This is a genomic window from Sphingopyxis sp. GW821-FHT12F08 (genome assembly GCF_058806755.1).
Genome location: NZ_JBXAQA010000006.1, coordinates 333,153 through 389,495, shown reverse-complemented (window position 1 = coordinate 389,495; position 56,343 = coordinate 333,153). Strand labels below are relative to the sequence as shown.

49 protein-coding genes and 1 tRNA gene (2 of these 50 running past the window's edge) are annotated in these 56,343 nt (G+C 67.6%); 15 read left to right on the top strand and 35 right to left on the bottom strand.

All coding sequences use genetic code 11. From position 1 onward, the window contains the following. The 5 genes from rsmH to AC1RNQ_RS17930 form a co-directional block, all read right to left on the bottom strand. Positions 1-686, bottom strand: the 5' portion of a protein-coding gene (rsmH, locus tag AC1RNQ_RS17950; protein ID WP_493173280.1) for a 16S rRNA (cytosine(1402)-N(4))-methyltransferase RsmH. The gene continues 319 nt to the left of window position 1, outside the view; the window shows 686 of its 1,005 coding nt (coding positions 1-686); it begins with the start codon at positions 684-686; its stop codon lies off the left edge, out of view. Next, positions 683-1,204 carry a division/cell wall cluster transcriptional repressor MraZ gene (locus tag AC1RNQ_RS17945; RefSeq protein ID WP_493173278.1) on the bottom strand — a complete coding sequence of 174 codons (522 nt, stop codon included), beginning with the start codon at positions 1,202-1,204 and terminating at the stop codon, positions 683-685. Before AC1RNQ_RS17945 ends, rsmH begins: the two co-directional genes overlap by 4 nt. A 281-nt stretch (positions 1,205-1,485) precedes the next feature. Then, positions 1,486-2,622: a Gldg family protein gene (locus tag AC1RNQ_RS17940; protein WP_493173276.1), complete on the bottom strand. Its 1,137-nt coding sequence runs from the start codon at positions 2,620-2,622 to the stop codon at positions 1,486-1,488. A gap of 17 nt (positions 2,623-2,639) precedes the next feature. Continuing rightward, a complete protein-coding gene (locus AC1RNQ_RS17935) occupies positions 2,640-3,038 on the bottom strand; it encodes a hypothetical protein (RefSeq protein WP_493173275.1) in 399 nt (132 codons plus the stop codon). After that, on the bottom strand, positions 3,035-4,006 hold the full coding sequence (locus AC1RNQ_RS17930; protein WP_493173274.1) for a cysteine synthase A: 972 nt from the start codon (positions 4,004-4,006) through the stop codon (positions 3,035-3,037). The genes AC1RNQ_RS17935 and AC1RNQ_RS17930 overlap by 4 nt, the downstream gene beginning before the upstream one ends. A 358-nt stretch (positions 4,007-4,364) precedes the next feature. Between AC1RNQ_RS17930 and AC1RNQ_RS17925 the strand changes: the two genes are divergently transcribed. Further along, on the top strand, positions 4,365-6,488 hold the full coding sequence (locus AC1RNQ_RS17925; protein ID WP_493173272.1) for a TonB-dependent receptor: 2,124 nt from the start codon (positions 4,365-4,367) through the stop codon (positions 6,486-6,488). Between the two features lie 74 nt (positions 6,489-6,562). On the opposite strand, the gene fabG is transcribed toward AC1RNQ_RS17925, so the two are convergent. The 5 genes from fabG to AC1RNQ_RS17900 all read right to left on the bottom strand — a co-directional run bounded on the left by fabG (position 6,563) and on the right by AC1RNQ_RS17900 (position 11,888). Beyond that, entirely contained in the window at positions 6,563-7,306 is a 744-nt protein-coding gene (gene fabG, locus AC1RNQ_RS17920; RefSeq protein WP_493173271.1) for a 3-oxoacyl-[acyl-carrier-protein] reductase, read from the bottom strand. Between the two features lie 6 nt (positions 7,307-7,312). Further along, positions 7,313-7,783, bottom strand: a complete 471-nt coding sequence (locus AC1RNQ_RS17915) for a GxxExxY protein (RefSeq protein ID WP_493173269.1) — start codon at positions 7,781-7,783, stop codon at positions 7,313-7,315. 46 nt (positions 7,784-7,829) lie between these two features. Next, positions 7,830-9,791: a beta-propeller domain-containing protein gene (locus AC1RNQ_RS17910; RefSeq protein WP_493173267.1), complete on the bottom strand. Its 1,962-nt coding sequence runs from the start codon at positions 9,789-9,791 to the stop codon at positions 7,830-7,832. Between the two features lie 287 nt (positions 9,792-10,078). Beyond that, positions 10,079-11,017 carry an ACP S-malonyltransferase gene (gene fabD, locus AC1RNQ_RS17905; protein ID WP_493173265.1) on the bottom strand — a complete coding sequence of 313 codons (939 nt, stop codon included), beginning with the start codon at positions 11,015-11,017 and terminating at the stop codon, positions 10,079-10,081. 43 nt (positions 11,018-11,060) lie between these two features. Next, the gene (locus tag AC1RNQ_RS17900; protein WP_493173328.1) at positions 11,061-11,888 is read right to left on the bottom strand and encodes an LD-carboxypeptidase; all 828 of its coding nucleotides are present in this window, start codon (positions 11,886-11,888) and stop codon (positions 11,061-11,063) included. A gap of 212 nt (positions 11,889-12,100) precedes the next feature. Here AC1RNQ_RS17900 and AC1RNQ_RS17895 point away from each other — a divergent pair, with 212 nt between their 5' ends. The 6 genes from AC1RNQ_RS17895 to AC1RNQ_RS17870 all read left to right on the top strand — a co-directional run bounded on the left by AC1RNQ_RS17895 (position 12,101) and on the right by AC1RNQ_RS17870 (position 17,267). Beyond that, entirely contained in the window at positions 12,101-13,480 is a 1,380-nt protein-coding gene (locus AC1RNQ_RS17895; RefSeq protein ID WP_493173263.1) for a Mur ligase family protein, read from the top strand. 340 nt (positions 13,481-13,820) lie between these two features. Then, positions 13,821-14,186, top strand: coding sequence for a 30S ribosomal protein S6 (gene rpsF, locus AC1RNQ_RS17890; protein WP_077146959.1), 366 nt, complete (start codon positions 13,821-13,823; stop codon positions 14,184-14,186). Positions 14,187-14,197: 11 nt separating this feature from the next. Continuing rightward, positions 14,198-14,422 (top strand): 30S ribosomal protein S18, encoded by a 225-nt coding sequence (rpsR, locus tag AC1RNQ_RS17885; RefSeq protein ID WP_037517582.1) that lies wholly within the window; start codon positions 14,198-14,200, stop codon positions 14,420-14,422. 14 nt (positions 14,423-14,436) lie between these two features. Further along, positions 14,437-15,066: a 50S ribosomal protein L9 gene (rplI, locus tag AC1RNQ_RS17880; protein WP_493173261.1), complete on the top strand. Its 630-nt coding sequence runs from the start codon at positions 14,437-14,439 to the stop codon at positions 15,064-15,066. Positions 15,067-15,564: 498 nt separating this feature from the next. Next, a complete protein-coding gene (locus tag AC1RNQ_RS17875) occupies positions 15,565-16,602 on the top strand; it encodes a hypothetical protein (RefSeq protein ID WP_493173259.1) in 1,038 nt (345 codons plus the stop codon). A gap of 8 nt (positions 16,603-16,610) precedes the next feature. Continuing rightward, the gene (locus AC1RNQ_RS17870) at positions 16,611-17,267 is read left to right on the top strand and encodes a Fe2+-dependent dioxygenase (protein WP_493173257.1); all 657 of its coding nucleotides are present in this window, start codon (positions 16,611-16,613) and stop codon (positions 17,265-17,267) included. 86 nt (positions 17,268-17,353) lie between these two features. Here the strand turns inward: AC1RNQ_RS17870 and folE are convergent, their stop codons facing one another. Beyond that, positions 17,354-17,950, bottom strand: a complete 597-nt coding sequence (gene folE / locus AC1RNQ_RS17865) for a GTP cyclohydrolase I FolE (RefSeq protein WP_493173255.1) — start codon at positions 17,948-17,950, stop codon at positions 17,354-17,356. 438 nt (positions 17,951-18,388) lie between these two features. Between folE and AC1RNQ_RS17860 the strand changes: the two genes are divergently transcribed. Beyond that, positions 18,389-21,295, top strand: a complete 2,907-nt coding sequence (locus tag AC1RNQ_RS17860) for a TonB-dependent receptor (RefSeq protein ID WP_493173254.1) — start codon at positions 18,389-18,391, stop codon at positions 21,293-21,295. 117 nt (positions 21,296-21,412) lie between these two features. Here AC1RNQ_RS17860 and AC1RNQ_RS17855 read toward each other — a convergent pair whose 3' ends face one another. Further along, complete coding sequence (locus AC1RNQ_RS17855) at positions 21,413-24,070, bottom strand: TonB-dependent receptor (RefSeq protein ID WP_493173252.1); 2,658 nt, start codon at positions 24,068-24,070, stop codon at positions 21,413-21,415. 264 nt (positions 24,071-24,334) lie between these two features. Here AC1RNQ_RS17855 and AC1RNQ_RS17850 point away from each other — a divergent pair, with 264 nt between their 5' ends. Then, the gene (locus AC1RNQ_RS17850; RefSeq protein ID WP_493173250.1) at positions 24,335-25,483 is read left to right on the top strand and encodes an EF-hand domain-containing protein; all 1,149 of its coding nucleotides are present in this window, start codon (positions 24,335-24,337) and stop codon (positions 25,481-25,483) included. A 40-nt stretch (positions 25,484-25,523) separates the two neighbouring features. Here the strand turns inward: AC1RNQ_RS17850 and AC1RNQ_RS17845 are convergent. The 20 genes from AC1RNQ_RS17845 to AC1RNQ_RS17750 all read right to left on the bottom strand — a co-directional run bounded on the left by AC1RNQ_RS17845 (position 25,524) and on the right by AC1RNQ_RS17750 (position 48,231). After that, a tRNA-Phe gene (locus AC1RNQ_RS17845) sits at positions 25,524-25,599 on the bottom strand. 95 nt (positions 25,600-25,694) lie between these two features. Next, positions 25,695-25,889: a DNA gyrase inhibitor YacG gene (locus AC1RNQ_RS17840; protein WP_493173248.1), complete on the bottom strand. Its 195-nt coding sequence runs from the start codon at positions 25,887-25,889 to the stop codon at positions 25,695-25,697. Further along, the gene (locus AC1RNQ_RS17835) at positions 25,879-26,853 is read right to left on the bottom strand and encodes a ribonuclease (RefSeq protein ID WP_493173246.1); all 975 of its coding nucleotides are present in this window, start codon (positions 26,851-26,853) and stop codon (positions 25,879-25,881) included. The genes AC1RNQ_RS17840 and AC1RNQ_RS17835 overlap by 11 nt, the downstream gene beginning before the upstream one ends. Further along, positions 26,846-27,448, bottom strand: a complete 603-nt coding sequence (locus tag AC1RNQ_RS17830; protein ID WP_493173244.1) for a Maf family protein — start codon at positions 27,446-27,448, stop codon at positions 26,846-26,848. Before AC1RNQ_RS17830 ends, AC1RNQ_RS17835 begins: the two co-directional genes overlap by 8 nt. Continuing rightward, entirely contained in the window at positions 27,445-27,663 is a 219-nt protein-coding gene (gene infA / locus AC1RNQ_RS17825) for a translation initiation factor IF-1 (RefSeq protein ID WP_010162480.1), read from the bottom strand. The genes AC1RNQ_RS17830 and infA overlap by 4 nt, the downstream gene beginning before the upstream one ends. A gap of 73 nt (positions 27,664-27,736) precedes the next feature. Then, on the bottom strand, positions 27,737-29,656 hold the full coding sequence (locus AC1RNQ_RS17820; protein ID WP_493173242.1) for an alpha/beta hydrolase family protein: 1,920 nt from the start codon (positions 29,654-29,656) through the stop codon (positions 27,737-27,739). Positions 29,657-29,742: 86 nt separating this feature from the next. After that, positions 29,743-30,609: a cupin-like domain-containing protein gene (locus AC1RNQ_RS17815; RefSeq protein ID WP_493173240.1), complete on the bottom strand. Its 867-nt coding sequence runs from the start codon at positions 30,607-30,609 to the stop codon at positions 29,743-29,745. Then, complete coding sequence (locus tag AC1RNQ_RS17810; protein WP_493173239.1) at positions 30,606-31,811, bottom strand: GNAT family N-acetyltransferase; 1,206 nt, start codon at positions 31,809-31,811, stop codon at positions 30,606-30,608. Before AC1RNQ_RS17810 ends, AC1RNQ_RS17815 begins: the two co-directional genes overlap by 4 nt. A 191-nt stretch (positions 31,812-32,002) precedes the next feature. Further along, positions 32,003-33,898, bottom strand: coding sequence for an XrtA/PEP-CTERM system amidotransferase (locus AC1RNQ_RS17805; protein ID WP_493173238.1), 1,896 nt, complete (start codon positions 33,896-33,898; stop codon positions 32,003-32,005). Between the two features lie 12 nt (positions 33,899-33,910). Continuing rightward, the gene (gene xrtA, locus AC1RNQ_RS17800) at positions 33,911-35,422 is read right to left on the bottom strand and encodes an exosortase A (protein ID WP_493173237.1); all 1,512 of its coding nucleotides are present in this window, start codon (positions 35,420-35,422) and stop codon (positions 33,911-33,913) included. Then, on the bottom strand, positions 35,419-36,624 hold the full coding sequence (locus AC1RNQ_RS17795) for a TIGR03087 family PEP-CTERM/XrtA system glycosyltransferase (protein WP_493173236.1): 1,206 nt from the start codon (positions 36,622-36,624) through the stop codon (positions 35,419-35,421). The genes xrtA and AC1RNQ_RS17795 overlap by 4 nt, the downstream gene beginning before the upstream one ends. 11 nt (positions 36,625-36,635) lie before the next feature. Next, the gene (locus tag AC1RNQ_RS17790) at positions 36,636-37,679 is read right to left on the bottom strand and encodes a FemAB family XrtA/PEP-CTERM system-associated protein (protein WP_493173235.1); all 1,044 of its coding nucleotides are present in this window, start codon (positions 37,677-37,679) and stop codon (positions 36,636-36,638) included. Continuing rightward, on the bottom strand, positions 37,676-38,536 hold the full coding sequence (locus AC1RNQ_RS17785; RefSeq protein ID WP_493173234.1) for an XrtA system polysaccharide deacetylase: 861 nt from the start codon (positions 38,534-38,536) through the stop codon (positions 37,676-37,678). Before AC1RNQ_RS17785 ends, AC1RNQ_RS17790 begins: the two co-directional genes overlap by 4 nt. Positions 38,537-38,579: 43 nt before the next feature. Beyond that, positions 38,580-40,097, bottom strand: a complete 1,518-nt coding sequence (locus AC1RNQ_RS17780; protein WP_493173233.1) for an XrtA/PEP-CTERM system-associated ATPase — start codon at positions 40,095-40,097, stop codon at positions 38,580-38,582. Between the two features lie 19 nt (positions 40,098-40,116). Further along, the gene (locus AC1RNQ_RS17775; RefSeq protein WP_493173232.1) at positions 40,117-41,844 is read right to left on the bottom strand and encodes a hypothetical protein; all 1,728 of its coding nucleotides are present in this window, start codon (positions 41,842-41,844) and stop codon (positions 40,117-40,119) included. Positions 41,845-41,846: 2 nt separating this feature from the next. Then, positions 41,847-42,881: a P-loop NTPase gene (locus tag AC1RNQ_RS17770; protein ID WP_493173231.1), complete on the bottom strand. Its 1,035-nt coding sequence runs from the start codon at positions 42,879-42,881 to the stop codon at positions 41,847-41,849. Positions 42,882-42,892: 11 nt separating this feature from the next. Beyond that, on the bottom strand, positions 42,893-44,440 hold the full coding sequence (locus tag AC1RNQ_RS17765; protein ID WP_493173229.1) for an XrtA system polysaccharide chain length determinant: 1,548 nt from the start codon (positions 44,438-44,440) through the stop codon (positions 42,893-42,895). Positions 44,441-44,499: 59 nt separating this feature from the next. After that, positions 44,500-45,159 (bottom strand): XrtA/PEP-CTERM system exopolysaccharide export protein, encoded by a 660-nt coding sequence (locus AC1RNQ_RS17760; RefSeq protein WP_493173227.1) that lies wholly within the window; start codon positions 45,157-45,159, stop codon positions 44,500-44,502. 322 nt (positions 45,160-45,481) lie between these two features. Continuing rightward, positions 45,482-46,711, bottom strand: a complete 1,230-nt coding sequence (locus tag AC1RNQ_RS17755) for a pyridoxal-dependent decarboxylase, exosortase A system-associated (RefSeq protein ID WP_493173226.1) — start codon at positions 46,709-46,711, stop codon at positions 45,482-45,484. Further along, a complete protein-coding gene (locus AC1RNQ_RS17750; protein WP_493173224.1) occupies positions 46,708-48,231 on the bottom strand; it encodes an acyl-CoA ligase (AMP-forming), exosortase A system-associated in 1,524 nt (507 codons plus the stop codon). Before AC1RNQ_RS17750 ends, AC1RNQ_RS17755 begins: the two co-directional genes overlap by 4 nt. Positions 48,232-48,434: 203 nt before the next feature. Between AC1RNQ_RS17750 and AC1RNQ_RS17745 the strand changes: the two genes are divergently transcribed. The 4 genes from AC1RNQ_RS17745 to AC1RNQ_RS17730 are packed head-to-tail and all read left to right on the top strand — an operon-like array spanning position 48,435 to position 51,042. Continuing rightward, positions 48,435-49,268 (top strand): GNAT family N-acetyltransferase, encoded by an 834-nt coding sequence (locus AC1RNQ_RS17745; protein ID WP_493173222.1) that lies wholly within the window; start codon positions 48,435-48,437, stop codon positions 49,266-49,268. A 7-nt stretch (positions 49,269-49,275) separates the two neighbouring features. Then, the gene (locus tag AC1RNQ_RS17740; RefSeq protein ID WP_493173220.1) at positions 49,276-49,548 is read left to right on the top strand and encodes a phosphopantetheine-binding protein; all 273 of its coding nucleotides are present in this window, start codon (positions 49,276-49,278) and stop codon (positions 49,546-49,548) included. Between the two features lie 16 nt (positions 49,549-49,564). Then, positions 49,565-50,233: a hypothetical protein gene (locus tag AC1RNQ_RS17735; RefSeq protein WP_493173219.1), complete on the top strand. Its 669-nt coding sequence runs from the start codon at positions 49,565-49,567 to the stop codon at positions 50,231-50,233. Next, a complete protein-coding gene (locus tag AC1RNQ_RS17730) occupies positions 50,218-51,042 on the top strand; it encodes a hydrolase 1, exosortase A system-associated (protein WP_493173217.1) in 825 nt (274 codons plus the stop codon). Before AC1RNQ_RS17735 ends, AC1RNQ_RS17730 begins: the two co-directional genes overlap by 16 nt. A gap of 254 nt (positions 51,043-51,296) precedes the next feature. Here the strand turns inward: AC1RNQ_RS17730 and trxB are convergent, their stop codons facing one another. Next, positions 51,297-52,262 carry a thioredoxin-disulfide reductase gene (trxB, locus tag AC1RNQ_RS17725; RefSeq protein WP_493173215.1) on the bottom strand — a complete coding sequence of 322 codons (966 nt, stop codon included), beginning with the start codon at positions 52,260-52,262 and terminating at the stop codon, positions 51,297-51,299. Between the two features lie 94 nt (positions 52,263-52,356). On the opposite strand from trxB, the gene AC1RNQ_RS17720 reads away from it, so the two are divergent. Beyond that, a complete protein-coding gene (locus AC1RNQ_RS17720; RefSeq protein ID WP_493173213.1) occupies positions 52,357-52,980 on the top strand; it encodes a class I SAM-dependent methyltransferase in 624 nt (207 codons plus the stop codon). A gap of 18 nt (positions 52,981-52,998) precedes the next feature. Continuing rightward, the gene (locus AC1RNQ_RS17715; RefSeq protein WP_493173211.1) at positions 52,999-54,297 is read left to right on the top strand and encodes a caspase family protein; all 1,299 of its coding nucleotides are present in this window, start codon (positions 52,999-53,001) and stop codon (positions 54,295-54,297) included. A 41-nt stretch (positions 54,298-54,338) separates the two neighbouring features. Here the strand turns inward: AC1RNQ_RS17715 and trhO are convergent, their stop codons facing one another. Both trhO and AC1RNQ_RS17705 read right to left on the bottom strand, forming a co-directional pair. Then, positions 54,339-55,067 (bottom strand): oxygen-dependent tRNA uridine(34) hydroxylase TrhO, encoded by a 729-nt coding sequence (gene trhO, locus AC1RNQ_RS17710; protein WP_493173209.1) that lies wholly within the window; start codon positions 55,065-55,067, stop codon positions 54,339-54,341. A 258-nt stretch (positions 55,068-55,325) separates the two neighbouring features. Beyond that, positions 55,326-56,343: the 3' portion of a GMC family oxidoreductase N-terminal domain-containing protein gene (locus AC1RNQ_RS17705; protein ID WP_493173207.1), read on the bottom strand. It continues 1,004 nt past the right edge of the window; 1,018 of the gene's 2,022 nt are visible here — the last part of the coding sequence; its start codon lies beyond the right edge, outside the window; the stop codon is at positions 55,326-55,328.

Here is a 56,343-nt window from a genome sequence, read left to right as displayed (position 1 = left end):
GCGGCGTCGAGCCCCGCGGCGAGCTCGTCGAGTTCGCCGTTGATGTGAATCCGGATCGCCTGGAAACTGCGCGTCGCAGGGTCCTTGGGCGCGCCGGGGGGATGGCGCAGCGCCTTGCGGATCGTGGTCGCCAGCTCGGCGGTGCGGGTGAAGGGGCGGTCGGCGACGATCGCGCGCGCGACGCGGCGCGACTGGCGCTCGTCGCCATAATGGAAGAGCACGTCGGCGATCTCGACCTCGTCGGCGCGGTTGATCCAGTCGGCGGCGGTCTCGCCGCCTTTCGACATCGTCATGTCGAGCGGGCCGTCGTTCTGGAACGAGAAACCGCGCTCGGCGCGGTCGAGCTGCATCGACGAGACGCCGATGTCGAAGACGATGCCGTCGACCACCGCGATGCCGCGCTCGGCGAGCAGCCGGTCGATCTCGCCGAAGCGGCCGTGGATCAGCGTCAGGCGGCCACCCGCCTCGGCGACCAGCGCCTGCCCCTCTGCGATGGCATCGGGATCGCGGTCGCAAGCGACCACATTGGCCTCGGCGGCGAGCAACGCACGCGTGTAGCCGCCGGCGCCGAAGGTCGCGTCGACATGGGTTTCGCCGGGCACGATCGCGAGCGCCGCGACGACTTCGTCGCGGAGCACGGGATCATGGCGCGGGTCCCTGATGACATTGGGGGAAAGATCGCTCATTTGCGCCCCTTCCCTTTGTTGGCATCCCACGCGGCGGCGACGCGGCGGAGGCGCGGGTCGACCTCGCCGCACTGCGCGATGAAGGGCAGCCACCAGATTTCGAAGCGGCGCCCCGCGCCGACGAAGGCGCAGGCGCCGCCGTCGAAAGCAAGCTCGGCCTCGTCATAGGGATTGTCGCGGTGCGAGAAGGTGGGCAAGAAACGGCCGCTGTCGTCGAGCGTATAGGGCTTGGTGAAGTCGTAGCGCTTCTTGTAGGCGGCATCCTCGGCGAAATCGCCGCCGCGGCCTTCGATGACCTGACGGCCATGCTCGATTTCGTCGGCGAGGCGGTCGAACTGGTCCTGGCCATAGGCGACGAGGCAGGGCAGCACTTCGTGGTAGCCGACCCAGAGCACGCGCTGATTTTCCGCATTGAGGGGCACATTGTTGCGGAATTCGGAAGGGACGGCGATGCGCCCCTTGCCATCGATCGCGGCGAATTCGGTGCCCGAATAATTGCCGGGCGTCACAACCGCCATCGATCCGCCCCCTTTCCTGACACCCCGGGCAAAACTTCCCCGATCCCGGAATCGCGAAATTCCGAATCCAATGGCTCAGGCGGAGATTGCCCCTCTCCGATTCCTGCCTATCAGCATAGTGCTAGGGAGAAAAGGGGTAAATTAGGGCTTAACTGGGCAAATCATGCACCTAAACGGGGTAAAATCGGGCGGAGGCGGTCGAAAAGGGTCGCGCGCGTGCGCATGGGCGCCGCCGCGACGAAGCTGTGGACAAGTGTCGACCATGCGCTGAAGGCGCGGATTTATGCGGGTTTGACGCGAATCCAGACCGGCTGGAGAAGTGGCGGGCGATACCCCTCGCCGTCGAGGCGCGCGCCGAGCCACTCCATCGTATCCGCGCGCCGCAGATGGGCGAGATCGCCGACGAGCGGTTGCCAGAGCGGGGCGAAGAGCAGGTCGGCGTCGCCCACCAGCCACGCCTCGCCCGCGCCGATGCGGCAATGGACGATGCGTGCGCCCGCCTGAGTCGCGCAGTCGGGCGGGCGCGCCTCGAAACGCCCCGCGCTGAACAGGCGCAGACGGTGGCTGTCGACATCGACATCCTGCGCGGCGGTTTCACCCGCGGGCGCGGCGCCCAGCGTGATGCCCCAATGATCGAGCAGCGGGGTAAGCAGGCTGGTGACCGGCGGATTGCGGCTGTCGCCCGTCGGATGCGGCGCGGGCCAGGCCGACAGCGCGTCGGCGAGGATCACCGCGCGCCCGCCGCCGCGCACGAAGGCGTCGATCGCGACCAGATCCTGCGGCGGCAGCGCGCGCGGATGCGCGAGCAGCAGCACCGCTCCCGCGGGCGGGACATGGTCGACAAGGCTGTCGACGAGCGCAATTTCGTGAGTCTTTTCGAGGCGGATCAGCGCCGGATCGTCGGCGGCGCCGCGCTGAAGCATCGCCGAGAGATCGCCCTGCCCCGCCCAGCGCAGCGGCAGGCTGCTGAGCATCGTCACCGGGGTCGACGAGGCGGGCTCCGTATAGAGTGCGGCCAGCGCGGTGTGGCCGCCCACGAACCACAGGATGGCGACAGGCTTGGCAACGAGTGCCTTGGCGACCAGTCGCCTGGCCGGGCGCTGGACGATCCAGTCGGCGAGGCCCGCCGCTGCGAGACCCGCGGGTGCCGTCACGGCGAGATGCGCCCAAGGCAAGCTGCCCGCGAGCGCGAGGCATAGCCCAGCCTGCCCTGCCAGCAGCACCGCCAGTGCGACCAGATTGGCGCGGATGCGTTCACGCGGCGCATCGGCGCGCCCGAACCAGGCGAGCGGCAGCAACGCGGCGAAGAGCCAGGGAACCACGAGCGCCGGATCGATCCGCCCGAGCAGCATCTGCCCGCCGAGCACCCACGCGAGCGCGAGCGCGAGCAGCGCGACCGCGAGAGGGCGCCAGAGCATCGCCGTGCGCGTGGGCCTCACTGGCCGGTCTTGTTCCGCGCGCGCTGGAGTTCGGGATCGGGTTCGAGGTCGGGGACCTTCGCGGTCGTCGGCGGCAGCGGCACCGCCTTGGCGGGCGCATTGACGACCGCGGCGGGCGTCTGGCCGTCGGCCGGCGTCGTCACCGGCTGGACGCCGAGTTCCTCGAGCGGCGCACCGGTGCCGGCGTCGGGCTGGCCGGTCGCGGCGGCATTGGCCGTGGCGGCGGCGTCGCCCGCGACCTGTTCGCGCGCGCGATCGCCGATCAGCCCGGCGAGCCCGACGAGGAGCAGCACCGCCATCACCCCGGCGATGCCGATCTGCAGCCGCCGCATCGAATCGCTCGGCCCCCAAGGCTCGGGCGGCGGCGCGGAGGACTGGGGTTTCTTCATGTTCATGCCGCCAATCCTTTGCTGGCCAGCCATTCGGGATTGTAGAGCGTCGAGAGATAGCGGAAGCCGCTGTCGCAGAGGATCGTCGCGATGCGCTTGCCCGGGCCGAGCTGGCGCGCGAGCGCCATCGCGCCCGCGACGTTGATCCCCGACGACAGGCCGAGGCACAGCCCCTCCTCGTCGAGCAGCTGGCGCACGACCGCGAGCCCTTCGGCGTCGGAGATGCGGAACTGGGTGTCGATCGGCGCGCCTTCGAGATTGGCGGTGATGCGGTTCTGGCCGATCCCCTCGGCGACGCTCGCCCCCTCGGGCTTCAGCTCGCCGCACTGGTAGTAGTTATAAAGGCCCGCGCCGTGGGGGTCGGTGAGCGCGATGGTGATCGTCTCGTCCTTGGCCTTGAGGCCGAGGCCCGTCCCCGCGATCGTCCCGCCGGTTCCCGCGGCGCAGGTGAAGCCATGGATGCGGCCGTCCATCTGGTCCCAGATTTCCTCGGCGGTGCCGAAGATATGCGCCTTGCGGTTGGCGATATTGTCGAACTGGTTGGCCCAGATCGCATTGTCGGTTTCCTCGGCGATGCGGCGCGAGGTGTGGACGAAATGGCCAGGGTTGGCGAAGGGCGCGGGCGGGACGAGCACCAGTTCGGCGCCGAGCGCGCGGATCGTGTCCATCTTCTCGGCGCTCTGGTTGTCGGGCATGACGATGATCGTCTTGTAGCCCAAGGCGTTGGCGACGAGCGCGAGGCCGATGCCGGTGTTGCCCGCGGTGCCCTCGACGATCGTGCCGCCGGGCTTGAGGCTGCCGTTCGCCTCGGCATCGCGGACGATGTACAGCGCGGCGCGGTCCTTCACCGATCCGCCGGGGTTGGCATATTCGCATTTGCCCCAGATTTCGCAGCCGGTCGCTTCGCTGGGGCCTTTGAGCAGGACAAGCGGCGTGTTGCCGATCAGCTCGAGGCTGGTTTGCGCAATGGTCATGGGCGTTGATCTAGGGCGGCTGCCTGCGCGTCGCAAGACAGCTTCTGTTGTTGAGGCGATGCTCGGCCTTTGTCGATGGAGTCCGCATTCAAATCCTCCCCGCTTGCGGGGAGGTGGCAGCGCGAAGCGCTGACGGAGGGGGGGCGCGTCCTCAAGCGGCGTTGCTTCAGGCCGGCAGCCCCCTCCACCACCGCCTGCGGCGGCGGTCCCCCTCCCCGCAAGCGGGGAGGATCTCATTCCCTCATCGACAGACAGCCCCCTGGTCCCGACGAACGGCGGGAACTGGCCCTTGCCATTGTAACAGTATATCATTACTGCCGCCGCGACAGTCGCCAACCAGAACAGGAAAAACCTCCCCATGCGCTTGCTTGCTTCCGCCGCCTTTTCCCTCGGGCTGGTCCTCGCCGCCCCCGCCTTCGCGCAGGAGCGCGGCGCCGCCGGCAGCGACGACGATATCCACACCGGCGACCCGATCATCGTCACCGCACCCTATGTCCGCAGCCTCGACATCCTCGGTAATGTCTCGGTGCTCGAGGGCGAGGAACTGGCGCGCGACATCCGCGGGCAGATCGGCGACACGCTGACCCGCCAGCCCGGTGTCTCGGCGACCAGCTTCGCCCCCGGCGCCTCGCGCCCCGTGCTGCGCGGCTTTTCGGGCGAGCGCGTGCGCGTGCTGACCGACGGCATCGGGTCGATCGACGTGTCGAACACCTCCGCCGACCATGCGGTGACGATCGACCCGCTGACCGTCGAGCGCATCGAGGTGCTGCGCGGCCCCGCGGTGCTGCTGTTCGGCAGCCAGGCGATCGGCGGCGCGGTGAACCTGTTCGACCGCCGCATCCCGCGCAAGGTGCCGACCGACCATGTCCATATCGACGCGATCGGCGGCTATGCGACCAACGCGAACGACCGCAACATCGGCAGCTCGATCGACGTCGCGCTGGCGCCGAACATCGTCGCGCATGTCGACGGCAGCTGGCGCAAGACCGGCGACGCGCGGGCGGGCGGCTATGTCTATGCGCCGGGCATCCGCAGCGACCTGCTCCACCTCGCCGAGCACGAGATCGAGGAAGGCCATGCCGACGAGGCGGCCGAACTGACCGCACAGGCGAACAGCCGCGGCAGGATCCCCAACACCGCGAGCGAGACCTGGACTGCCGCGGGCGGACTGTCGCTGATCAACGACGGCGGCCAGCTCGGTATCTCGCTCAGCTATTACGACACCAACTATGGCGTCCCCGACCGGCCCGACACCGCGCATCACGATGAAGGCGAAGGCGAAGAAGGCCACGACCATGGCGAAGGCCCGGTCACCATCGGCATGAAGCAATGGCGCGCCGATGTCCGCGGCGAGGTCGAGATGGGCGACGGTTTCTTCGACAAATTGCGCATCCGCGCGGGCTATGCCGATTATCAGCACACCGAGTTCGAAGGCGACGAGGTCGGCACCATCTTTTACAACAAGGGCGTCGAGGGCCGGCTCGAGCTGGCGCAGAACGACCGCGGCGGCTGGCGCGGCGCGAGCGGGGTGCAGTACAGCCACCGCGACTTCGACGCCGTGGGCGCCGAGGCGTTCGTGCCGCGCAACCTGACCGACCAGTTCGCGGTGTTCACGTTGCAGGAGTTCGAAGCGGGTCCGCTCGGGCTCGAAGCCGCGGGGCGGTTCGAGACGACCAGCGTCCGTGCCCCGGCGCTCGGCATCGAGCGCAGTTTCGACAGCTTCTCGGGCGCGCTCGGGGCGACCTACGACATCAGCGAAAGCGCCAAATTCGGCGTGTCGGTGGCGCGCGCCGTGCGCGCGCCGTCGGCCGAAGAATTGTTCTCGAACGGCCCGCACGTCGCGACGCAGAGCTTCGAGCGCGGCGACCCCAATCTCAAGCGCGAGGCAAGCTGGGGTGCCGAAGCGTCGTTCAAGCTCAAGACCGACGCGTTCAACCTCAGCCTCACCGGCTATTCGAACTGGTTCGACGACTTCATCTATTCGGCCGCGACCGGCGCCGAGGAGGACGATCTGCCGGTCTTCCAATATTTCCAGCGCGACGCGAAGGTCTACGGCTTCGAGGCCGAGGCGAGCGCGCGGATCGCGCAGATCGGCGGCTTCAACATCGTCGGCGACGTCACCGCCGACATGACGCGCGCGACGATCAAGGGCGCGGGCGCCGACCGCAACGTGCCGCGCATCCCGCCGCTGCGCATACTCGGCGGATTGGAAGCGCAGGGCGAACGCCTCGACGCGCGCGCCGAGGTCGAATGGACCGACGACCAGAACCGCACCGCGCAGTTCGAGACGCCGACCAAGGGCTTCACCCTGGTCAACGCGTCGATCACATGGCGCCCGCTGCCCGACACCAAGCATCTGTCGCTGAGCCTCGCCGCAAACAATATCTTCGACGTCGACGCGCGGCGCCACGCGAGCTTTACCAAGGATTATGTGCCGCTCGCCGGCCGCGACATCCGCCTGACCGCCCGCGCGAGCTTCTGACCCCTCTCCGAAGGGTCGCTCGGGAGGGAGGCCGGGTCCGGCACCGCCGCCGGGCCCGGCCAATCCCTATCGCGTTACGACAGCATCGCCATGCCGCCGTTCACGTGCAGCGTCTGGCCGGTGACATAGCCCGCTTCCTTCGAGGCGAGATAGACGACCGCGGCGGCGATATCCTCGCCCTCGCCCATGCGGCCCGCAGGGATACGCGTGTTGAGCGCGTCCTTCTGCGCGTCGGGCAGGTCGGCGGTCATCGCGGTGGCGATGAAACCCGGCGCGACGCAGTTGACGGTGATGCCGCGGCTCGCCAGTTCCTGCGCCAGCGCCTTGGTCATGCCGGTGACGCCGGCCTTCGACGCGGCATAATTGGCCTGCCCCGGATTGCCCGTCGCGCCGACGACGCTGGTGATCGAGATAATGCGGCCGAAGCGCGCCTTCATCATCGGTTTGGCCGCAGCGCGCGCGAGGCGGAAATTGGCCTCGAGGTTGATGCGGATGACGTCGGACCATTCGTCGTCCTTCATCCGCAGGATGAGGTTGTCGCGCGTGACGCCGGCGTTGTTGAGGAGGATGTCGAGCTTGCCGCCCAAGGACTCGACCGCCGAAGGGACGAGCGCATCGACCGCGGCGCCATCGCCGAGGTTGCAGGGCAGCGCGACATGATCGCCCCCGAGGCTGTCGCGGAAGGCGTTCAGCTTGTCGGCATTGGACCCCGAAACCGCGAGCCGCGCGCCCTGCGCGGCGAGCGCCTGCGCAATCGCCGAACCGATACCGCCCGAAGCGCCGGTAACGAGGGCAGTCATGCCGGTGAGATCGAACATCAATGTCTATCCTTGCAATGGCCCGGTCGTTCCGGACGCCGGTGTATCAAGATTTTCGCGCAGAGACGCAGAGGACGCAGAGTCTTTATGGTCATTTACGAGACGGCGAATTCCCTGCTTCAACGTCGGCTCCCCGAAATTGATGAGCAGGCCGACGGGCATATGCAGCAACCGGAGATAGGTGAGAACCTGTTTCGCGTGCACCGGGTGCAAATTTTCGGTGGATTTGACTTCGACGACCAGCCGGTCGTCGATCACCAGATCGGCCCGCGCGACCTCGCGAAATTCGATCCCGTCGAAAATGACATCGATCGCCCGTTGCCGATCGACCTTGTATCCCATCGAGGCCAAGCGCCCTGCAAGAAGCGTCTCATAGATGCTTTCCAAAAGCCCCGGCCCGATCTCGCTGTGCAGCCGCATCGCGATGCCGATTACATCGTGCGATATCTGGTCGATATGGAGCGCCGCCTCGCCCATCCCCCGCCAACTCTCTGCGTCCTCTGCGCCTCTGCGCGCAATCATTCTACCCCGACCGGCCGCCTTTCCTAGGCGTGAAGTCGATGCGCGTCTTTTCGCGTACCCTTCCGTCCTGCCAGCGGCCCTCGACAAGCTCATAGCCCATCAGCGCGAAGATGCGATCGCCAAAAAACACCGGCCGCGCGTTGCCGTACCAATCGACGCACGAGGCGAGGCAGTGGTCGTCGCGCTGGCCCGGACGCGCGTCGAGCGTGCCCGCGAGCGACAGGTCGCGCGCGGCGCGGCGGAGGTAGAGGATCGACGCCGCGCTGCCGAGGAACTTGGTGCCGTCGTCGCTGCCGCGCATCACCGGCAGGCCGAGCAGCCCGTCGTCGCCGTCGCTGCCGGCGTCGGGGCGATAGAAGAAGGCGTGGCTGCGATTCTCGCCCTCGGCCGCCGCCGGGAAGGCGTAGCGGCTGGCGAGCCGCGGCGCGCCATCGAGCGCCACCGTCGTGAAGGTGAGCGCGCCGTCATCGCCCGACCCGACGATGATCGCGTCGCGGCCCATGATGTCGATGCGGCCGACCTGATGCCCCGGATCGAGCGGGACGACCGCGCCGCCCTTCACCGGCACGGCATAGAGCGCTGCCTGTTCGCTGCCCTCCTTGCGCAGGTCGCGGCGGATGCGGCCGCCGGCGTAGAGCAGCCAGTCGCCGACGAAGCGATTCTGCCGCTCCCAGCCCTCGACGCCGGGCAGCGCGCGGAAGTCGGCGGGTTTCACCTTTTCGCCGCCGTCGCCGAAGCGGTTCGCAGCGAGGTGGAGCAGCGCCATGTCGCCCTCGTCGTTCCTTTCGGGCGCCCACATCGCGTCGCCGCCGCCCTCGGCCATGGTGAGGACGTTGAGCGAACCGTCGCCTTCCTCGCGGAAGGAGAATTGGTCGAGCGGCATGCCCGCGACCTCGACCGCCTGCGGCGCGGCGCCGTCGAGCGGGATGCGGTAGAGCATCGCGCGATTGTCAGAATCGTAGCTCATGCCGAGACCCGCCCAGACATAGACGGCCTTCTGCGAGACATAGAAGCTGCGCGACCAGCTGCCGAGCACATTGGTCGCATCGCAATCCATATCGGCATCGCCTAGGTCGCAGATCATCACACTCTGCAGCATGTCGCCCGCAAGCTCGGGATCGCCCCACGACGGCTGCGGCATATAGATGTCGCGCGCGCCGGTGAAGGGCTTGAACTCGCTTACCTTTCCCTTCCGCCACTCGGCGAGTGCAGGCATCGCCTCGTGGATTTCGCCCCAGATCGGTAGCGGCGCGTAGAAGATCAGCTTGTCGCCGATCAGCCGCGAGGCGTAGTTGCGCGACGAATAATAATCGCCCGAGCGCAGATAATGGGTGTCGCGCCATGTCAGCTTGCCGTCGGCCGACAGGTCGAAGCGGTTCACCTCGGTGCCGCTGCGCGCATAGCTGTAGCCGAGCACGACGACGGTATCGCCGCTGACCAGCATCTCGTCGTACCAGGTGCCGTCGGGCTCGCCGTTCTTGCCCGGGAAGACGTCGACCGCGGCAATCGGCCGCATGCTGCCGCCCGACGCGTCGATCGTGAACAGCCGTCCGCGGCGCAGCACGATGAGCAGGTCGCCCTGCTTCTTGACGATGCCGCCCTCGTCGACCCCGGCGGTCTGGACGTTGGTGATGCCGTCGGGATCGACCTTGGCGGCGGCGGGCGGGGGCTCCTCGAGCGCGACGGCCATTGCGGGCGGGGGTTCGGCAGGTGCCGCGGCTGCGTCGGCGGAGGCGGTGGTCGATTCGGTCACGGCGAGATTCTGGATCGATTGGCGCTTGGCCAGGAAGGCCTTGAGTTCGGCCTCGCTGGCGAAGGCGCGCATATGGCCTGCGGATACCCCCGTTGCGGCGGCGACTTGCTGCGCCACGGGCGCCACCGCGCCCGCCCACAAAGGCGACGCGATCAGCGCCGCGACGACGGCCCATTGGCCGAAAGCCCAAATGCGTGTGAAACCGTCCATCGCCCTCTCCCTTGGCTTGAACCGAGGGATGATGATACCTTATTACCTTGGTAGAGAAAAGGGCTTATCTTCGAGGCCGCTCGTGGCCGAGATGCCGCCAATTATTGTTTCACGCGGAGACGCGGAGGCGCGGAGAAAGAAGAAGAGAGGATTCGCGCAGAGGCGCAGAGATCGCAGAGGAAGAGAGATTAAGGGCGGCGAAGCCGCCATTCTGCTTTCTTCTCCGCGCCTCCGCGTCTCCGCGTGAACAAATTTCTCTGCGCCCTCTGCGCCTCCGCGCGAATCCCTTAAAGCACCTTCAGCAGCGCTTCGATATCGTCCATCGAAATCACGCTCGTCACCTCGACCTCGCCCGACGCGCTGCGCTTGACCATCGGGCCGAGAACCTTGCCGCCGAATTCGACGAACTGGCCGACCCCGATCGCCTCCATCGCGCCGACGCTCTCGCGCCAGCGGACGCGGCCGGTGACCTGCTGGACGAGCAGGTCGCGGATGCTGTCGGCGTCGCTTACCGGGCTCGCCGTCACGTTCGCGACCACGGGCACGAGCGGTGCGGCGGGCGGGTTGGCGCCGAGCGCCTCGGCCATCGCGTCGGCGGCGGGCTGCATCAGCGGGCAGTGAAAAGGCGCCGAGACGGGCAGCAGCACGCCGCGCTTGATGCCATAATCCTTGACCAGCGCGACCGCGCGTTCGACCGCGCCCTTGTGGCCCGAGATCACGACCTGCGACGGGTCGTTGTCGTTGGCGACGGTGCAGACCTCGCCCTCGGCGGCGGCATCGGCGAGCTTCTGCGCGGTGTCGATGTCGGCGCCGAGCAGCGCGGCCATCGCGCCGATACCGACGGGCACCGCCGCCTGCATCGCCTGCCCGCGCGTCTTGAGCAGCCGCGCGGTGGTCGCAAGGTCGAAGGCACCCGCGGCGCAGAGCGCGCTATATTCGCCGAGGCTGTGGCCCGCGACATAGTCGGCTTTGCTCGAAAGCGTGACGTCGCCTTCTTTCTCCAGCACGCGCAGCGTCGCGATCGCGTTGGCCATGATCGCGGGCTGGGCGTTTTCGGTGAGGGTCAGCTGGTCCTCGGGGCCTTCGGTCATCAGCTGGAACAATTTCTGGCCGAGCGCGTCGTCGACCTCCTGAAACACCTCGCGCGCCGCGGGTGACGCATCGGCGAGCGCCTTGCCCATGCCGACCGACTGGCTGCCCTGACCCGGAAAGATGAATGCGCGCATATTGCGTCCCCTAGCGTTTTTTGGATGGGCCGCGCCTATTCCCTCACCCCGCGCGATGCAAGCCGAAGGGCACGACCCTGTTCGCCGCGTCGTGGCCGATGTCGGCCCGGCCGAGATACGGGATATTGCAGCGCGCGCACCACTCGCGCGCAATCTCCTCGGGCTCCAGCCCGAACGGCCGGTCGTTTTCGGGCACGTCGCTCACCCGCCCGAGCCGCAGCCCGGCGAGCCCGCGTTGGCCGAGATAGCTCGCGACATGGAAGAAGGCGCGGTCGAAGGCGTAGAGATATTCGCTGACCTCCTCGACCAGCAGCATATGCCCCGCCAGGTCGGGTTCGAGCGGGGTGCCGAGCAGCATCGCCAGCGTCATCAGGTTGAACGCCGCATGGCGCGCGCCATGCTCGAGCCCCGGCTCGCACGCCGCGGGATCGCGCGCGACGAGCCAGTCGAGCGCGCGCAGCACCGCGGCGTCGCCGCCCTCGCGGCGGATGTCGGCGACCATCGGGCCGTGCGCGACATGGTCGAAGCCGTCGCGATAGAGCGCGGCCAGCAGATTGCCCTGGTCCGAATAGCCGAGGAAGGCCTTGCCGCGCGCGACGTCGGTCATCGCCGCGACCGCTTCCTCGGCGATGCGGCACGCACCATAGCCACCGCGCGCGAACCAGACCGCGTCGATGTCGGGGCGGTTCGCCATCTCGACCAGCGCCGCGAAACGATGCCCGTCCTCGCCTGCGAAATGGCCGTGGACCGCGAAACATTGCGGGTCGAAGACGAGTTCGACTTGCGGGTAGCCGAGGCTGGCGAGCGCGCGCACGGCCTCGGCATCGTCGGGGAGGATGGGGGTCGAAGGGGCGACGATTCCGATGCGCATCACATCCTTCTCCGGATGGGAGAAGGATACGAAGCCTTGCCGGCTCGCCGGCTAGGCGGAGTTGGATGAGGGTGTCTACCGCCGGTTATGCACGCCACGTCCGATCCCCTCACCCAGCTTCGACTAGGCGCTTCGCGCCAAGTCTGCGCAACCCTCTCCCGACGGGAGAGGGAATGGTTGCCTTCAATTCGCCAAGGCCATAACGCCGCGCGATGGCGGAAAACAAATCCTATTTCTTTTGCGGCATCGGCGGGTCGGGCATGTTGCCGCTGGCGATGATCGTTGCGGCGCGCGGCGCGCAGGTTTCGGGCTCGGACCGCAGCCGCGACCAAGGCCGCTCGCCCGACAAATTCGGCTGGATTGAAAGCCAGGGTATCGCGCTATTCCCGCAGGACGGCAGCGGCGTCGCCGCGGGCCAGACGCTGGTCGCCTCGGCCGCGGTCGAGGAGACCATTCCCGACGTTGCCGCCGCCAACGCGCTCGGCCTGCCCCGGATGACGCGCGCCGAGCTCAACGCCGCGCTGTTCAATTCGGCTACCCAAGCCGTCGGCGTCGGCGGGACCAGCGGCAAATCGACGGTCACCGGGATGATCGGCTGGATCCTCGAAAGCGTCGGGCGGAAACCCACGGTGATGAACGGCGCGGTGATGCGCAATTTCGCCAATGAGGACATGCCTTTCGCGAGCGCGCTCGTCGGCGGCGATGCCGTCTATGTCAGCGAGGTCGACGAGAGCGACGGCTCGATCGCGCTGTACAAGCCCGACGTCGCGGTGGTCACCAATATCAGCCTCGACCATAAGAGCCTCGCCGAACTGCACCAGCTGTTCGGCGATTTCGCGGCCAAGGCGCGGATCGCGGTGATCAACGCCGACGATCCTGAATCGGCGCCTTTGCTCGCGCGCGAAAACGGGATGCGCTTCGGCTTCGGCGACGGTGCGGCGGTGCGCGGCAGCGATTTCGAGGCCTTGCCCGACGGCTGCCGCTTCAACGTCACCTTTGCGCACACGACGCGCGCGGTGCGGCTGCGCATGCCCGGCCGCCACAATGCGATGAACGCGCTCGCCGCGATCACCGCCGCGCGCGCGCTGAGCATTTCGATCGGCGATGCCGCCGCCGCGCTCGCCGATTTCACCGGGCTCGCGCGCCGCTACGAGGTGCTGGGCCAGGCGGGCGGCGTTACCGTCATCGACGACTTCGCGCACAATCCCGACAAGGTCGCCGCGACCCTGGCGGCCGTCGCCGAACTGCCCGGCCGCGCCCTGCTCTTTTTCCAGCCGCACGGCTATGGCCCGCTGCGCCAGATGGGCAAGGAACTGGCCGCGAGTTTCGCGAAGGGCCTGCGCGACGGCGACAAGCTTTACGTCTGCGATCCCGTCTATTTCGGCGGCACCGTCGACCGCAGCATCGGCAGCGAGGCGCTGGTCGGCGACATCGTCGCAAGCGGCGGCGATGCGGTCCATCTGACGACGCGCGCCAATTGCGGCGCCGCGATGCTCGACGAAGCCAAGCCCGGCGACCGCATCCTCATCCTCGGCGCGCGCGACGACACGCTCACCGACTTCGGGTGCGAATTGCTGGGGAAGTTTGGCTGAAGGGATTCGCGCAGAGGGCGCAGAGGGCGCAGAGAATTGGTTCACGCGAAGCCGCGGAGAAGAATAGAATAGCGGCTTCGCCGCCCTTATTCTCTTTCCCTCTGCGTCTCTGCGCGAATCTTCTCTTTGCCTTTCTCCGCGCCTCCGCGTCTCCGCGTGAACCTAGTCCCCCCGCCAGCCCTTGCTTTCCGCCGCCGAATCTGTATAGGCCGCCCGCATCGGGGCGAGGCTTTGAGCCATCGCCCCGTTTGCTTTGCACCGATTCGCAAAGCGAGACGACAGCCGGAGGGGCCTGCGATTGGCGCAGGTCAACGATCGGCCAAATGAAGGAAGCGCGACCATGCCGTTCTACGAGCATGTCTTTATCGCGCGTCAGGACCTGAGCCAGGCTCAGGTCGACGCGCTGGCGGAAACCGTCACCAACGTCATCGGCGAATATAAGGGCCAGGTTCACAAGACCGAAACCTGGGGCCTGAAGCAGCTCGCCTACAAGATCCAGAAGAACCGCAAGGGTCATTATGTGATGCTGTCGGCCGAAGTGTCGGGCGAAGCCGTCGCAGAGATCGAGCGCCAGGCCGCGATCAACGAAGACATCATCCGCTGGATGACGATCAAGGTCGACGAGCTCGAAAAGGGCCCGTCGGTGATGATGCGCAAGCAGGAACGTCGGGGCGGCCGCGGCCGTGACCGCGACGGCGAAGAATAAGGAACACGACCATGGCACGACCCTTTTTCCGTCGCCGCAAGACCTGCCCCTTCAGCCAGAAGGACGCACCGGTCATCGATTACAAGGACGTCCGCCTGCTCCAGGGTTACCTGTCGGAGCGCGGCAAGATCGTCCCGTCGCGGATCACCGCGGTGTCCACCAAGAAGCAGCGTGAGCTGGCGAAGGCGATCAAGCGCTCGCGCCACATCGGCCTGCTCCCCTACATTGTGAAGTAAGGAGGGCTGGTCCGATGGAAATCATCCTGCTCGAACGTATCGAGAAGCTCGGCGGTATCGGCGATGTCGTCACCGTCAAAAACGGCTTTGCCCGTAACTATCTGCTGCCGAACAACAAGGCGCTGCGTGCGAACGAAGCCAACCGCAAGCTGTTCGAAGCGAACCGCGGCAAGATCGAGGCCGACAACGCCGAGCGTCGCACCGACGCCGAAGGCCGCGCCAAGGATATCGACGGCAAGCAGGTCGTTCTGATCCGCCAGGCGTCGAACACCGGCCAGCTCTACGGCTCGGTTTCGGTCCGCGACATCGTCGACGCGCTCGCCGAGGACGGCGTGACCGGCGTCAGCAAGGCGATGGTCGAGCTCGAACGCCCGATCAAGTCGCTCGGCCTGGTCGACGTCAAGGTCAAGCTGCACCCCGAGGTCGCGGTGACCGTCGGCGTCAACGTCGCTCGCTCGCCCGACGAGGCCGAAATGCAGAAGCAGGGCATCGACGTCATCGCCGCGATGTTCGAGGAAGAACAGGCCGAGGCCGTCGCCACGGCGCTGGAACCCGACAGCGAAGACGAATTCGAAGACGCCACGCCGCCTTCGGAACGCGCTGCCGAGGAAGCCCCGGCTGCGGACGACGCCGAAGAAGCTTAAGCTTTTTCAGCCAAAGCCTTTTGAGAGGGCCGCGTTTCCTATGGGAACGCGGCCCTTTCTGTTTGGGGGTGGCGGGTTTCGGGCAAGGCGGCCGCAGGCCATCTTCATACTCGCGCAGAGGCGCAGAGACCGCAGAGAGAATGGGCTTTCTTCTCTGCGGCCTCTGCGCCTCTGCGCGCATTAATTTCACCAGATGCAGCTTGGTCGCTTACGGGCGGGAGGGGACGAAAGCGATCCTCCCCCGCAGGGAGGGGGACCACCCGAAGGGTGGTGGAGGGGCACAGGAGGTTTGCACCGCGCTAAACCTAAAACGCCCTTCATTTCCGGCGACGTCGCCGTAGCGAGCTACCTCACCGGCAAGGCCAACCGCCTGTGCCCCTCCACCAGCTTCGCTGGTCCCCCTCCCCGTTCCGGGGAGGATCGGCAATGTCCGCTCCCGACCCCAAAACTGATGGCCGGGCTGGCCAAGCCCCCTCGCCTTTCCTATGGCGGCAAGCGATGGCCGACGATCCCTTTCAGCGCCGCTTTGCCGCCGATGCCGGGTTGCTGCCGCATATGGCCGACCTCGCGAACGACCGCGTGCTGGTCGCGCTGCTGGACGAGGCTGATTATCGCGGCGCGAGCTTTCTCGACCAGCGGCTGCTCACCGAACGCATCGGGCGCGAGTGGAAGGCGTGGGATGCGCTGCCCGACCTTGGCACAGCCGCGGCGCGGCCCGATTTCATCTTTCATATCGGCCATGTCGGCTCGACCCTCGTCTCGCGCCTGCTCGCCGAGGTCGGCGACGTGCTGCCGCTGCGCGAGCCGATGCTGCTGCGCACGCTGGCGCAGGTCGCCGAGCGGATCGACCGGCCGGAATCGGTCTGGTCGCCCGACCTCTATCGCGCGCGGCTGGCGCAGGTCATGGGCTGGCTCGGCCGCGGTTTTCGCCCCGGTCAGCGGACGATGGTCAAGGCGTCGAGCGTTATCACCGCGATCGCGGACGATCTGACCGGCACCGGCGGCCGCGCGCTGTTTCTATACGTCCCGCTCGCGCGCTATATCGAGACGATCCTCGCGGGCGAGGCGTCGATGGCCGAGACGCTGGCGCAGGCGCCCGCGCGCATCGCGCGGCTCGCGGCGCTGGTCCCCGATTTTTCTCATCAGCTGTGGCAATTGCCGCCGGTGACGCGCGTCGCGATGAGCTGGCTCGCCGAAATGGCGAGCGCAGCGCGCACGCTGCCGCTGACCGATCCGCGCCACCTGTGGGTCGATTTCGAGGCGATGCTCGCCGATCCCGCCGCGAGCCTGACCGCACAGGCGGCGCATTTCGGCCTCGCCCCCGATGCGGCGCGGATCGAGGCGCTGCTGGCGGGACCGATCATGCGCCAATATTCGAAGGCGCCCGAGCATGGTTACAGCCCCGACCTGCGCCGCGAACTGCAGGCGCAGGCCGCCGCCGACCATGCCGGCGAAATCGCCGCAGCCATCGCATGGGTTGAAGCGCTCGCGGCGCGCGATAAGAGTCTCGGCGCGCTGCCGATCCACGGCGAATAGGAAATCCGATGTTCAAGCTTGTCCCGCTGCTCGACGAACAGGAAGTGCGCACGCTGCGCGAGATCTCGGCCGCGGGAAAGTTCGTCGACGGCAAGATCAGCAACCCGCATTCGAAGATCAAGAACAACCTGCAATTGCACGACGCGCAGGCCTATGAGCGCTCGTCGAAAATCCTGCTCGACGCGATGGTGTCGAACCCCGATTTCATGGAGTTCAGCTTTCCCGCGCGCATCGCGCCGCCGCTGCTGACGCGCTACACCCCGGGCATGCATTACGGGCTGCACCCCGACGCCGCCTATATCCCGCTGTCCGACGGTCAGCTGCGCACCGACATCAGCTGCACCATATTCATCAATGATCCGGCCGATTATGACGGCGGCGCGCTGCATGTGACGCTGGGCGGCGCCGACCTGCGCTTCAAGGAAGCGCCCGGCGTCGCGATCGTCTATCCGTCCTACACGCTGCACGAGGTCGAGCCGGTGACGCGCGGCGAGCGGCTGGTCGCGATCACCTTCATCCAGAGCCTGATCCCCGACGTCCAGCACCGCAACCTGATGTACGAACTCAACGACGTCGCGGGGCTCGAAGGCGCGAAGATGGACCCGGAGAATTATACGCGGTTGCAGGCGGTGCAGTATCAGCTGCTCAGGATGTGGCGGCGCTGATAGGCCGTCGCCCCCGCGCAGGCGGGGGCCGCTGTCGGCATAGCGCGAGGTCGCATGCGGCCCCCGCCTTCGCGGGGGCGACGATATTAGTAGCCCATCAGCGCCAGCACTTCCTTGCGGCTACGCTCGTCCTCGAGGAAGCAGCCGAGCAGGCGGCTGGTCACCATGCCCACCCCGGGGGTGCGCACGCCGCGGCCGGTCATGCAGCCGTGCTGCGCGTCGATCACCACCGCGACGCCGTGCGGCTGGAGATTGTCCCAGATGCATTTCGCGACCTCGGCGGTCAGCCGCTCCTGCACTTGCAGCCGCCGCGCATAGCCGTTGAGCACCCGCGCGAGCTTCGAGATGCCGACGACGCGGTCCTTGGGAAGGTAAGCGATCGATGCCTTGCCGGTGATCGGCGCCATATGATGTTCGCAGTGCGACTGGAACGGGATGTCGCGCAGCATGACGATCTCGTCATAGCCGCCGACTTCTTCGAAGGTGCGCGACAGGTGGATTGCCGGATCCTCGGCATAGCCCTGGCAATATTCGAGCCAGGCGCGCGCGACGCGCTTCGGCGTGTCGAGCAGCCCCTCGCGCGTGACGTCGTCGCCGGCCCAGGCGATGAGCGTGCGGACCGCGCCCAGCACATCGTCGGGAACCACCGGCTTGCCGTCGGGTCCCACTTCCACCTTCGTCATCCGCCCGCTTTCACTGTTGCTTTCATGTCGCACATTTCGGCGCGATTGTGCCATTACGCAACCCCGGCGCGCGAAGAATTTCCTGTCGCAAAACAAGTTTACGTTGCGGAATCGGACCTTTTTTTGCCCGCTGCAACGCAAGAAAATTTCTGCGGAACATCGCTGAACAAGTGGCTTGACGCTTTCGTCAACTAAGCGCAATTTTGAAAGCATTACAGAACCTGCCGAAGCAGGTCGTGATCGGAGATGCCGGTATCAGTCCCCGGGTGCCGGTGGGAGAGGACGATGCCCAGCACAGCTGGCTACACTGTTATGCGCGCGCGCCTGCGCTGGATCGACGAGGTCCGGCGCCCGTAGCCCTGTCTGGACATATCCCCTCCCGGTTGAGCGATGCAATTGGGCGGCCCGTGGGTGCGGGCTGAAAAAGGGAGGCACAATATGAAGTTCAAGGCACTGATCGGTACATCGATCCTTGCGATGTCGGTCGCGACCCCGGCGTTCGCGCAGGATGCGGCGGAAACCGAAACCGACGCATTCGGCGGCGAAATCGTCGTCACCGCACAGCGCCAGTCCGAACGCCTGCAGGACGTTCCCATCGCGGTCAGCGCCTTTTCGGCCGAATCCCTCGAAGCGCAGCAGATCGAGAACCCGTCCGACCTGCAGCTCACCCTGCCCAATGTGACTTTCACCAAGACGAACTTCACCTCGTCCAGCTTTACCATCCGCGGCATCGGCGACCTTTGCGTCGGCGTCAGCTGCGACAGCGCGACCGCGATCCACCAGAATGAATCGCCGCTGATCGGCACCCGCCTGTTCGAGACCGAATTCTTCGACCTCGAGCGCATCGAGGTGCTGCGCGGCCCGCAGGGCACGCTGTTCGGCCGCAACGCGACCTCGGGCGTGGTCAACGTCGTCACCGCCAAGCCCGACCTTTCGGGCTTCGGCGCGGCGGGCGAGTTCGAATATGGCAATTACAGCAGCATCAAGGCGAAGGGCATGGTCAACCTGCCCATCGGCGACACGCTCGGCGTCCGCATCGCCGGCTTCTACCTCAACCGCGACGGCTATACGAAGAACCTGTTCGACGACAGCCGCATCGACGATCGCGACATGTATGCGATCCGCGGTTCGATCCGCTGGCAACCGACCGACAATACGACGCTCGACCTGCTCGGCTATTATTTCCGCGAAAAAGACAACCGTATGCGCATCCAGAAGCAATATTGCCAGCGCGACCCAACCGGCGTCCTCGGCTGTCTCAACAACCGCCGCGACCCCGGCGTCACCAACGCCAACTCGACCTTCGTCGGCGTGCTGACCAGCCGCGAGTTCCTCGCGATCCGCGGCATCCCGACCGCCTTCGGCCTCGGCAGCCTCTATGGGCCGGATTCGCTCTCGACCTTCCAGGCGATCGCCGACCCGCGCGTCGTCAACACCGACTATACGCCGACCTATTTCTCGGACGAACTCCAACTCCAGGGCCGGCTCGAGCAGAGCTTCGGTGCGATCAACGTGTCGCTCGCGGGCGTCTATCAGGAAGCCCGCGTCGACAGCCAGCAGGACTATAACCTGTCGGTGCAGGATCGCAGCTTCTTTGCCCCCGCACTGGGCGCGCTCAACGCCGCCGCCGCTGGCGCCATCCCGGGCCTCCCGGCAAGCTTCTTCATCCCGATCCGCAACGCGCTGATCCCGAACGGGCCGACGGGCAATCTCTGCACCTCGCTCTCCGAGGAGACCGGGCTCGGCGCCTATGGCGGCTTCTCGACCTGCGGCGCGACGCCGCAGGATTTCGACCGCTCGAACCAGGATTCGTCGAGCTGGTCGGGCGAGCTCATCATCAGCTCGGATTTCGACGGGCCGTTCAACTTCCTGCTCGGCGGCATCTACGGCAAGTCGCACCTCACCGAGAATAGCTATTATGTGAACGCGTTCGGGATCGACTATCTGACCGGCATCCTCGGCACCTTCACCGCGCTGGGGTCGGGCGGCGCCCTTCCGAACAGCTTCCTCGGCACGCCCTTCTTCCGCAACAACACCGACGACCTCCGCGTGACGTCCTACGGCCTGTTCGGCGAAGGCTATGTCGAGTTCAACGACGCGCTCAAGCTGACCGTCGGCGTGCGCTATAACAACGACAAGAAATATGTCCGCGCGCGCTCGACGCTGGCGAGCTTCCTCGTGCCCTATGGCACGACCGGCGGCGCGTTCAGCTCACCCTTCGCCGCCGGCTTCGACGCCGACCCGGGGATCGCCGGCAACCAGCTGTTCCAGGAACGCCGCGTCGGCTTCGACGAGGTCACTGGTCGCGCGGTGCTCGACTGGAAGATCACCCCCGACAACCTGATCTACGTCAGCTATTCGCGCGGCTACAAGTCGGGCGGCATCAACCCGCCGCTGCAGCCGGTCTTCGCGGTCGAAGAATCCTTCGCGCCCGAGATCGTCGATGCGTTCGAGATCGGGTCGAAGAACCGCTTCGGCGCGCTGCAGCTGAACCTCACGGCCTTCTATTACAAATATGACAGCCTGCAGCTCAGCCGCATCGTCGCGCGCACCTCGGTGAACGACAATGTCGACGCGGACATCTGGGGCCTCGAGGCCGAAGCGGTGATCACCCCGACCCCCGACTTCGTCGTCAACCTGGGTGCGAGCTACCTCAACACCGAGGTGTCGAGCGACAAGTTCCTCGGCAACCCGCGCGATCCGTCGGGCGGGCGCAACGACGCGGTGATCATCAAGGACATCACCAACGGTTCGAACTGCGCCGTGGTCCCGACCACCGCCGGCAACGCTGCGGGCACCGCCGGTTATGTGACGGCGATCAACGCCAGCCTCGGCCTGCGCGCGCCGGCCGGATTCGGTACGGGCAGCGGCATCAACTCGCCCGGCGCCTTCGGCATCTGTTCGGTCCTGCAGGCCAATGCCGCGACCGTCGGCGCTCTGTTCGGCGGGATCACGATCGAGAATGCGGGCGTGCCCGTGAACATCAAGGGCAACAAGCTGCCGCAGGCACCGAACTACAAGTTCAGCGCCGGTGTCCAGTATACGCATAATTTCCAGAACGACATGTCGCTGACCCCGCGCCTCGACATCACCTACACCGGTGACAGCTACGGCAATATCTTCAACGGCCGCATCAACGAGATCAACGGCTATGCGCAGGTCAACGCGCAGATCCAGCTCAACGGCCCGGACAAGAAATGGTTCGTGAAGGCGTTCGTCTCGAACATCTTTGACAGCCAGCCGGTCACCGGCCTCTATGTCACCGACCAGTCGTCGGGCCTGTTCACCAACGTGTTCACGCTCGACCCGCGTCGCTATGGCCTCGCTGCCGGCTTCAAATTCTGATCCGCTAGCGGCGAAAAGAAAACCCGGCTTCTCGGCGGAGAGGCCGGGTTTTTCTATGCCCGAAAGCTGGGACCGAAAGCGAGGAGCGGACGGGGCCGCCCCTCACCCTTCCCCGGTTCAGAATTTGAAGCGCACGACGCCGCCATAGGTGCGCGGCTGGCTGGGATAGCCCGACACGCTGCCCGACTGCGCCACGGCGGGGAAGATCGTCGTCAGATATTGCGCGTTGGTGAGGTTGCGGCCCCACACGCCGACTTCGAGGCCGTTGGTCAGCGCGACGGTGAACGACGCGTTGAGCTGGTTGACCTCGCGCTTCAGATTCTGCGCGACGCTCGCCGGGAAGCCGCCGAGACCCTCGACGATCTGCACCGGGCTCTCGTAGTGGTAGTCGACGTGCAGGATAGCACGCGTGCCGCCCGCGAACTCGTGCGTATAGGTGCCGCCGGCCGCCATCGTCAGTTCGGGGATGCCGGCGGGCGTGGAACCCGAGATGTCGCCGAACGCCGAATTGACGAAGCTGTCGTACTTCGGATCGAGGTAGGTCACCGCCAGCGTCAGGTTCAGGCCGTCGACCGGGCGGACCGAGCCGTCGAACTCGATACCGAAGGTCGACTGCTTGCCCGCATTGGCGAGCGCGAAGCCGGTGCCGGTGAAGATGTTCGACTGGAAGCCCTTGATCGACTGCTTGAACACCGCGAGGTTCAGCGCCGCGACCGACCAGTTCGCCTTCAGGCCGAACTCGTAGACCGTCGATTCCTCGGGATCGGCGAAGCGCGACCCCGACACCAGGTTCGGGGTCGCGAGACCGCCCGAGATGATCGCGGGCAGATCCGACGCGAGCGGCCGGCTGTCGCGCGACAGGTTGACCGAGCTCGCCTTGAAGCCCGTCGCATAGGTCGCATAGACGTTGACGGTGTCGGTCAGCTCATACGACGCGCGGACGCTGTACGCCAGGTCGCTGTCGCTCGTCTTGCCGTCCTCGACCGCGTTGGGCAGGTTGAGGAAGGGCGGCAGGAACTGGAACGGACGCAGCGCGAGCAGCGGGTTGACCGCGGCGTTGTTCTGGTTCGCCGCGGCGAAGGCCGCCGCGCCGGCGCTGATCTGGCCGAAGAGTGCCGGCTGCGCCTGCGCGAACGCCTGAATCTGCGCGGCGTTCGCGAGGCCCGGAAGACCCAGCGCCTGGCCGACGGTCGTCGCGATGCCCTGCTGCGTGATCGCGGTGCGGCCGATCGTCGTCAGGTTGAGGCCCGAGAAGACGTCGCTGCTCGTCACGTCGGTGGCGAAGCGCTTGCGGTCCTTCGTGTAGTTGAAGCCGCCGGTCAGGGTCAGCCGGTCGGTGACCTCGAAATCGACGGTACCGAAGACCGAGAAGGCCTCGTCCGACATGCGATAGGCTTCGTCGAGCCCGTCGCCGGCGCGGAAGAACTGGCCCGTGAACATCGCCGGATTGCCGAGGATGCCGCCGATCTGCTGCTCGAGGCCCGAAATCACCGCATTGCCCGCGGCGTTCGGGTTGGGCGAGCCGAGCACGACCGCCGGGTTGATCAGCCCGCCCGCATAGGCGCGAAACTGGGTTCCGAAGCGGATGTCGTTCTTCTGCTTGATCTTTTCGTTGAAATAATAGCCGCCGAGCAGGAAGTTGATCGGGCCGTCGAAGTCCGAGGTCAGGCGGACTTCCTGGGTCCAGGTGTCGATGCCCAGATCCTGGCTGTTCTCGCCGATCAGGTCGGCGCCGGTGAAGTCCGAATCCTGGTTGGTGAGCGCGCGCACTTCGCGATAGGCGGTGATCGAGGTCAGCGCGAGATTGCCGAGATCATAATCGATCTGCGCCGAGCCGCCGTAATTCTTGATCTTATTCGACGACAGGAAGTTGTTGTAAACGTCGTACGAGAAGGGGTCGTTCGCATCGACGCTGGGGCCGCCGACGAGCGCGTTGGTGATCGCGACGGTCGGGCCCGCGATGACGTTGCCGGCGATGCAGCAATTCTCGTCGATCTTGTCGTAATCGCCGATCAGGCGGATCGACAGCGCGTCGGTCGGTTCGAACAAAAGCTGGCCGCGGAAACCGTAACGATTGCGGTCGTTGACGTCGGTGCCGAGCTTCAGGTCCTGGGCATAGCCGTCGCGGCGGTTGTAATTGCCGCCGATCGAGAAGGCGACGGTGTCGCTGATCGGGCCGGTGACATTGCCCTTGACCGTGATCGCGTCGTAATTGCCATAGGTGACTTCGGCGGTGCCGCCGAACTCATATTGCGGCTTCTGCGTCACGATGCTGATGACGCCGGCCGACGCATTCTTGCCGAACAGGGTCGACTGCGGCCCGCGCAGCACTTCGATGCGCTCGACGGCAGGAAGGTCGCCGATCTGCGCGGCCGAGCGCGAACGATAGACGCCGTCGATGAAGACGCCGACCGAGGGTTCGATGCCGGCGTTGTTCGCACCGTTGCCGAAGCCGCGAATGATGAAGTTGGTGTTCGCGCTCGACTGGAGCTGCGACACGCGCAGGCTGGGCACCGCGGACTGGAGGTCGATGAGGTCGCGAATCTGCGAGCGTTCGAGGTCGGCGGCCGAGGTCACCGAGACCGCGACCGGCGTGTCCTGCAGCGTCTGCGACCGCTTGGTCGCGGTGACGATGATCTCGTTGCCGTAATCGGTCGTGTCTTCCGCGGGCGCGGCGGCGTCGTCGGCCGGGGCGGCATCCTGGGCATAGGCAAAAGCGGGCGTGGTTGCGGCGCACAGCATGGTGGCGCCCAACAAAATGTTGCGCAAGGTCATGGGGTCTCTCTCTCCAACCCAGCGAAGCGCGGCCTTGCGGCCAAAGGAGGGGATGCTCCGGCGGGAACCCGCCGCTCTAATCGCCCGGTCCGCCGCGTCAACGCGGCGCGGCATCACCCTAAAGTTTTTCGGGCGATTAGTGGCCAAAAAGCAACAGTTTGCACTGCAGCATAGCGCGGCAAGTCATGCGGGGCTGCGGCGGCAATAGGACTTCTCTTAACCCTGCCCGCTTTAAGGTGGCGCTACTTGGGCGAGGAGATCATTATGCGGGCGAAACACAGGGGCACGATCGTCGGAGCCTGCGCCACGGCGACGTTGGCGATGACGCAGTCCGTAGCGTCGCAGCCGCCCGCGCCCGACGTCCCGCTCGCGCTGGTCACGGGATTCCATAGCGGCGGACATATCGAAGATTATGTCGCGCGCGTGGTCGGCGAGCTTCGCCAGGCGGACCGCGACGACGACGGCCTCGACCAGGGCGACATCGATTTCGCCATCGCCCGCCGCGCCGCGGTGCAGCGCGCCGGACCGATCCAGCGGATCCTGCCGATGGACCTCGACGGCGACCTCCGGATCACCCGCGCCGAGATCGGGGCGAGCACGGGTGCCGATTCGGACCCGGAGGCCGACCAGGCGGCGCGCGATCGCCGCATCGAACATCAGCTCAGCCAGTTCGACCTCGACGGCGACGGCGTGATCACGCTGTCCGAGGCGGCCGCCACCGCGCGCCAGCAGGCGTGGGACCGGCGGCTCGCCGCGCTGCTCGCCGCCGATCCCGATGGCGATGGCCGGCTGACCGCCGCGGAGCTGACACTCCTGTCGGAAAAGGCCTTTCACGCCGTCGATGCCGATGGCGACGGCACGACGTCGGAGGCCGAACTGACGGCGATCCGGCCGCTGGTGCGCGAAAGCCAGATGACCTGGCAGGCCGAAATCTGCCCGCTGCCCCCTGTACCCGCGGCGGCCAGGCTGATCGCCTATGGCAGTTACGAGAGCCGCACGATTTCGCCCGTCCAGATCGAGAACAACGACAAAAGAGCGAAGACGCGGCTGATCGAGGCGGCGATCGAGCCGGGCGAGCAGCCGCTCTACCTGGTGCTGACATCCTATGAAGCGACGCTGTGGCGGCTGTCGGGCGCGACGAACCGGGTGAGCCATGTTGTCGCTACCTCCTTCCGCGCCGGGCGCGGCGGGATATCGGCGGTGGGTGTTACCGGGGTCCCCGACAGGAAGATCACCATCGCAAAGGCGGGGTGCCCCAATTATTTCAATTCGACCACCGAGGACGAAGCCATGCGCACCCGGGCATCGCTCCGCTTTTCGCTGAAGCGCGAACCCGACGCGATGTTCGCCGACTATGCGGCTGACCGGGTGTCGTTGCCGTCGGGCGCGATCGCGGTCGAGCCGGACGATTGACCGCAAGGGCGTCGCGAACAATGCACGAGGATGGAGAAAATGGTGCCTGGGGACGGGATCGAACCGCCGACACTGCGATTTTCAGTCGCATGCTCTACCAACTGAGCTACCCAGGCGCAGCCTTGGCGGACCGACCGGCCCGCTGGCGAGCGGCGGCTATAGGCAGGGTCCGACGTCCTGTCCAGCATCTTTGTTGCGGTAATTTTGCGGCCTATTCGTCGGTGAAATTGTCGACATCGGCCGTCCCGTCGGGGGGCTGGGCGGCGGGCACGCGATAGCCCTCGCCGAACCAGTTGAGCAGGTCGCGGTCGCGGCAGCCGCGGCTGCAGAAGGGCTTGAATTCGTCGACGCGCGGACTACCGCAGAGCGGGCAGCCGCGCGGTTTGGCGGATGATCTACTGGGCATGGCCCGGTCCTTTGATGGCGGCATCGGTGGCGATTTCGACGGGACGTCCGGTGCGGGTCTGCAGCATATGGGTCCAGCCGGGGTGCGCCGCAATATGCCCGGCGACCGCCGGACGCGCGGTCAGTGTCAGCGCCCCCACCCCCACCGCGCGCTCGGCCTGGCGCAGCAGCAGCGCGGCGTCGGTGGCAACGGGGTCGAAGCGGATCTGCTCGACCAGCGACGGGCGTTCGCGGCGGCGAATGATCTGCATCAGGCCGAAGCCGTTGGTCGCGGTGCGCTCGAACGGCTGCGGCAGCAGTTCGTCGACCAGCGCGTCGATCGCCAGCCGCTCGGCGCGGGTGCGCAGCGAGGGAAAGTCGATCCCGATCGATCCGCCGATGCCGCAGCAACGGATGACTTCGGCCGCCGCCATCGCGCCCGCCTTGGCGAGCGCCAGCGCATCGCCGTCGCCGTCGATGTCGATCAGCGTCATCGCGGGGGTCGTATCGACCCACAGCGCGCCGCCGGCGAAAGGCCAATGGCCGGCGCGGACTTGGTCGATCAGCTCGGACCAGCCGGCTTGCTCGAGGCGATCGGGGCCCTGCGCGTGGATATCGACAACGGGGATAGTGCTCGCGGCCATTCGCGCGCGAAGGTCGGGCCCGTCGGCCAGCGTCGCGCCCGGCTCGACGAGCCGCACCCGCGCCGGCTTGTCGCGACCGCGCTCGCGCAGCGCCATCCGCGCAACTTCGACGGTGAGTTTGGTGCCGAGCGAAATGGCGGCGGGCAGCCCGGCGATCGTCGCCGCGGGTTCTCCCGGCGCGTCGAGCACGAGCTTGCCCGGCTCGGTCAGCCGCGCGTGGAGGATCGCACCGATCCGCGGCCCCTCGTCTTCGCGCTCGATCCGCGCTTCGACGATCCGCCCGTCCTCGACCAGCGCGGCGCGCGCTTCGCCGATCCCGGCCTCGTAGAGCCACTCAGCCAAAAGGCACGCCCGCGGCGGACAGCAGGCTGCGCGTCTCGAACAATGGCAGGCCCACGACGTTCGAATGGCTGCCCGACAGGAAGCGGACGAAGCTTTCGGCGCGGCCCTGGATCGCATAGCCGCCCGCCTTGCCCATCCCCTCGTCGCTCGCGACATACCAGTCGATCTCGGCGGCGCTCAGCGCCTTGAAGGCGACGATCGTATCGACGACGCGCACGCGCGGCTTGCCGTCGGGTCCGACGACGCAGACCCCCGACCAGACATGGTGCCGCCGCCCCGACAGCAGGCCGAGCATGCGGCGGAGGTCGGCTTCGTCGACGGGCTTTTCGAGGATCCGGCGTCCGACCGCGACGGTGGTATCGCCCGCGAGCACCACCTCGTCCGCGGCGCGCTCGACCGCGAGCGCCTTGCCTGTCGCAAGCCGTGCGACATAAGCGCGCGGCAGTTCGCCCTTCAGCGGCGTTTCATCGATTTCGGGGGCTGCGATGCGCGCCGGAACCACGCCGATGCGCGCGAGCAGTTCGAGCCGGCGCGGCGACGTCGAGGCCAGCACCAGATCGGGAATTGGCGCGGGAGCCTTCACCGCACCGCTCACTTGAAGCGATAGGTGATCCGACCCTTGGTCAGGTCATAGGGGGTGAGTTCGACGAGCACTTCGTCGCCAACGAGCACGCGGATGCGGTTCTTGCGCATCTTGCCGGCGGTGTGGCCGAGAATCTCGTGATCGTTTTCCAGTTTTACGCGGAACATCGCGTTGGGAAGCAGTTCGACCACCTGGCCGCGCATTTCCAGAAGTTCTTCTTTCGCCATCAATCCTCAAACGGTCTGTAGGAAACAGGATGCGCGCCCATAGCCGCAAATGGCCGCGATGGGAAGCGGTCTGTCACCCCGCCGGATTATGCTTTGCCAGGAAGGCGTCGAGCCGGTCGAACCAGTCCTTCTGGTTCGCCGGATCCGAAAAGCCATGACCCTCGCCCTTGTAGGCGACATATTCATAATCGCTCTTGCCCGCCTTCTTGAGCGCGGCGACGAGCTTCTTCGACTGGCTGATCGGGACGTTGCTGTCATCCTCGCCATGCGCGATCAGGATCGGGCGGGTCAGCCGCGCGGCCTGCTGCGTCGGCGACACCGCCGCGAGGTCGAATTCGCCCTCGCCTGTCACGCGCGCCTGCCAGCTCTTGCTCGCCGTCTTGGTCAGGTAGCGGCGGTCGTATTTCAGCATCGCGTCCCAATCGGCCACCCCGGCGAAACTCGCGGCGCAGCGATAACGTTCGGGATTGCGGATCGCCGCCCAGAGCGCGGCATAGCCGCCATAGGAGGCGCCGACGACACAGACGCGCCCCTTGTCGACGATGCCTTCGGCCGCCAGCCAGTCCATACCATCGTCCAGATCGTCCTGCATCGCGCGGCCGATCTGGCCGATGCCGGCGTCGCCATATTCGGTGCCATAGCCGCCCGAGCCGCGGTAATTGGGCTGCAGCACCACATAGCCGCGATTGGCGAGCAACTGGACCTCGGGATCATAGTCCAGCTTGTCGCGAACCCCGTAGGGACCGCCGTGCGGCAAGATAACGAGCGGCAGCCCTTTCGCCTCGCGGCCCTTGGGCAAGGTGAGGAAGGCCGGAATCTCCTTGCCGTCGCGCGCCTTGTACCGCACCGCCTTGGTCACCGCGAGCATCTCCGGCGGCAGCGTCTGCATGCGCGCGGCGACGATCGCCATCTCGCGCGTCTTGCGGTCGAGCATGAAATAGACGCCGGGATCGTCGGGCGCGGTCCCCAGGATCAGCAGCCGGTTGCCGTCGCGGCTGCGCGAGCTGACCCAGGCCTGCAGATTCGGCACCGCGCGGTCGATCTGCGCCTGCAGCTTCTTCGAATCGGCGTCGAACCATTCGACCCGGTCACGATCGTCGGTGAAGGACACGCCCTCGAGCGCCTTGCCGTCGGTGGTCAGCCAATAATCGTCGATGTCATAGCGGTCGCTGCCGTAAACGAGGTCGCCGATCTCGCGCGTGCCGTAGTTGAACTTGTACAGCGCCTGCCGGCCGGTCTTTTCGTCGCTGAGCACATAGCCCTCGTCCGACCCCGTCACGACCTTCGCGATGTCGAAAAAGGCCTCCTTGTCGCCCGGACGCACCGCACCGATCAGCCGGAAATCCTCCTCGGCCGTCTTGCGGTAATAATAGCGGACCTTGCGGCTTTCCCAGCCGACGCCCGCCCGGACGATGCCGGCGTCGTCGGCATACCATTCCCAGATCGGCTGCCGCGGACGAACGATTTCGGACATCTTGCCGTCGGGCAGCGAGACGCGGAATACCGAGGGATAGTCGTAGATGGTCCGCTGGATCGACAGCAGCAGATAGTGGCCGTCGGGATCGACGAAGAGGATGTCGTCGCCCTCGAGCCCCTGACCCTCGCGCGAGATCACGGTCGTCGCGCCGCTGGTCACATCGTGGAGCAGCAGGACCGACTTATAGGCTTCCAGGCCGAGAAACAGCGTGTTGCGACCGACGCTGACAAGGATATGGCCGTTGCCCGCCCAGCGAGTCCAGTTGAGATCGACCTTTTCGGGAATCGCGAAACCGGCGGTCTTTTCGCCCTTTAAATCGCGATAGGCGACTTGCTCGACCCCGCCCGAGCGGTGGCGAAACAGGATGCGCATGCCGTCGGGCGACAGCTTCGCATCGGAAAATTCGGGCAGCCGCGCAAGGTCGGCGGTCGCGATACGCGCCGGACGCTCGCCGACCGCCGCGGGCCCCTCATTGGCCAAAACCGCAGGCGCCGCGCCAGCCAGCGCAAGCGCCATGATAGTCCCTATTGTCCGCCCAATCATTCCCCGCCCCCGGTTGAAACGCCTTGATAGGGGACGGAAAAATCAAATCAACCCGGTCGTTACTCGACCAGCCGCAAACGCCGCGCCACGCGCCAGCCGACGGTCTTGGCCCAGGCATAGCTCGGCCAGCGCGGCGGCATCGCGGGGTCGAGCCCCATGCGGCGCAGCGCCGCATTGGCGGCATGCGCCTCGGATTCGCGATAGCTCCATTCGCTGCGCCAGGTGATCGACAGCGAGATCGAGGGCGCGTCGCCGTTGGCGACATAATGCGGCGCCATCACGGGCATCAGCACCGCGTCGCCGGGCGCGAGCGGCACCTGTTGCTGCCCGCCTTCATAGCCGTCCTGCCACGGCAGGTTGCGGTGGCCGCCGGTGTGATAGCGCTCATGCTCCCGGCGGTGCGCGAAACGCTCGTCGCCCGCGGGCCAGACGTTCATTACCTTGGTGCCGCGCAGCTGGAGTAGGATATTATGCTCGGGATCGAAGTGGAACGGCGTGATCGAGCCCGGCGAGGAGATGAAGACGAAACCCTGCGGCGTCAGCATCGCGCCGGTACGCGGGGTCACCACGGGCTCGAGCTCGCCGAGCAGGCGCAGCAACAGGTCGCGGTAGTCGGGCACAGTCTCGATATTCTTGAGCACCGCCCAGCTGCGGTTGGTGTCGATCGTCCGGATCGTCTCGCCGATCGACAGGCCGTTCGACGGCAAATCCTCGGGCGCGATGCCGATCGGCACGTCGCCGGGATTATATTCGACCTGGATCCCGGGCAGCCCTTCGCCGAGCACCGCCAGCGCTTCGAGCGACAGCAGGGGATGGTCGGGCAGCCGGTGGTGGAGCAGGCCCGCCTGCATGGGATAAAGCGCCTCTATCGCTTCCAGCGTTTCGGCGGGAAAGACGGGGCGGTCGATTACCTGGTGCGCAGTCATGGCTGGTCCTGTTCTTCGGAAGGTTCGGCGGGCGCGGGTTCGGCGCGCTTCCAGCGCCGCCAGATTTTTTCGGCTTTCGTGAGCAGCGAAAAGCGCAGGCGATCGCCCGCGCTGCCGAGTGGGACATTGACCCAGACGAGCGCGCGACGCTCGCGCCACACGCTGTCGATCATCGGATGGCCGGGCGCGGCGCAGCTGTCGACCCAGGCGATGCGGGAGTCGGCGAGCAGGTCGAGATTCGCCTGTTGCAGCAGCACCCCCGGCGAGAAGCGCGCATAATCCTCGTCGAACGCGGTCTTGAACGAAAAGCCGCCGGGCGGGGCGAGGAAATTGACCAGCATCGCGAGCGGACGACCGTCGAGGTCGAGCGCGCGCATGTCGAGGCGGCCCGCCTCAGCCGCTCCGGCGAGGATCGCGCGGAACCAGGCCTCGGTCTCGCCATGGCTCGCGAGCGCCGATCCGGCGCGGCCTTTCCAGCCGCGCGCCTCGAGGGCGAGGAAGGCGTCGACCCAGGGTTCGACCGGCTCGTCCGCCGACCAGCGGCGGAAGGCGACTGTGCCCTGCTCGGCGAGGCGGTTCGCCTGCCGGCGGTGCTCCTTGCGCTTCTTCGCGCGCACCGCGGCATCCCAATAGGCCTCGGGCGACAGGTCGCTTTCGAGCAGTGCGCGTTCCTCGCGATGGACCATCGCGGCCTCGCCGCCGCGCACGCGCGCGACGTCGATCAACGCGCGGTGCAGCGGGCCGCCCTCGGTCAGGCGCGGCACGTGCAGCAAGGTCTTCGCCCAGGGCGCGGCGTCGCACCAGCCGAGCAGGATCGACCAGAAGAGGCTTTCGAACCCCGCACGGACGAGCGGGAGCCCAAGGAAATGATTGGGATGCGCCCAGCCGGCGACATGGCGCAGCGGCAGCCGGCCATAATGGCGCGCGGGCGCGAGCGGCATCACCCCGATCACCGGCCCGTCGGCGCCGTCGCGCACCATCACCAGCCGCGTGTGGCGTTCGGGGTCGAGCAGGTGGAGCGCCGATTGCAGGCACCAGCGCTCGGCAAAGGGATTGGGCTCGCTCGCCGCCACGGCGACCGCGTCCCATGCCGCGGCGAGCGGCGGCGACAGCGCGAGCGGGTCGACGACGCGCACTGTCAGCGGCGCGGCGCTGGCCGGCACGGGGGTGCCGTCGACCGGAAAGGCAGGATGGACCGTCATCGGGGTCAGGCTAGCAGCGAGGGGTTAAGATGAGGTGGCTGGCGGGGCTAGTTCCCCTCCCTGCAAGGGAGGGGTTAGGGGTGGGTAGCCGCAGGCGTTCTTCCTTTTCTCCCGAGGTCGGAGGCGAGGCGACGCCTCGCGACCCACCCCCGCCCCCTCCCTTGCAGGGAGGGGAGAACAGAAAGGGGAGACTAAATCCCGAACAGCTTCGCCAGCGACTTTTCCAGCATGAAGAATTGCCAGATCAGCCGGCCATGGTCGCGACGGCCCGACTGGTGCGCGGCGACGATGCGTTCGATCTCGGCCATGTCGAACCAGCCCGCGCGCGCGAGCGTCGACGAGGTTGCGAGCCCCTTCGCCGCCTCGACGAGCGGCCCGCGGAACCAGTGCGAGACCGGGGTCACGAAGCCCATTTTCGGACGGTAGAGGATGTCGTGCGGCAGATAGCGTTCCATCGCCTGTTTCATGATCGCCTTGCCGGTGCCGCCCTTCACGCGCATCGACGCCGGCAGGCTCGCGGCGAATTCGATCAGGCGATAGTCGAGCAAAGGTTCGCGCGCCTCGAGGCTCACCGCCATGCTCATCCGGTCGGTCTTGGTCAGGATGTCGCCGGGGAGCCAGATCGTTAGGTCGGCGTATTGCGCACGGTCCAGCGGTTCGCGCGCGGGGGCGTCGGCCATCGCCTTCCAGTAGCGCGCCTCGGCGACATGATCGCCGAGCGCGGATTTCGCCGCGCCGTTGAACAGCCGTGCGCGCTGGTCGGGGCCGGTGACGCCGACTGCCTCGGCATAGCCCTCTGCCCCGCTCTTCGACAGGCTGGCGAGCGTGGCGCGGGCGCGCAAGGGTCGCGGCGCCCAATCCATCTGCGGCCAGACCTTCGCCAGCGGCCCCAGGATATTGCGGCGCAGCACACCGGGGATCAGCCCGCGCAGCCGCTCCTCCTGATGCTGGAAGACCAGCCGGCGATAGCCCGCGAACGCCTCGTCGGCGCCGTCGCCCGACAGCGCGACCGTCACCTCCTCGCGCGCGAGTTCGCACACGCGGTAGGTCGGCAGCGCGCTCGCGTCGGCGAAGGGCTCGTCGAACATGTCGGCGATGCGGTCGACGAGGTCGAAGTCGCTCGCCGCAACGGTGCGCGTACGGTGATCGGTCGCAAAGCGTTCGGCGATCGCTTGCGCATAGGCCGTTTCGTCGAGCGCGGCCTGATCGAATCCGATGGTGCAGGTCTTGACTGCCTTGCTGCTGGCCTCGGCCATCAGCGCGACCACCGCGCTCGAATCGACCCCGCCCGACAGGAAGGCGCCGAGCGGCACGTCGGAGACCATGCGGTCGGTCACCGCGGCGCGCATCAGATGGACCAGATGCTCGGCCGCCTCGCCCTCGCTCGCGCGGATGCGCTTCGAAAAATCGGGCGCCCACCAGCGCGTCGGCGCGGGCACGGGCTTGCCGCGTTCGAGCAGCAGATAATGGCCAGCGGGCAGTTTCTGCACCCCCGCGACGATGCAATTGTCGTCGGGGACATAGCCCAGCGCGAGGAAATCCTCGACCGCCGACAGATTGGCTTCCTGCCGCAGCAGCGGGTGGCGCAGCAGCCCCTTGAGCTCGGACGCGAAGGCCAGCGAGCCGTCGGACAGCCGGGCATGGTGCAGCGGCTTTACGCCGAGCCGGTCGCGCGCGAGGAACAGGCATTGGCGCTGGTGGTCGTGGAGCGCGAAGGCGAACATGCCGTTGAGCCGCGACAGGCATTCGACGCCCCATTGGCGCCACGCCGCGATGATCACCTCGGTATCGCCGCTGGTGCGGAAACGGTGGCCGCGCTCCTCGAGTTCGGCGCGCAGCTCGCGGAAATTATAGATTTCGCCGTTGTAGGTCAGCGTCACCGCCTCGTCGTCGCTCGCCATCGGCTGCGGGCTGCCCGCGATGTCGATGATCGAGAGGCGGAGGTGCGCGAGGCCGACCCCGGGCGCGGTCCAGGTGCCGCTGCCATCGGGGCCGCGGTGCGCCATCGGATGCAGCATCGCGCGCAGCCGCGCGGGGTCGACCGGCTTCGCCGTGTCCAGATGATAGAGGCCCGCGATCCCGCACATATTCTTCTGGGCTTAGCGGCTTTTCAGCGCGCGGTCAGCCATCGCCTGCGCTCCGCCCGACGCGGAAAGGAAATCGGTGATCGCAGCGGCGCCCCCCTGCCCCTCCTCGCTCGACACGATCAGCGACAGCGCGCGCGGATCGCCGCCGAGCAGCCGCGCCCTGAGTCCCGCGAGTTTCGCGGCGCGCGGGCTGCCGGTGACGGCGCCGTCGACGATGTACCAAGTCGCGGCGTCGCGCAGCACGGGGCCGGGGTGGAGCAGCCGTTCGGTCTTGCCGCCGTCGATGGTGGGAAGCGCCGCGCTCCACGCCCATTTGCTGTCGGGATCGACCGCGCCCTGCCCGAAGGCGACGACCTCGCGCCCCTCGGCCTGGCGCTCGTAGCCACCGATCGCGACGGTCACCTGCCGCCGCGCGGCGTCGGTGAAGTGCAGAATCTGCACCTGATCGGCGCCGTCGAAGCGCGGCGACCAGGAGGGGCGTTCGAGGATGACCTCGGCCCAGCCCGGCGGGGAGGCGATCACCATCGTCTCGGCCAGCGGCGCCGAGCGGCCGCCGACCAGCGACGCCCAGCCGGCGAAGGCCAGCGGGATTGCGAGCGCGATGGGGAGCACCGCCTTTGCAGGGCCGGCGAAGCGCGGTGCGCCCTGCAAGCCCGACATATCGACCGCGGCGTCGTTCGCCGGCCGGTCGAACCAGCGCTTTGCGACGAGCATCACGAGCAGGATCACAAGGCCGAAAAAGACCCAGCCGTAGATGACATGGTCGATCCCGCCCGCGCGCTCGATCCCCCAGATCTCGGCCGCGACCATCGTCCCCCACGCGCGGATGGCGTTGGCGAAGATCGTCGTGGCGAGCGCCGCCACGACAAAGACGATCCGCCGCGTCCAGCTCCTGAAACAGAGGTGCGCCGCGAACACCGAATAGGCGAGCATCGCGATCAGGAAATTGACCCCCGAACATTCCTCGGCGACCTCGAAGAAGCCCGCGCGGGTGGTGATGAAGACGCCCTCGATCTCGGCCTGCAATCCCGAGAGATGGAGCAGGATGATGCTGATCTTCGCAGTGAAGGTCTGGAGCAAGGGCACCAGCTCCTCGCCGAAGGGCACGAGCAGCAGCGCGTAGCCGAGCGGAAATAGCAGCCCGCGCACCAGCTTTTCGCCGAGCACAGCGCCGACCGCGCCCTGGAGCATCAGCACCAGCCCGAGCTGGCGGAACAGGCCGACCCCCGCCGCCTCGCCGACGAGCCAAGTAAAGCCGCCGCCCGCGAGCCAGGTCAATGCGGGCCACCAATAAGTCGGAGCCAGCGTTCGCAATTGCGGCACGCGCTGCGCGACAAGCCAGCCGATCATCGGCACCATCAGCAGGCAGTGCGTGAAAGGCGCGCTGTTCCACCAGATGTCCGCCATGTCAGCGGCGTCGCGGTGGAAGATCGTAAGGATCGCGAGCGACAGCGCGCCGAACGCGACAAGGTGCCGCTGCCAGCGTGTCCATTCGCGCGGACGGGTCAGCGCCGCCGCGCTCATGCCGCGAGCCCCAGCAGGCGCCCGAGCGGCGCGAGCCGCGCGTCCCAGCCGTAGCGCGCGATCATCCGCGCGCGCGCCGCCTGTCCCATCGCGGCGGCGCGCGCGGGGTCGCCGAAGCAGGTGCCGACCGCCGCCGCGATCCCCTCAGCACCGTCAGCGACGAGCAGGTGGGTACCGGCTTCGGCGTCGATGCCCTCGGCGGCAGCCGGGCTGGCGACCACCGGGCGCGCCATCGCCATCGCCTCGAGCAATTTGTTCTGGATCCCGCGCGCGAGGAGCAAAGGCGCGACCACCGCGTCGCCGGCGGCGAGCCAGGGGCGGACGTCGGGAACTTCGCCGGTGACGATCACGCCGGGCAGCGCCGCGAGCGCCTTTACCTCCTCGGTGGGCGCGCGGCCGACGATCGCGAAGCGCGCCTGCGCGTGCCCGCGGCGAACGAGCGGCAATATGTCGTTCGCGAACCAGCGCACCGCGTCGATATTGGGGCGATAGTCCATCTGGCCAGTGAACACCGCAAGCGGCCCCTCGCCCCGCCCGACCGGGTCAAAGGCCAGCGCCGGATCGAATCCGGCCGTATCGATGCCATTCTCGACCGCCTGCACGCGGCGGTCGTCGAGGCCGCTGCGACCGCGGAACAGCGCTGCCTCGGCCGCGCTGACGAACAGGCTGGCGTCGGCGCGCGCGGCAACCTCGGCTTCATAATCGGCGAGGCGGCGCGCTTCGCGGGCGTGGACCCAGTGGAGCGGTTGACGCTTGTCCTGCGCCGCGTAAGTGGCGAATTTGGCGGAGTCGACGTCGACGAAATCCATCAGGATCGGTCCGTCGAAACGCGGCGGCAGATATTGCGCCATCTGGCCCGAGAAGGCGACGATGTGCGTGATCGTGCCGCCCGCGAGCAACGCGTCGACATGGCGCGCGAGCGCGGCATTGCCGAACAGCCGGTTCGACACCGGCTCGCCGTAGAGCACCGCCTGCGCGAGCGCGAGCGGGCGCGAGACGCCCCGGACCTCGATGCACAGACTGGCGCAGAGCGGCGCCATTTTCGTGCGTGCGGCGTCGGCGTCGGCCGTATTGTCGGCGAGCGCGGCGACATGGACGGGGGCGAGCTTCGCCAGCGCCTCGAACATGTGCCAGCTGCGGATGCGGTCGCCGCGGTCGGGGGGCCAGGGCGCGCGGTGAACGAGGAACAGGATTTCGGTCATCAAAGAGTCCGTCAGCCGAGGCCGCGCGCGATCAGCGGTCCGATGCGGTTGGCGGCCCAAAGTGGCAGCTTCTTCCACAGGTCGACCTGCAGCCGGTATTTGGCGCTGGTCGGGTTGGTGTCGCGCGCGGTTTCGCCCTCGGCGAGCCAGCGGGCGTAGGTGAGCGGTTCAGGCTCGAAGCCCCAGTTCTTCTTGTAAGCGAAGGGGCCGGTGCCGAGCTTCGAGCGGCCGAAGTCGAAACGGGTGCAGCCCTTGGCGCGCGCGTGGTTCATCAGGGCGAAGTACATCAGCTCGTTGGCGCGCAGCGTGCGCGCCAAGGCGAGGCCGCCGCCCCAATAGGGCATGACGGTGCCGCGCCAATAGAGGCTGAGGACGGAGGCTACGACTTCACGATCGTTGCGCACGTTGAGGATGTCGGCTTGGTCGCCGAAGCCATCAAGGACGTGCGAAAATAGAGACTTGGGGAACACCGGTGTGCCGAGATTGCGGACACTGGTCGCATAGGTCCGATAATGTGCCGCGCGGTGTTCGGCGTCGGTGCCGACCGAGACTATGAGGTCGCTCGCCAGCGCCTTGCGGACTTCGGCGCGCTGCTTGCGGGGGATGGCGAGGAGTTCGGCTTCCTCGTCCTTGGCGAGGTCGCGGGCGAAGCCGGCGTAGACGTCGGCCTCGACGGGCCAGCCGTCGGGCAGCGGGCCGCCGCGCAGTTCGATCGAGGGGACGCCGAGCGAGGCGGCGAGGTCGACCGCGGCGTCGGCGAGCACCGCCGCGATATCGTCATTGTCGGCGAGGATGCCGCCGCCGACCGCGAAGCCGCTGGCGACGAGCGCCTGCCCGAACAGCGGCGAGCGGACATGGTGGAGCGGGAGCAGTCCGACGATGCGCCCCGCGGCGTCGCGCTGGGCGATCAGATGATATTTGTGGCCGGTGGCCTTGGTGATCGCCTCGCACCAGGCGCGCGTGTGGAAAGGCGTCGCCTGCGGATGCGCGTCGACATAGGCGTCCCAGGCGTCCGCTTGCCCAAGCGGCGCGAAACCGTGCGACGGCGCGTTCATGCCGCCGCGCGCCACGGGACGGCACGGCCCTGCTGCGCCGGGAGCAGCGCATCGGCGCGGGTCCATTCGAAATCGGCGAGCAATTTCTTCAGCTTGCCGGCCATCGCCGACAGGCCGCTGTAATGGCGGATCTTCGATTTGAGCGGCGCATCGGCGACGCGCGGCTGGCCGGGGTCGATTTCCCACGGGTGGAAATAGAGGATCGCCGGATGCCCCTCGGCATTCATGCGCGCGATCGCCCAGCGGGTGAAGCCGTAGGGCAGCAGGCGCATGAAGCCCCCGCCCCCCGCCGCGAGCGTGCGCCCGGCGAAGCGCGCGGTGGTCACCGGCCATTCGACGAGGTCGCTGTCGGGCAAGGGGCGCCAGGCGTGGCGCGGGCTTTGCGGCCAGCCATAATGGTCGTGGACGACGGGCGCGACGCTTGACGAATAGGCATAGCCCTGTTCGGCGAGCACCGCATGCGCCCAGGGGGTGCGCGTGTCGACCGAGAAGCTGGGCGCGCGATAGCCGCGCACCGCGACGCCGCCCAAATCTTCGAGAATCGCCTGCGTCTTCTTGAGGTCAGCGGCGAATTCGCCGGCAGTCATGTTGAAGACGCGCTTGTGGTCGTAGCCGTGGCTCGCGAGTTCGTGCCCCGCATCGACGATGCGCCGGATCAGCGCGGGATAGCGTTCGGCGACCCAACCGAGCGTGAAGAAAGTCCCCTTGACCCCGGCGTCGGCGAAGATTTGCAGCACCGCGTCGCTGTTCGCCTCGACGCGGCATTCGAGCGCCAGCCAGTCGGTACGGTCGATCGTGCGCTCAAAGGCGCCGACCTGGAACCAGTCCTCGACATCGACCGACAGGCCGTTCTGCATCTTCCATCACCTTCATCGACCCGCGCGCGGCGACCCGGCCGCCTCAGGCGGCCCAGGTCTGCGCCGCCGGGTCGGGCGCGTTCGCCGGGTCACGCTCGACCCAATCGATCAACAAATCAAGCACGCGGCGGAGCGCGGCGTCCTGGTCGGCGATGCGCGCTTCGAGCCCGGCGATCTGGCGCTGGAGCGCGACGAGATGCGCGTCGTCGACCGACGGTTCGGTTGCAGCGGGCGCGACCGCGACCTCGGGTTCGGCCGGGACCTCGGCCTCGAGTTCGAAGGTGCCGAGTTCGAGCGCTTCGCCTTCTTCCGCTTCGGCCATCGGCTCGAAGGCCGGGACGGGCGAGGCGAAGGGTGCGGCCTCGGCGGCCGGCGCGGCGGACGCGAGACCGAGCTGCTGCGCGACGAGGCTGCGCGCCTCGACGAAGCTGGCGTGGTGCGATGGCGGCAGCGCCTCGACCTCTTCGGGCACCGCGCGCAGCGACAGGCGGTCGAGGCCGAGCGCGGGCTGCGCGGCGGGCGCGGCGAAAGGCGGCGGCGTGGCCGCCTCCGGCTCGGGTTCGGCGACCGGCTCGACGGCGTGCGAGCGCGCCGGCCATTCGAGCGGCGCTTCGGTTTCAGGTGTCGCAAAAGGCGCGGCTTCCACAACCGGTTCGGGCATGGCGACCGCGACCGGGGCGAGCGACGCCACGGGGGCCGGGGCGGCGGACGCGACCGGCGGCGGCACGAGCGCCGCGGCGTCGATGCCGCGGTCGGCCTCGACTTCGGCGACGACGGCGCGGACATGCTGGCCGGTGATGCGATTGAGCTGTTCGACCGCGCCGAACAGCAGCAGGCGGCTGACCAGCACGTTCAGCCTGCGCGGCACGCCTTCGCTATGGTCGAAGATTTCCTCGAAGGCGTCGGGGCTGAAGCTGGGGTTGCCCGTCCAGCCGACCTTGCCGAGGCGATGGAGGATATAGGGCTCGACTTCCTCGGGCTCCATCGGATCGAGATGATGCGTCGCGATCACGCGCTGGCGGAGCTGCTCGAGCTGCGGCGAGTGGAAGAGCGTCTGGCGGAACTCGGGCTGGCCGAGCAGGAAGATCTGCAGCAGCGAATGGCCGCCGAGCTGGAAGTTCGACAGCATGCGCAATTCTTCGAGCGCCGAGATCGCGAGATTCTGCCCCTCGTCGACGATCAGCAAGGTGCGGCGGCCGGCGCGCGCCTGTTCGCGCAGATACTGCTCGATCGCGCGCAGCAGCTCGGCCTTGCTCTCGCCTTCCCAGCCGAGGCCGAATTGTTCGGCGACGAGGCGGAGCAGGTCGTCGCCCTCGACCTGCGTCGACACCAGCTTGACCGCGGTCAGGCGGTTGGGGTCGATCGTGTTCATCAGGTGGCCGACGAGCGTCGTCTTGCCCGCGCCGACATCGCCGGTGATCACGATGAAGCCTTCGCCCTGCGCGAGGCCGTAGCCGAGGTAGGACATCGCCTTGCGGTGCGTCCCGCTCTCGAAATAGAAAGCCGGATCGGGCGTCAGCTGGAACGGGCGTCCCGTAAAGCCGTAGAACTGATCGTACATAACCGTCTCTTCCCTATGATCAGAAATTGTAGCGCAGGCCGACGAGCGCCGAGCCGATGAGCTGGCTGTTGAAGCCGTCCTGGTCGAAATGCGTGATGCTGGCCGCCGCGCTGCCGGTCAGGCCGCGCCAGAAGCGCCGCGAATAGACGAGCGAGCCCCCCGCCGACTGGACGTCGGACGCGTTCGGCGCGCCATTGTCGAAATAATTGTAGAAGCCGGCGAGCGACAGGTCGGCGTCGCGGCCGAGCTGGCGCCCGATCGAGGCGAAGAGATAATAATTCTCGTCGATCGTACCGTTGAGTTCGGCGATCTGCGACAGCGCGGGCACCAGCAGGCGGCGGCGGTCGTAGCCCGCGCCGATGCCGTAGCTCCACGGGCCCGCGCGGCTGGTGAAGATGCCCTGGATGCCGCGGCTGCGGAACTGCGCGCCGGTCGCGTTCGACAGCGCATTGTTGAGACAGCCGCCGCCCTCTGCGCCGAACTGGCAGCTGTTGACGTCGCCGTCGATCGGGTTGCGCGTCGGGTCGAACTGCGTCGGCAGCCCCGCGAGCCCTGCGGAAAGCCCGCGCCCGAAGCTGGAAATGCCGTCATAGACGCCGATCTGGATCTGCGTCGCGTGGCCGGGGCGGTAATAGAAGCTGCCGGTGTAGATGGTGTCGCCATAGCGGCGCCCGACGCGCGCGGTGAGCGAGGTGCGGCGGCTGGGCTGCCACATCACGCCCGCGTCCCAGATCAGCCCGTCGGTGTCGAAGGACAGCTGGCGCGGGCTGTTCGGGTCGGTGACGAAGCGGCCGTTGGCGTCGCGCACGGGCACGCCGGCCGCGTCGACCACCGGACTGCGCTCGCTGATCTCGATATCCTCGTAGCCGACGCCGCCGAGCAAGGCGAAGGTTGGTCCGATCGGCACGGTCACATCGGCGCGGGCATATTTGCCCTCGAAGCGCTGGTCGAGCTGGCTCGCATCCTCGCGCTCATAGCCGCCCGAGACCTGCCAGCCGAAGGGCAGGTCGCCGGGCTTCTGCCCGACGCTGGCCCAGGCGACATGGTTGGTCGAGCTGTCGAAAATGTCCTGGCTGACCGCACCGGGCGCGAGGACCGGCGCGTCTTCGACCTCGACCTTGTTGTAGCCGAAGCGATAGCCGGCGCCGACGTCGAGCCCGCCGATGCGGCGCGCGAAGGTCGGCCCGGCATAGACCGAGTAGACGTTGGCGGTGTTCGCACCACTGCCGATGAAGATATCCTCGCCGCCGCCGCCCTGCCCGTCGGCGCGGGTGCGCGTCGCGAGCGCGCCGGCCTCGACGTTGAAGCCGCGCGCGAGTTCGTAGCGGCCGCGGAGCAAGCCGCTGACGGTGTGCGAGTCGCCGAGCCCGCCCGATTCGCCGATGCGATATTCGTAGCGGAGCGTCGCGGCGACCTCGGCGCGGCGCGTCACGATCGACGCGTCGACCCCGGCCGCGAGCGTGGTATAGGTGAGCACGTCGCCGCCGTTGTTGAGATCGGCGGTGAGCACCTGGCCGACTTCGAGATAGGGACTGACGTCGACGACGCGCTTGCTGCGGCGCTGCCCGCGTTCGTCGCTCTTCTTTCCGCCGCCGCTTTCGGCTGCCGGCGCCGACGCGCTATCGCTCGATCCGCCGCCGCTTTCGGGGCCGGAGAATTGCGCGTGTGCGCTGGTCGCGGTGCCCGCGAGGAGCAGCGCGGCGAGCGTCATGACGCCACGGCGGGCGTGGGGGAGAGTGGTGCGCATGGTCAAGCGCCTCCTTGTCCGTAATAGGTGCCGAAGCGGCGGCCGCCGGGCGAATATTTGACCCCGTTGAGCAGCAGCTGGATGTGCGGGCAGGCGCCCATGAGGCCGATCGCGTCGCGGAGCGCGCTTTCGAGCGTCTCGTCGGCGCGCACGACCATGATCAGCTGGCCGACATGCCCAGCGAGCACCGCGGCGGGCGAAGCGGCGAGCACCGGCGGCGAATCGAGGATGATGATGCGGCCCGGAGCCCCCTGCTCAAGCTGCGCGAGCAAGGCCTCGGTGCGCGCCGAAGCGAGCAATTCGGTGTCGTGCATATGCGCCGTGCCGGCGGGCATCACCTTGAGCCCCGCGATGTCGGTCTGGATCAGGCAGTCGCCGAGCGGCAGATGCGGGTCGGCGAGCGCGTCCATCAGCCCGGGACCGTTTTCGAGCCCGAGCGCTTCGAGCACGCTGGGCTTGGCGATGTCGGCGTCGATCAGCAGGACGTCATGGTCGGTTTCAACCGCGAGGCTGAGGGCGAGATTGACCGCTGAAAAGGTCTTGCCCTCGCCCGGGTTCGCCGAGGCGATCAGCACGCGGTGGCCGCGCGGCAGCACGGGACGGCCGGGACCGCCGGCGAAGTTGCGGATGATCTCGCGCTTCACGATGCGATATTCTTCGCTGATCCCGCTGACCGCGGCGCCGGGCACCACCATGCCGCGCGCCGCCAGCTTGTCGCGGTCGATCGTTCCCTGACGCATCGGCACGATCGCCGGCGCGGCCTTGGCGATGTCCTTGCGCGGCGAGATTTTGGGCGCGGGTTCGACGACGGGCGCGGGCTCGATGATCGGATCGAGGATTTCGGCCTTGGGCGCTTCCGCGGCCGCTTCGGGAGCGGGGTCGGGCTGCGCCTTCTTCGCCTTGGCCTTTTTCTCGGGCTCGGGCGGCAGGCTCGACAGGTCGATCGTCGGCGCGCCAGCGGCGGGATCGGTGCCGAACATGTCGGCGGCGCGTTCGAGCAGCGAGGGCGTGCGCTTGACGGGGCGGTGTTCGTTCATGTCATTACCCCTCAGGCGACCATGCCGCGCTGGACGAATTCGGCGACGAGCAGCAGCAGGAACAGCGCCACCAGCGCGCCGCCGCCCCCCGCGAGCCAGACGAGCCTCTTCTTGCGTTCGACGTGGCGCTCGGGGGTCACGACCTCGGTGATCGAGCCGATCACGGGGAGGCCGCTGGCGCGTTCGAGCTTCGCCGCGGTGGCGTAGCTGGTGCGCACCTGGCCGAGGCCGAAGGCGGTGCCGATGCCGCCGCCGATGCCGGCGAACAGGACGAGCGTCAGGAACAAAGGCCGGTTGGGCGCCGAGGGCGCGGTCGGCTTCGTCGGCGGATCGATCAGGTCGATCTTGATCGAGTCGGTCTCGGTCTGCACCTCGCCGCGCAGGCGCACCTGCTCGCGCTGCGCCATCAGCCGGTCATATTGCGCCTTGAGCGCTGTATATTCGCCGTTGATCCGCTCATATTCGGACGCGACGCCGGGGTTCTGGATCTGCGCGGCCGTGATCTGCGCGATGTCGTTCGACAGCTGCGCCTTGCGCGCCGACAGCGCGCTGACGGTCGCCTGGCGCTCGGCGCGCATCGCGGCAAGCGTCGCATAGGCGGGATTCTGCGCGTTGCCGCCGCCCCCGCCGCCGGTGCCTTCGCGGTCGGCCATGGCTTTGAGCGACGCGATCTGGCTCTTGAGCGCGACGACGTCGGGGTGCGCATCGGTCAGCCCCCGCGCGCGCATCGACGAGAGTTCGGCCTGCGCGCCCGCGAGCTGCTGGCGCGCGACGCCGCCGCCCGTGGCGTTGAGGCCGGGGACGTTGATCGTTGCAGGCGTGGTCGCCATCTGTCCGTTCGCCGCCGCGAGCGCGCCCTGCGCCGCGGCAAGCTGGGTCTCGATCTGGCCGAGTTCGGCGCGCGCCTGGTCGATGCGCTGGCCGGGCGAGCCAGTGCCGCTGGAGATGAGGCCGATATTCTTCGCCTCGAAGGCGGCGCGGCGCGCCTCGACCTCGCCCAGCGCCTTTTCGCGGTCGGCAAGCTGGGCATCGAGGAATTTGAGGCCCTCGCGCGCGGTCATGCGCCCGCCGCGGAGCTGCTCGTCGCGGAAGACGGTGATCAGGCTGTCGAGCACGCCCGAGGCGAGCCTGGCATTGTCGGCGTCCGACAGGCTGCCGACCCCGATGCTCGAGGTGATCTCGAAGATATTATCCTGCTGGGGGACGACCTTGATATTCTTCTGCAGCGCGGCGACGGCGCCGGCCTTTTCGCGCTCGCCCGCGCCCGCGGGGATCATGCCGGTGGTGATCGCGACCTTTTCCAGGTTGCGCGCGCTGGTCAGCGTCTCGCGGATCTGGTCGATGCGCGCGCGGTCGGCATAGGGGCCCGACTGCGCGTCGGCGGGGATGATCTCGTTGATGTCGACGAGCAGGCGCGCGCGCGAATCATAGCGGTTGGGGATCGACGCGATCACCAGCCAGCCGAGGATGCAGATCCCCCAGGCGACGCCGAGCACCAGCCAGCGGCGCGTCCAGACGCTGTGCAGCGCCACCCGGAATTCGTCGTAAAGGCCGTTCATTGTCTCGTGTCAGTCCTTGGCAATCGAGAGGGTCTTCGCGGGAGTGGCGCCGGGGCGCGTCAGAACATGCTTTCGGGGATGATGATCACGTCGCCGGGCTGCAGCTTGACGTTCGCCTTGATGTCGCCGCGCTTGATCAGGTCGTTGAGGCGCAGCGCATATTCCTGCTGCTTGCCCGTGCCCTTGTCGTGGCGGACGAGGCGCGCCTTGTTGCCCGCGGCATATTCGCCGAGCCCGCCGACCGCGATCATCGCGTCGAGCACGGTCATGTTCGCGCGGAACGGGATCGAGGCGGGCTTTTCGGTCGCGCCGACGACGCGCACCTGCTGCGAGAAAGTGCTGTTGAAGCTGGTGACGATCACGCTGACGATCGGGTCGGTGATATATTGGCTGAGCTGGAGCTTGAGGTCCTGCTGCAGCATCGTCGGGGTCTTGCCGACCGCGGGCATGTCGGTGATCAGCGGGGTGGTGATGCGGCCGTCGGGGCGCACCTGGACCTTGCCGCCGAGTTCGGGATTGCGCCATACGAAGATCTGGAGCTCGTCGAGCGGGCCGATGATATATTCCTCGCCGGGGCCTTCCTGGCTCTGGACGAAGTTCGCGCTGGGAAGCTGCGGCGCGGCGCTGCCGCCGCCCATGCAGCCGGTGAGCGCGGTCGCGGCGATGCCGGAGACGAGGGCCACGCGCGCGGCGCGAAGGGCGGGGGAGGACGTCGTCATCAAATCACCTTTCCTGCGGGCAGGGGCAGCGCCGCGGGCTAAATGCCCGGGACGAAAGCCAATGCGTCAGGATCAGCGATGACGGAAAAGGGTGAATATACCGTTAGTAGTCGGCCAGGTTTACACCGCGCTCGTCGCGATCTGTTCCGGGGCGGGACAGAAATGGGCTTTTGCCGTGCCCTCCCCCTCGATGGGGGAGGCAGCGAGACTTGGAAGCTTGCTTCCTAGTCGCAGCGGTGGGGGTGTGGTCTCGGTCTGAACCGACGGTGCAAGGACGCACCATCACCCTCATCCAACTCCGTCTAATCGAGGGAGAAGGAAATCAGACCAGCATCTCCCGCGCCGGCCCCTGCCCGAGGAAGGCCGAGGGGCTGGCGGTGGCACCATAGGCACCCGCCTGGAAGATCGCGACGAGGTCGCCGACGTCGCCGCGCGGGAGCGCGACCTGGTCGCCGAGGCGGTCCAATGGCGTGCAGAGGCAGCCGACGACCGATACCGTCTCGACCGGATCGGCGCCGAAACGGTTCGCCAGCGCGATCGGATAGTTACGGCGGATCACCGTGCCGAAATTGCCGCTCGCGGCGAGCTGGTGGTGGAGGCCGCCGTCGGTGACGAGGAAGGTCTCGCCATGGCTGGTCTTCCGGTCGACGACGCGCGTGAGATAGACCCCCGCCTCGGCGACGAGCCAGCGGCCGAGTTCCATCGCGAAGCGGCTCGCACCGAGCATCGGGTCGCGCGCGGAGAGCGTTTTCGCCAGCGCGTCGCCGACCGCCTTGGCATCGACCGCGACGTCGCCGGGGAAGTAAGGCACGCCCATGCCGCCGCCGAGGTTGACGAGCGGCGGGACAGCGCCCGCCTCATTCGCGAGCCGCGCCGCGAGCGCGACCGTCTGCACCTGCGTGTCGGCGATGGCCGCGGCATCAAGTGCCTGCGATCCCGCGAAAATATGGAAACCCTGCCAGTCGGCGCCGGCGCCCAACAGGCGGCGGACGAGCGCGGGCACTTCGGCGGCGTCGACCCCGAAGGGCTTGGCGCCGCCGCCCATCTTCATCCCCGATCCCTTCAAGTCGAAGTCGGGATTGACGCGCACCGCGAGCCGCGGGGTCACCCCGAGCCGCGCACCGATCGCGAGTGCGCGTTCGCCCTCGCCCGCCGATTCGAGGTTGAGCGTCGCGCCGGCCTTGATCGCGGCTTCGAGTTCGCGGTCGCGCTTGCCGGGGCCCGCAAAGCTGATGTGCCCCGCCGCCATGCCGCTCGACCGCGCGGCCTGCAGCTCGCCCCCCGAGGCGACGTCGAGCCCGTCGACCATCGCCGCCATATGGCCGAGCAGCGGGCCATAGGGGTTGGCCTTCATCGCATAATGGAGCTGGACCTCGGCGGGCATCGCGGCGCGCCATTCGGCGACGCGCGCGGTCAACATCTGCGAGTCATAGACGAAGAGCGGCGTGTCGCCCGCTTCCTCGACGAGCTCGTCGGCGCGGCGGCCCCCGATCAGCAGCATGCCGTCGGCGTCGGCGGCAAAGCCGGGCGGGATCGGACCGTGCGGCTTCATGCTGCCACCTTCCAGCCCGCGGCGATCGCGACGCGGTCGAGCTTGCCATTGGGGTTGCGCGGCAGCTCGCTGCGCCATTCGATCGCCTGCGGCTGCATGAAATTGGGCAGGTTGGCTTTCAGATAGGCGGCGAGCGCGTCGCGGTCGGCGTCGCCCTTGCCGCGCACGATCAGGACGATCGCGGCGCCGAGCCGTTCGTCGGGGATACCGAAAGCGACCGCCTCGAAAATCTGGCCCGAGGCGACTGCGACATCCTCGACCTCGGTCGGGCTGACGCGGTTGCCTGCGGTCTTGATCATCGCATCATCGCGGCCGACGAAATAAAGCAAGCCGTTGGCGTCGCGGCGCACCGTGTCGCCCGACCACACCGCCATGCCGCCATAGGCCGAGGCACGCGGCGCGGGCCTGAAGCGCAAAGCAGTTCGTTCTACATCCTGCCAATAGCCCTGCGCGACGAGCGGCCCGCAATGGACGAGTTCGCCGGGTTCCTCATCGGCGGTGATCGTACCGTCGGGGCGGCAGATCAGGATTTCGGCGTGCGGGATAGCGCGGCCCATCGAGGTCGGATGAGCGGCGACGAGCTTGGGCTCGAGGAAGGTCGAGCGGAAGGCTTCGGTGAGGCCGTACATCGGATAGATATCGGCGTTGGGGAAGGTCGCTGCCATCGCGTCGATCAGCGACGGGGTGAGCGCTCCGCCGCTGTTGGTCAGGCGCCTGAGGTGCGCCGCAGTCTCGGCAGGCCAGTCGCTTTCGACGAGTTGCACCCAGAGCGGCGGCACTCCGGCGAGCGCCGTGGCGCCATGCCGCGCGACCGCCTTCACGACGTCGCGCGGCGTGAGATAGTCGAGCGGCGCGACCGCGGCGCCGGCATACCAGGTCGAGAGCAGCTGGTTCTGGCCGTAATCGAAGCTGAGCGGCAGCACCGCGAGGATGCGGTCGGCGGGGACGAGCTTTAGATAGGAGGCGACGCTTTCGGCGCCGAGCCAGAGATTGGCGTGGCTGAGCATCACCCCCTTGGGGCGTCCGGTCGAACCGCTGGTGTAAAGGATGGCCGCTAGGTCGCCGGGCTCGGCGAGCGACGGCGGAAGCCCCTGCCCGCCCGAATCGATGACCTCCTCGGCGATCTTGATATCCTGCACGACGCAGTCGATGGGCAGGCCGTCGCCGAGCGTGTCCGACCGCGCGGCGTTGGTGACGAGCAGCTTGGCGCCGCTGTCGGTCAGGATATGCGCGACCTGCGGCGCTTTCAGCAGCGGGTTCACCGGCACATGGATCAGCCCCGCGCGCGCCGCAGCGAGCGGCATCAGGCAGGCGAGCCGCGTCTTGGCGCTCCAGCTCGCGACGCGCTCGCCGGGGCCACCCGTCTGTTCGAGCAACCACGAGGCGAGGCGGCCGACGCCGGCGTCGAGCTCGCCGAACGTCATGACCTTGTCGCCGGTCAGCAGCGCGGGCGCATCGACCGCGCCGCAGCGGGCGAGATGGTCGATCGGGCGCGACGATGGGCTTGGCGGGTCGGTCATCGGTTCTTTAGGACTGGGTGATAGAGCGCCAGCCTATGCAAGGGAACGGTGAACATCGCGCTAATGATGAAGCCGGGCTGCCCGCGGACGCGCGCGCGGCCGGCTCCGCGTCGCCGTTCGACCGCGCTTCGTGGTTCGACCTGCTCGCCGCGCACGGTTTTGCAGGTGAAGGGCGGGTCGATACGCAGGGAAGCGCGGAGCCGGTGACCGCCTGGCTGCCGCTGCGCCGCGATCGTGCGGGGCAATTTAGCGGGCTCACCAACTGGTACAGCTTTTCGATCCGGCCGCTCTTCACCGGCGAAGGTGATCGCAAGGCCGCAATGCGCAGCCTGTTCGCGAACGTCCGGAAACGCGCCGCGCGGCTGACGCTTTATCCCGTGCCCGACGCCGAACAGGCGGAGCTTTCGGCGGCGCTGCGCAGCGCCGGCTGGTGGATGAAGGCCACCGCGGCGGGCGACCGCCATTGGCTCGACCTCGACGGCATGAGCCACGACGACTGGTGGGAAAGCCGCCCCGGCGCGCTCAAGAACACCGTCAAGCGCAAGGCCAAGAAGGGCGTGGTCGATCTCCAGCTGTTGACCGAATATGATCCGGGCAGCTGGGCCGCCTATGAAAGCATCTATGCCGCGAGCTGGAAGCCCGAGGAGGGCGACCCCGCGCTGCTGCGCGCCTTTGCCGAGAGCGAGAGCCGGCGCGGGACGTTCCGCATGGGGATCGCGCGGATCGAGGGCATCCCGGTCGCGGCGCAGTTCTGGACGGTCGAGGACGGCACCGCCTTCATTCACAAGCTGGCGCATGTCGAGGACAGCCTCAAAGCCTCGCCGGGGACGCTGCTGTCGGCGGCGCTGTTTCGCCATGTGATCGAGGTCGATGGCGTCGCGCGCGTCGATTTCGGCACCGGCAACGACGGCTACAAGAAGGACTGGATGAACCGGCACGAGCCGCTGTGGCGATTGGAGGCTTTCAATCCGGCGCGCATCGCGGCATGGGGGCCCGCGATAAAGACTTTTGCGCGCTCGAAGCTGGGGCGCGAGTGAGGACGCGATGACCGATACCCCCGCCGCCACCGTAGACGCGACGCTGCGCGCGCTGCTCGCCGACATTTTGGGCCTAGGCGAGGTCCGTGCCGCGGCGCTGACCGAGGAGAGCGGGTTGTTCGGCGAACTGCCCGAATTCGACTCGATGGCGGTTGCGACGGTCCTGACCGAAATGGAAGATCGTCTCGGCATCATCATCGACGACGACGAGATCGACGGCGAGATTTTCGAAACCTATGGCAATTTGCTGGCCTTTTCGCTGCGCAAAGTGACCGGCTGATATCGTCCGGGCGCGCATGGGCGAACATCTTCTGCGCATAGAGCCCGCCGGCGCGCCACGCGCGACCGTGCTGATCGTCCCGCCGCTCTTCGAGGAAGCGAACCGTGCGCGCCGCACGCTGGCGCTGGCGATGCGCGCGCTCGCGGCGCGCGGGTTCGCGGCGGCGATGCCCGATTTGCCGGGGCAGAACGAGAGTTTGGTCGCGCTGGAGGATGTCGACCTTGCCGGGTGGCAGGCAGCGCTGGCGGCGGCTGCCGCGGAGATCAGCGGGCCCTTGCTCGTCGCGTCGGCGCGCGGCGGAGCGTTGATCGATCATCGGGTGAAGGCATCGGCCTGGTGGCGACTCGCCCCGGTCGGTGGCTCATTGCTGCTGCGCACGCTCCTGCGCGCGCGGGTGTCGGCAGATCGCGAGGCGGGGGTCACGTCGTCGCTGGAAAGCCTGACCGAGACGGCGAAGAGCGAACCCCTGCTGCTCGCGGGCAACCGGCTTTCGCCTGCAATGATCGCGCAGCTGGGCAGCGCCGAGGTTCAGCCGGTCGAGCCGCTGCGCAGCGTCGCGCTCGGCGCCGACGGAATCGCGGGCACGCCCCTGTGGCTGCGCGCCGAACCGGGCGAGGATGCGGCGATGGCCGAGGCGATCGCCGAGGATATTACGGCTTGGGGGGCGGCATGCGGCGTCAGCTGAGCTTCGTCTGCGAGGGCGCGGCGCTCGCCGCGACGCTCGACGAGGCGCCAGGAACGAGCGGACTTTTGATCGTGTCGGGCGGCAACGAGATCCGCAGCGGCGCGCATCGCGGCATGGCGGTACTGGCGCAGCGCGTGGCCGAGGCGGGGCATCCGGTGCTGCGCTTCGACCGCCGCGGGATCGGCGACAGCGAGGGCGACAATGGCGGCTACCGGTCGAGCGGGCCCGACATCGCCGCGGCGGTTGCCGCCTTTCGCGAAGCCGCCCCGCAGGTGACGCTCGTGACGGCGTTCGGCAATTGCGACGCGGCGAGCGCGCTGCTGCTGCACCAGCCGCAGCCGTTGGACGGGCTGATCCTCGCCAATCCCTGGACCTATGAGGACGAGTGCGGCGACGGCGAGGAAACCGACCCACCCACCCTGCCCCCGGCCTCGGCGATCCGCGCGCGTTATCTGGCGCGGCTGAAGGACCCTCGAAGCCTGCTGCGGCTGGTGAAGGGCGAAGTCGATTTCAGGAAACTCGCGAGGGGGCTGGCAGCAATCGGGAAGAAACCGGCGGCGCCGGCGTTCGGGAGCCTGGCCGACGAACTCGATGCGGCGCTGGCGGACGTCTTCTTCCCGGTGACGATATTACTCGCGACGGGGGACCGGACGGCGCAGGCGTTCATGGAGAAGCTCGCGCCGTCGCTGGCTTATATCGAGGCGAAACCGGGGTCGATCCGGGTCGAGCGGCTGGCGAGCCCGTCGCACAGCTTCGCGGGGGACGATGGCGAGTGGCTGGCGGGGCGAATTTTGGCGGCGCTCAGCTAGAAATATTTTCGCGCAGAGGCGCAGAGATCGCAGAGAAGAAGAAATTGTTCACGCGGAGACGCGGAGAGGATTGCCCACCCCGTTCGTGCTGAGCTTGTCGAAGCACAGTCCTTCTCCTACCCCGAAGAGAAGAACGGTCCTTCGACAAGCTCAGGGCGAACGGATCTTGGTTATCTCCGCGGCGCCGCGGCGCCGCGTGAACCAAATCCTCTGCGACCTCTGCGCCTCTGCGCGAATCTTTTCCCACCTAGGCGTCAGGCATCCACCATCGCGTGATACTCCGCCTCGGCCAAAAACCGCTCTGCATCCAGCGCGGCCATGCAGCCCATGCCCGCCGCGGTCACTGCCTGGCGGTAGACCTTGTCGGTCACGTCGCCGGCCGCGAACACGCCCGGGATCGAAGTCAGCGAGGTGCCCGGGGTGATCTCCAGATAGCCGTCGGCGTCGAGCGGGAGCTTGCCCTTGAACAACTCGGTCGAGGGGCTGTGGCCGATCGCGACGAAGCCGCCGTCGGTCGGCTCGTGGCTCGCCGCACCGGTGACGGTGTCGATCAGGTCGACGCCGACGAGCCCCGACACGCCCTCGCCCGCGACGAAGCGGTCGACCTTCTTGTTCCAGAGCACCTTGATCTTGGGGTTGGCAAACAGCCGGTCCTGCAGGATCTTTTCGGCGCGGAGATGATCGCGGCGGTGGATCAAGGTCACATCGTCGCTGTGGTTGGTGAGGTAGAGCGCTTCCTCGACCGCGGTGTTACCGCCGCCGATCACCACGACCTTCTTGCCGCGATAGAAGAAGCCGTCGCAGGTCGCGCAGGCCGAGACGCCCTTGCCGCCGAGTTCCTGCTCGCCCGCCACCCCGAGCCATTTGGCCTGCGCGCCGGTCGCAATCACGAGGGTTTCGGCGAGATAGACGTCGCCGCCGTCGCCGGTGAGCTTGAACGGGCGCGCCGACAGGTCGACGTCGACGATCGTGTCCCAGATCATGCTGGTGCCGACATGCACCGCCTGCGCGGTCATCTGCTCCATCAGCCACGGGCCCTGGATCACCTCGGCATAGCCGGGGTAATTTTCGACGTCGGTGGTGATGGTGAGCTGGCCGCCGGGCTGAAGCCCCTGCACGACGATCGGCATCATGCCCGCGCGCGCCGCGTAAATGGCGGCGGACAGGCCCGCGGGGCCGGAGCCGAGGATGAGCATCTTGGTTTCGTGGATGGCGGGCATGGTCGTCTTTCTATCCCTGTGGCGGAGCGCACAGATGGGTGTTGCCAATCGCGCTAGCAAGGGACAGGCTGCAGGCCAAGGGGAGTGTGCCGCGATGGCGAGCTGGTGGGAGAGACATGGCGTACCGCGATTGATCAAATGCGCCTGTTCGCAGGGGCAGATCATGAAGGTGCGCAGCAAGATCGTGCCGCATGCGGCGGGCGACATACTCGAGCTTGGCTGTGGCGGCGGGATCAACATGGAATTCTACGATGGGGCCCGCGTGAAGAGCTTCACCGGGCTCGACCCCTCGCCCGAATTGCTGGCGATGAGCCGCGCGGCGGCGGCGGCGCACGGGATCAATGCCGATATCCAGACCGGGGTCGGCGAGGCGATGCCGTTCGGGGACGCGCGCTTCGACACGGTGGTGACGACCTTCACCCTCTGCTCGGTCGCCGAACAGAAAGCGGTGCTGAGCGAAATCCGGCGGGTGCTGAAGCCCGGCGGCACCGCGCTGTTCCTCGAACATGGCGGCGCCCCCGATCCGGGGGTCGCCAAATGGCAGCGGCGGATCGAACCGCTGTGGAAGCGCATCGGCGGCAATTGCCACCTCACGCGGCCTATTTCGGACGCCTATGCCGCGGCGGGCTTCGCGGTCGAGCGGCAGGGTGCGCACTATATGCCCAAGACGCCGCGGCCCTTCGGCTGGGTCGAATATGGCGCCGCCCGGCCGCACTGACCACGAAAGGACAGCGAGATGACGCGTTTCTTTCTACCCCTCTTGGCTCTCTTCCTGCTGCTGGCACCGGCCAGCGCCGAGGCGCGCAAGGTCGCACTGGTGATCGGCAACACCAGCTACGCGCATGCGAGCGCGCTCGCGAACCCCGCCAACGACATCAGGATCGTTGCCGACGCCGCGAAACAGGCGGGGTTCGACGAGGTCGTCGTCGCGACCGATCTCACAAACCAGGCCTTCCAGAACAGCATGCGCGATTTTCGCGCCAAGGCGAACGGCGCCGACGTCGCGATGGTCTATTTCGCGGGGCACGGGATCGAGGCGCAGGGCAAGAACTGGCTGCTCCCCACCGACGCGAAGCTCGAATCGGACCTCGACCTGCCCTATGAGGCGATCGAGCTCGACCGGCTGATGGAGGCGGTGTCGGGCGCGCAGATCCGCATGGTCGTGCTCGACGCGTGCCGCAACAATCCCTTCGGCAGCAAATGGCGCTCGGGCACGCGCGCGGTGGCGCGCGGCATGGCGGGGGTCGAGGCCGACGATGTGCTCGTGATCTTCGCCGCCGCGCCGGGGCAGACCGCGAGCGACGGCACAGGCGCGAACAGCCCCTTTGCGCTAGCGCTCGCGCGGCGGCTGCCCGAGGCCGACCTGCCGGTACAGCTGCTCGGCGGGGCGATCCGCGACGATGTGCTCGCGGCGACGGGGGGCAACCAGCGGCCCTTCGTCAGCGCGAGCATCACCGGCACGCCGGTCTATCTGGTGCCGCGCACTGTGCCGACGCTCGTCGCCGCAGCGCCGGCGGTGCCCACCGGCGACCGCACCGCGAGCGAGGAGATTTTCTGGAAGGGCGCGCTCGCCGAAAGCAGCGTGCGCGCGTTCAGCGCCTATCTGTCGGAATTTCCGAGCGGGCGTTATGCCGGCGATGCGTCGGATGCGATCGCGCGGCTGCTGACGCCGAGCGCCGACGGCGGCGGGCTGCGTGGCGGCAAATATCGTGTGTCGGACATCGTCATCGAATGCGTGAAGGTCACGGGTTTTCTCGGGCTGCCCGACCAACTGTTCCTGCGCTTCGGCGGCAGCAAGCGCTTTCCCGAAAGCAAGAAGGACAGCTACACGATGAAAAAGGGCCAGCGCTGGGTGGTGCCGCGCAGCTTCGATTTCGACGGCAATTCGACGGTGCAGCTGCTCGAGGACGACGATGTCGGCGGGAACGACATCCTCGGCACGATCGACCTCGAGCCGCGGGTGGGGAATTTTACGCGCACGATCAACGGGGATCGGAGCGAATATAAGGTGACGTATCGGGTGAGCGCGGAATGAGACCTTGAGATCCTCCCCGTTCCGGGGAGGATCGCCTCAGTCTATTCCTTCTCCCCCACCTCGACCAGACCGTGCCCGACGCTCACGCGCTCGTCGAAGACGAAGCAGCTGCCGTGCCAGCGGCTTGTCGCCGCGGGCACCTGTTCGAGATAGGCGAGGATGCCGCCCTTGAGGTGCACGACATCGTCGATGCCTTCGCTGCGGAGATATGCCGTCGATTTTTCGCAGCGGATGCCGCCGGTGCAGAACATCGCGATGCGCTTGCCGGCAAATTCGTCGGCATGCTCGCGCCACCAGCCGGGGAAGTCGCCGAAGCTCTTCGTCTGCGGGTCGATCGCGCCGTCGAAGCTGCCGTAACCGACCTCGAAGCCGTTGCGCGTATCGATCACGACCGTATCGGGATCGGCGATCACCGCGTTCCAGTCGGCGGGCGCAACATAGCGGCCGACGTCGCGCGACGGGTCGATGCCGGGTATCTTCATCGTCACGATTTCCTTCTTCAGCCGCACCTTCAGCCGCTGGAAGGGCATGGCGGCGGCGGCCGAATATTTGACGTCGAGGTCGGCGCAATCGGGCAGCGCGCGGATATGCGCGATGACCGCGGCGATGCCGGATTCGGGGGCGGCAATGGTGCCGTTGATGCCTTCGCGGGCGAGCAGCAGCGTGCCCTTGACGCCGTTTGCGGCGCAGAGGTCGAGCAGGGGCTGGCGCAGCGCGGCGGGGTCGTCGAAGGGCGCGAAGCGGTAGAGGGCGGCGACGGTGAAGGTCATGATCGGCCGCCCATAGCCGTTCAGGCGCGCGAGGGCAGCGCCATTTTTATCTCACGCAAAGACACAAAGAGGGCAGTTCCTACCGGAAGCAGCGCGACGCAATCGCGCGAAGCGCTTTTTTTTGTCGCCTGCGGCGACAAGCTTCGATTGCTGGGGCAGCGCGACCTCATTTGTGTCTTTGTGTGAGACCTTCTTTCTCTCTTCGTGCCTTTGCGCCTTTGCGTGAGACAAAATCAAAACCGCCCTCGCGGCCCCGCCCTACCCGAACGGATCGCCCCGCCCCGTCGCATATTGCGCCATCGCCATCGTGGTCCATTGCGCGTTGACGCGGATGCAGCTGGGAAAAACGCTGGCGTCGGTGACCAGCACATTGGTCGTCCCGTGAACGCGGCATTCGGGGTCGACGATGCCATATTGGGGGTTCTCGTTGATCGCATTGCCGCCGTGCGGGTGGCTGCTCGACAGCGTCAGATCATCCTGCTGCTTGATCTCGCGATGGAAAAATTCGTCGATATCCTCGCCGCGGGCGATCGTCTTGCCGCTGGCGAGCGCGGGATAGCATTCGACCGCCCCCGCGGCGAAATGGACCTTGGTCAAGGTCGCCATCGCGTCGCGCAGCACCGGCAGATCGTCCTCAACGTCGAGGCGGAAGTTGAGCTTGCCGTCGACCACCTGCCCGCGCCGGTCGGCGGGGAAGAGGATGCCCGCAGAATGGACGCGGCTGAAATTCTTCATCCGCTGGGCATGGGTGCCGAACCAGCCGGGCATCAGCGACGCCATCGCCATCGGCGGCTGGAAATGGCTTTCGAGCAGATATTTACCGCAGTCGACATAGCTCGACATCTGGTCCTCGTCCCACGCATTGCCGCCGACGCCATCGGGCATCAGCGCCACGACGGGCGAGGCGACGTTGAGCGAGATCTGGTAGCCGGTGCCCTCGATGCCGCTGGCGTCGAGCAGCTTCGACGAGGCGATCGTGCCGCCCGCGACGACCACGCCGACGCGCACGCGAACGATGCGTTTCGACCCGTCGGGCATCACCAGCCGCACCGCCTCGGCCTCAAGCTTGCCGTTTGCCGCCTCCTGCCAGAGAATCTCCTCGGCCTTGGTTTCGGCCAGGATGCGCGCTCCATGGTCGCGGCACGCTGCGGGCAGATAGGTCTGCGCCATCCCCATGCGCCGCCCATAGGGGCAGCCCGAGTTGCAATAGCCGCAATAGGCGCAGGCATTGGGGGTATTCGGCGGCCCGAAATTCTTGTCGAACCAGTCGGTGATC

Excerpts from the sequence above, each read along its gene's own strand:
- AC1RNQ_RS17945 (WP_493173278.1), bottom strand. The coding sequence starts at position 1,204 with ATGGCGGTTGTGACGCCCGGCAATTATTCGGGCACCGAATTCGCCGCG.
- AC1RNQ_RS17940 (WP_493173276.1), bottom strand. The coding sequence starts at position 2,622 with ATGCTCTGGCGCCCTCTCGCGGTCGCGCTGCTCGCGCTCGCGCTCGCG.
- AC1RNQ_RS17935 (WP_493173275.1), bottom strand. The coding sequence starts at position 3,038 with ATGAACATGAAGAAACCCCAGTCCTCCGCGCCGCCGCCCGAGCCTTGG.
- AC1RNQ_RS17930 (WP_493173274.1), bottom strand. The coding sequence starts at position 4,006 with ATGACCATTGCGCAAACCAGCCTCGAGCTGATCGGCAACACGCCGCTT.
- AC1RNQ_RS17925 (WP_493173272.1), top strand. The coding sequence starts at position 4,365 with ATGCGCTTGCTTGCTTCCGCCGCCTTTTCCCTCGGGCTGGTCCTCGCC.
- fabG (WP_493173271.1), bottom strand. The coding sequence starts at position 7,306 with ATGTTCGATCTCACCGGCATGACTGCCCTCGTTACCGGCGCTTCGGGC.
- AC1RNQ_RS17915 (WP_493173269.1), bottom strand. The coding sequence starts at position 7,783 with ATGGGCGAGGCGGCGCTCCATATCGACCAGATATCGCACGATGTAATC.
- AC1RNQ_RS17910 (WP_493173267.1), bottom strand. The coding sequence starts at position 9,791 with ATGGACGGTTTCACACGCATTTGGGCTTTCGGCCAATGGGCCGTCGTC.
- fabD (WP_493173265.1), bottom strand. The coding sequence starts at position 11,017 with ATGCGCGCATTCATCTTTCCGGGTCAGGGCAGCCAGTCGGTCGGCATG.
- AC1RNQ_RS17900 (WP_493173328.1), bottom strand. The coding sequence starts at position 11,888 with ATGCGCATCGGAATCGTCGCCCCTTCGACCCCCATCCTCCCCGACGAT.
- AC1RNQ_RS17895 (WP_493173263.1), top strand. The coding sequence starts at position 12,101 with ATGGCGGAAAACAAATCCTATTTCTTTTGCGGCATCGGCGGGTCGGGC.
- rpsF (WP_077146959.1), top strand. The coding sequence starts at position 13,821 with ATGCCGTTCTACGAGCATGTCTTTATCGCGCGTCAGGACCTGAGCCAG.
- rpsR (WP_037517582.1), top strand. The coding sequence starts at position 14,198 with ATGGCACGACCCTTTTTCCGTCGCCGCAAGACCTGCCCCTTCAGCCAG.
- rplI (WP_493173261.1), top strand. The coding sequence starts at position 14,437 with ATGGAAATCATCCTGCTCGAACGTATCGAGAAGCTCGGCGGTATCGGC.
- AC1RNQ_RS17875 (WP_493173259.1), top strand. The coding sequence starts at position 15,565 with ATGGCCGACGATCCCTTTCAGCGCCGCTTTGCCGCCGATGCCGGGTTG.
- AC1RNQ_RS17870 (WP_493173257.1), top strand. The coding sequence starts at position 16,611 with ATGTTCAAGCTTGTCCCGCTGCTCGACGAACAGGAAGTGCGCACGCTG.
- folE (WP_493173255.1), bottom strand. The coding sequence starts at position 17,950 with ATGACGAAGGTGGAAGTGGGACCCGACGGCAAGCCGGTGGTTCCCGAC.
- AC1RNQ_RS17860 (WP_493173254.1), top strand. The coding sequence starts at position 18,389 with ATGAAGTTCAAGGCACTGATCGGTACATCGATCCTTGCGATGTCGGTC.
- AC1RNQ_RS17855 (WP_493173252.1), bottom strand. The coding sequence starts at position 24,070 with ATGACCTTGCGCAACATTTTGTTGGGCGCCACCATGCTGTGCGCCGCA.
- AC1RNQ_RS17850 (WP_493173250.1), top strand. The coding sequence starts at position 24,335 with ATGCGGGCGAAACACAGGGGCACGATCGTCGGAGCCTGCGCCACGGCG.
- AC1RNQ_RS17840 (WP_493173248.1), bottom strand. The coding sequence starts at position 25,889 with ATGCCCAGTAGATCATCCGCCAAACCGCGCGGCTGCCCGCTCTGCGGT.
- infA (WP_010162480.1), bottom strand. The coding sequence starts at position 27,663 with ATGGCGAAAGAAGAACTTCTGGAAATGCGCGGCCAGGTGGTCGAACTG.
- AC1RNQ_RS17820 (WP_493173242.1), bottom strand. The coding sequence starts at position 29,656 with ATGGCGCTTGCGCTGGCTGGCGCGGCGCCTGCGGTTTTGGCCAATGAG.
- AC1RNQ_RS17815 (WP_493173240.1), bottom strand. The coding sequence starts at position 30,609 with ATGACTGCGCACCAGGTAATCGACCGCCCCGTCTTTCCCGCCGAAACG.
- AC1RNQ_RS17810 (WP_493173239.1), bottom strand. The coding sequence starts at position 31,811 with ATGACGGTCCATCCTGCCTTTCCGGTCGACGGCACCCCCGTGCCGGCC.
- AC1RNQ_RS17805 (WP_493173238.1), bottom strand. The coding sequence starts at position 33,898 with ATGTGCGGGATCGCGGGCCTCTATCATCTGGACACGGCGAAGCCGGTC.
- xrtA (WP_493173237.1), bottom strand. The coding sequence starts at position 35,422 with ATGAGCGCGGCGGCGCTGACCCGTCCGCGCGAATGGACACGCTGGCAG.
- AC1RNQ_RS17795 (WP_493173236.1), bottom strand. The coding sequence starts at position 36,624 with ATGACCGAAATCCTGTTCCTCGTTCACCGCGCGCCCTGGCCCCCCGAC.
- AC1RNQ_RS17790 (WP_493173235.1), bottom strand. The coding sequence starts at position 37,679 with ATGAACGCGCCGTCGCACGGTTTCGCGCCGCTTGGGCAAGCGGACGCC.
- AC1RNQ_RS17785 (WP_493173234.1), bottom strand. The coding sequence starts at position 38,536 with ATGCAGAACGGCCTGTCGGTCGATGTCGAGGACTGGTTCCAGGTCGGC.
- AC1RNQ_RS17780 (WP_493173233.1), bottom strand. The coding sequence starts at position 40,097 with ATGTACGATCAGTTCTACGGCTTTACGGGACGCCCGTTCCAGCTGACG.
- AC1RNQ_RS17775 (WP_493173232.1), bottom strand. The coding sequence starts at position 41,844 with ATGCGCACCACTCTCCCCCACGCCCGCCGTGGCGTCATGACGCTCGCC.
- AC1RNQ_RS17770 (WP_493173231.1), bottom strand. The coding sequence starts at position 42,881 with ATGAACGAACACCGCCCCGTCAAGCGCACGCCCTCGCTGCTCGAACGC.
- AC1RNQ_RS17765 (WP_493173229.1), bottom strand. The coding sequence starts at position 44,440 with ATGAACGGCCTTTACGACGAATTCCGGGTGGCGCTGCACAGCGTCTGG.
- AC1RNQ_RS17760 (WP_493173227.1), bottom strand. The coding sequence starts at position 45,159 with ATGACGACGTCCTCCCCCGCCCTTCGCGCCGCGCGCGTGGCCCTCGTC.
- AC1RNQ_RS17755 (WP_493173226.1), bottom strand. The coding sequence starts at position 46,711 with ATGAAGCCGCACGGTCCGATCCCGCCCGGCTTTGCCGCCGACGCCGAC.
- AC1RNQ_RS17750 (WP_493173224.1), bottom strand. The coding sequence starts at position 48,231 with ATGACCGACCCGCCAAGCCCATCGTCGCGCCCGATCGACCATCTCGCC.
- AC1RNQ_RS17740 (WP_493173220.1), top strand. The coding sequence starts at position 49,276 with ATGACCGATACCCCCGCCGCCACCGTAGACGCGACGCTGCGCGCGCTG.
- AC1RNQ_RS17735 (WP_493173219.1), top strand. The coding sequence starts at position 49,565 with ATGGGCGAACATCTTCTGCGCATAGAGCCCGCCGGCGCGCCACGCGCG.
- AC1RNQ_RS17730 (WP_493173217.1), top strand. The coding sequence starts at position 50,218 with ATGCGGCGTCAGCTGAGCTTCGTCTGCGAGGGCGCGGCGCTCGCCGCG.
- trxB (WP_493173215.1), bottom strand. The coding sequence starts at position 52,262 with ATGCCCGCCATCCACGAAACCAAGATGCTCATCCTCGGCTCCGGCCCC.
- AC1RNQ_RS17720 (WP_493173213.1), top strand. The coding sequence starts at position 52,357 with ATGGCGAGCTGGTGGGAGAGACATGGCGTACCGCGATTGATCAAATGC.
- AC1RNQ_RS17715 (WP_493173211.1), top strand. The coding sequence starts at position 52,999 with ATGACGCGTTTCTTTCTACCCCTCTTGGCTCTCTTCCTGCTGCTGGCA.
- trhO (WP_493173209.1), bottom strand. The coding sequence starts at position 55,067 with ATGACCTTCACCGTCGCCGCCCTCTACCGCTTCGCGCCCTTCGACGAC.